Source organism: Pseudomonas putida (assembly GCF_002741075.1).
Taxonomy (GTDB): Bacteria; Pseudomonadota; Gammaproteobacteria; order Pseudomonadales; family Pseudomonadaceae; genus Aquipseudomonas; species Aquipseudomonas putida_T.
Window position 1 is genome coordinate 1510822 of sequence record NZ_CP016634.1, and the last position, 56906, is coordinate 1567727.

Below are 56906 nucleotides of genomic sequence, written 5' to 3' on the forward strand. Positions count from 1 at the left end.
CTCAAACGCAGTGGCTTCGATGCGCAGTGGTCCGGCTTCGAGGGGCTCGAGCACTACAGCGACTGGCAGTTCGTCGCCGAGCAGCCCTTCGCCGAGAGCACCGGCGGTGCCCGTAGCCACAGCGGCCCGGGAGATACGCCATGAAATCGCTTGCCGCGCTGTGCTGCCTGTACCTGCTGCTGGCCTTGCCTGGCGCCCCAGCCCGTGCCGACGCCGAAGACGAGATGAAGGGCTTCATCGTCGACAACACCATCTCGCACATCGGCCATGACTTCTACAACGACTTCACCGACCGCCTGCGCGCCACGAGCCGCCTGGATTTCAACCTGGTAGTGCGCGAACGCCCCGACGCCCGTTGGGGCAGCCTGGTGACGGTGGAATACGAACGCGAGGTGTTGTACCGGCGCTTCCTGCCGCCCAACACCACGCAACTCAAAGACGAGGCCGTCGCGGCGGCGGACCTGGTCAAGCAGCAGATCATCCAGCGCAAGCTGCAACGGCTGCTGCAGGACACCACTGATCTGGAGAGGGACGAGCTATGAGCAACCACATTTCCCGGTGCGTCGCCGTCTGCCTGCTGGCCGGCGCCTTCGCCGGTCACGCCCAGGCCACGGAGCTTGTGTACACCCCGGTCAACCCGGCGTTCGGCGGCAACCCGCTCAACGGCACCTGGCTTTTGAACAACGCCCAGGCGCAGAACGACCATGACGACCCAGACCTCAAGGACCGTGCCTCGGCCTTCGCCGGCACCTCGGCCCTGGAGCGCTTCAGCAACCAGCTCGAATCGCGGCTGTTGTCCCAGTTACTGGACAACATCAACGACGGCAAGACCGGCAGCCTTTCTACGGATTCGTTCCTGATCGATGTGATCGACGATTCCGGGGCCCTCAGCATCAAGGTCACCGACCGTGCGACAGGGGAAGTCTCGATCATCGAGGTCAGCGGCCTGAACCCCTGAGAGGGAAGGGTCAATAGGGGAGAACGACCATGAAACGCTTGCTGAGCACACTGCTGATCCTCACCACCTTGCAAGGCTGCGGCCTGCGCGAGCCGATGCCCGCCGAACAGGATACGGAGACCCCGACCCTGACCCCGCGTGCCTCGACCTACTACGACCTGATCAACATGCCACGGCCCAAGGGCAGGCTGATGGCGGTGGTGTATGGCTTCCGTGACCAGACCGGCCAGTACAAGCCGACCCCGGCAAGCTCCTTCTCCACCAGCGTCACCCAGGGCGCGGCGAGCATGTTGATGGACGCCTTGAGCGCCAGCGGCTGGTTCGTGGTCCTGGAGCGCGAAGGCCTGCAGAACCTGTTGACCGAGCGCAAGATCATCCGCGCTTCGCAAAAGAAACCCGACGCGCCCTTGAACATCCAGGGCGAGTTGCCACCCCTGCAGGCGGCCAACCTGATGCTCGAAGGTGGCATCATCGCCTACGACACCAACGTGCGCAGTGGTGGGGAGGGGGCTCGCTACCTGGGGATCGACCTGTCCCGCGAGTACCGGGTTGACCAGGTGACCGTGAACCTGCGGGCGGTGGATGTGCGCAGCGGCCAGGTGCTGGCCAACGTGATGACCAGCAAGACCATCTACTCGATCGGCCGTAGCGCCGGGGTGTTCAAGTTCATCGAGTTCAAGAAGCTGCTCGAAGCTGAGGTGGGCTACACCACCAACGAACCGGCCCAGCTGTGCGTGCTCTCGGCGATCGAGGCAGCGGTGGGGCACCTGTTGGCCCAGGGCATCGAGCGCCGGTTGTGGCAGGTGGCGGATGCAGGGGAGGGTAATGCGCAGGTGGACAAGTTCCTGAGCCAGAACCAGCAGCCGTGATGGCCTGTGCCGGCCTCTTCGCGGGTAAATCGGAGCGCCGAACCGCCGCTCCCACAGGGATCGCATCGCGCCTCAGGGCAGCGGTGTGCCTGTGGGAGTGGGAACAGCCCAGCCCTGTGTCTACCGTCAACGCGCCTTGCGCAACGTCAGGTTGATCCGCCGCTCCCCCATCCTTGGGTGTACACCCGGCTTGATCGGCATCACCCCGTGATAGCGCAGCCGATCCTCACCGCCCCACACCAACACGTCGCCGTGGCTCAAGGGTATCCGTTGAGTCCGGTCCGAACGTTGCAGCCCACCGAATAGAAACACCGCCGGCAGCCCCAGGGACAGCGATACGATCGGCTGGCCGAAATCGCGCTCGTCGCGGTCTTGGTGCAGGGTCAGGCGGGTGCCGGGTACGTAGTGGTTGATCAGGCAGGCATCGGGGACGAAGCCGTCGAAGCCGGCCGCGCAGGCGGCGCGATCGGCAAGTACGAGCAATGCCTGGGGCATCGCTGGCCAGGGCAGGCCGGACTTGGGATCGGTGGGGCTGTAGCGGTAGCCCTGCTCATCGCTGACCCAGCCCTGGGCGCCGCAGTTGGTCAGGGCCACGGCCATGTGCAGGCCACCGGGGGTGCGCATGTGCCGGAACGGCGCTGCGCGCAGCACCGGGCGCAGGGCATCGAGGATGGCCTCGACCTCAGCCAGGGCGAAGCCCGGCAGCAGCACGGTGTGGCTGGCCAGGCGTTGCGGCTGGGGGCCGAACAGGTCGAGGTCGGACTGGATCATGGGATGGCATCGGTTGGGTCTGCGCGCATTGTAATGCCGACGGCCTGTTCGCGGGCCAGTCGATGCGACGAACCGCCCGCCTGCGCGGTGTCAACGCTGACGCATTCGCGGGTAAACCCGCTCCCACAAGAATTGCGCAAGGTTTACCCGCGAAGGGGGCAGCGGCGACCTCAAGCCAAGCGCTGTGGCAGAAAAGAGGGGTTACCGCCAATGAAGGGGAATAAAAAGGAACCGCGGCGCCAGGGAGAGGGAACACCGCGGTCCAAGGGGGACCCGCTACTGCTGGGTGACGATGGCAGTGTTGGTGCTGCCGTATTGGGTGATGGCGGCGTTCTGGTTCATGTTGCTCTGGGTGACGGTGGCCAGGTTGCCGGTGCCGCCCTGGGTGACATAGGCGACGTTGGCGACATCGCTCTGGGTGATGTTGGCCGTGTTGCCACTGCCATACAGCTGGTAGGTGTAGCTCTGGTTGCCCTGGCCGGACTGGTCGAGGTTGATGACGTTGCCGCTGCCGGCGCTCAGGCCCTCGGCGTAGTTGCCGCCGTCACGTTGGGCGGCGATGAGCAGGTTGTCGCTGCCGTTCTGTTCGAAGTACAGCTCGTTGTTGCCATCGACCTGGTTGGTTTCCATGGTGTTTCGGTTGCCTTTTTGCTCCAGCTTGGCCAACTGGTTCATGCCTTCCTGGTTGAAGTTGACGCTGTTGCCGTTGCCGTTTTGCTTGATCTGGGCTTTCTGGTCGCTGCCGAACTGGCCACCGAACTTCTCGCCCTTCCAGTTGCTGGCCATGACCTTGTTGCCATTGCCGATGGTGTCGATGGTCAGGCTGTGGTTGTCACCGGTCTGGTAGGTGAAGTGCAGGTTGTCCTTGCCGTTCTGGGTGATGTCGACCACCGAGTTGTTGGTCTCGAACTGGTCCGACCAACTGGCGTTGCGCTGGCCGCTCTGGGACAGGTGGGCGGAGTTGGCCTCGCCGAAGCTCTGGTCGATGTAGCCTTCGTTGAGCTGACCTTGCTGATAGACACTGGCCTGGCTGGCGACCTGGGTGTCCTGCCACACCTCGACGGAGTGGCTGCTGCCGACCTGCTGGATGTCGAGGGTACCGCCCAGGCCGTTGCGCTGGTCGCCGTAGGCCCAGCTGGCCTGACCCTTCTGCTGGATACGGATGTCGCCGTTATCGTGGAGGATATGCTCGGAGGCGGCGGTGTTGCCGGTACCTTCCTGCATGATCTGGGCGCGGTTGTTGGTGCCGCCGATCAACTGCTCGACCACCGCATCGTTGGCACTGCCTTGCTGAAGCGTGGTCGCCTGGGCCCCGGTCTGGAACTCCTGGAACACCTTGGACATGTTGCCGGTGCCTTGCTGGACCTGCAGCACCTGGTTGTCCTGGCCCAGCGACTGGCTGGAGAAGTTGTCGTTGAGGGTGCCGCCGGAGCGCTGGATGGTCTTGCTGCCGTTCTCCATGATCTGGTCGGCGTAGCCGGCGTTGTAGGAGCCGGTGGCGCTCTGGCTGATGTCGCTGGTGCTGGAGTCCTGCACGGCGAGGTGGTTGTGGCCCTGGCCGGTCTGGTCCTGGGTGACCGAGGCGTAGGGGGCGACGGCCTGCAGGACTTCGGCGATGTTCGCCTTGCCCTGCTGGTTCTGAGTCGAGGTGCTGTCATCGGCCATGACCTGGCCGGCGATCGCCAGGACAACGGCGGCGCTTAAGGGAGCGAGCTTGAACATGGTGGTGCCTCCAGGTCTAACGGTATTGAGTGATCTGAACATGTTGGCCATTGCCAGCCTGGGTCACGGCGCTGGTCAGCCCCGTGCCGCTCTGCTGGATGCTGGCGGTGTTGTAGTTGCCGAACTGCTCGATCGACGCGCTGTTGTTGCTACCGCTCTGGCGGATGGCAGCGTTGTTGCCCTGGCCCTGTTGCACGATCGAGGCCATCAGGTCGCTGCCTTCCTGCAGGATGTACGCCTCCTGCGCCCCCCCGGCCTGGACGATCCGGCCCAGCAGGGCCTGACCGTTCTGGTCGAGGGCGGCGCGGTTGCCCGAACCTTGCTGCTCGATGACCGCCATCTGGCCGGCACCTGCCGGGATCAGACGCACGATCACCGGTTCTCCCAGGTCGTTGCCGAGCGCAAGGTCGGCGTTGTCCATCAGGTCGTCGGCCCAGCTGGGCTGGAGGGCCTGGCCCGCCAGGGCCAGGCAGAGCAGCAGTGGATTCAGGCGTTTCATGGCGGCCTCCCGGGCTTACTGCAGCCTGACCGGCACGGTGCGAACAGTGCCTTGGCTGGTACGGATGGTCGCTGACGGCGTGGCGGTCGGTACCAGGGTGGTGCTGTTGCTCACGATCACCCGCCAGCGTCCGGTCAGTGGTACTGCGGTGCTGCCCAGGGTCACCAGACCGTTACGGGTGGTCACCTGCACCGTGACGGTGTTGCCGGTGGTCACCGAGGACGTGCCGCTGATGTCCCAGTTGTAACGGTTGTTGGAACGTGCGGTGACGGTTGCCGCGGTGACCGTGAGGGTCTCGGTCGGCGGCTTGGGCGACACTTGCACGGTGACGGTGCCATTGCCGGATAGCGCGCCGATCGAGTCACGCGCCACGTAGGTGAACGTGGTGGTGAACGGCGCGGTGACCGTGGCCGGTGGCGTGTAGGTAACCGTGGTGCCGTTGTGGCTGACCGTGCCGCGACCGACCGGAGGCTGAGTGACACTGGCCACGGCCAGCGGCAGGTTGCCTTCAGGGTCAGTGTCGTTGGCCAGCACGTTGATGGTCAGCGGTACGCCCAGGGTCGCCACGCTGTCGGCGACAGCGGTCGGTGCACGGTTGGGCACGACGTTGACGGTCACCGTGGCCGGTTCGGACTTCAGCCCTTTGGCGTCCTGGGCGCGGTAGCTGAAGATCGCCGGGAAGGCCGTGGTGGCACCGACAGGCGGGGTATAGGTCACCGACGTGGTGCCATTGAGAGCCACCGTCCCCAGGCCTGTACCCGGTTGGGTGAGGTCGGTGATGGTCAGCGGCATGTCGCCATCGGGGTCGGTGTCGTTGGTCAGCAGGTTGAGGGTCAGCGGCACGCCGACACTGGTCCCGCCGACATCGGCCTGGGCCAGCGGCGGTTGGTTCTCGGCCGTGACCGGCGCATTACCGACCACCGTCACCGGCTCGACGTCACTGCCGCCACGGGCGGATTTGACCGTCACGGTGGCAGGGGGCTGGGTCAGATCGGTGACGGTCAGGGTCTGCAGCGTGCCGGACTTGGACAGGCGCCCATAGCCCTGGGCGACTAGGTCCGGTATCTGCACTTCATCACTGGAGCTGGCTTCGATCACCAGGCGTTTGCTGGCCCAGTCGAAGCGGGCGGTACTAACTTTCACCACGTCGCTGAGCTTGCTCGACAACGCCGTTGGCCGGGTACCGCCTGCGGTGCTGCTGGCGGTGACCACCACCACCGAAGGCGGTGCGGTCTGGTTCAACTGCTGGCTGAAGAACAGTCCGCTGTTGTCGGATAACAGGTTGAACTCGCAAGGCGAGGGTGGGCTGCCGACCAACGCCAGGCCATAGCGCATGCACAGGCTGGCATCGCTCGGTGCCTTGGCGAACACCTCGACGCGGGTACCGTTGCCGTTACGTTGATAGGTGGCACGCTCCAGGTTCACAGGTGTCTGCGCGCGTGGGTCGAGCACTTTGCCCGAGAGCGTGAACACGTTGGTCTGGATGTGTCCGGCCGGGCCGTCGATGGCCACGAAGTTGGTATTGAACGGGCTGCCGGTCACTGCCTCGGTGATATTGGGGTCGCCGATGAAGGTCTCGGTGGCGCCGGTGTCCGGGTTGAGCTCGGTATAGAAGCCCGTGGCGCTGCGCAGGAACGGCCCGATGTCGCCTTTGAGCGCGCCGCTGAAGTCACCCGGCGCGCCAATGCCGATGTCGCGGGTGATGTTGATCGCGCGCCGGCCGGGGGTGTTGACGACCACGGTTTCGACGCCGTAGGGGTGGGTGATGCGGTAGGTGCCGGCGGTCGGTACCGAGGCGCGGATGCGGATCCGGGCGAAGCTTTGCTGGTCGCCATCGACCGGGTTCTCGGCGGCGAAGGCCGCTTCGATGCCCGCGACGTAGACTTCCAGTTCATAGCCGCTGTTGCCCACGGCAGGAATCGAGGTTTCGGCCAGGAACCAGAACATCTCCGGCGGCCAGTTGTCCGGGAACACCAGCGGCAGCGTGTCGTCATACACGCCCGGCTCCGGCAGCAAGGTGCACATGTAGGCAGGTGCTCCGGGTGCGCCAGGTGCCCGTGAGCTAGTAGCACGCGACTGGCACAGCTCCAGCGACAGTTCGCTGGCGTCCTTGTACCACATCGGATAACCGCCGGTGGCCAGGGTGTAGGGGCCTGGATCGACCTCGGTGAGCGCAGCCGATACCGCGCCGCTGAGAGAGAGGGAAAGCCCGGCGGCGTAAAGTGCCCGGCGTGGCCAAGTGTTCATGCTGCCTCCTTGAAGGCGGAGCCTTTGTCTGTTCATGGCACCAGCACCACGTCTTCGCTGTCGCTACCGCCGTTGTCGCTGGTGACTTGCACCTTCGCGGGCGGAATCGGCGAGAGCCCTGTGCTCAATGTCTTCACCGCGCCGTTGCCGGAGAGGCTGCCGATCAGCGTGCCGTTGCCGGTGCGGGCGACCATGGCGGGCGGCGAGGTCTCGTCGCTGCTGCTGGCGACCAGGGTCAGCTGGCCGCTGGCCAAGCTGTATTCGGCACGGGTTATCGTCACCAGGTCGGTCAGCGGCAGGTTCGCGCTGGTGGCGGTGCTGGTGGGGATGGCCACGCTGTTGTCCGCGGTGACGGTCATGGTGGTTGGCAGCGTCGGGTCGAGCGTCGACTGGGCGTACCAGGTGCCGGTCTTGTTGGCCTCGGTCAGCGGCAGGTTGGGCGACTGGCTGGTGAGGTTCACGGCGGCCGGAGGTGGGGGCGCCAGGACGAAGACATCTTGCTGGGCGCGCAGGTCGCCGTTTTCGGTGTGCTTGGAATAGGTGCTGCGCTGGGGCAGCAACGGGGTCGGTAGATTGACCGTGGAGAGTTTGCCGGACACCGCGAACAGTTCGGTGCGCAGGTCGATGCCATTGGGGCCTTCGATCCGCACGAAGTTGGTGTTGAACGGGCTGCCGGTCACGGCTTCGTTGAGGTTCGGGTCGCCGATGAACCGCTCGCTCGCCCCGGTGCTGGGGTTGGTTTCGGTGTACGGCCCATTGACGCTGCGCAGGAACGGCCCGATGTCACCCTTGAGCGCCCCGGTGAAATTGCCGGGCGAGCCGATGCCGATGTCGCGGGTCATGTTGATCGCCCGCCGGCCCGGGGTGGCCACGTCGAACACCTCGACGCCGTAGGGGTGGGTGATGATGTAGGTGCCAGCGGTGGGCACATCGACGCGGATGCGCACGCGGGCGAAGCTGATTTGGTCGCCTTCGAGAGGGTCGCCACCGCCGAACGCGGCTTCGATCGCCGAGACGTACCCCAGGTTGACCCCGCGGGCGGCGTCATTGATTGCGGCATCGGCGGTGAACCAGAACGCCTCGTCAGGGAAGTTGCTGGGGAAGACGATTGGCTGGGTGTCGTCGAACACGCCCGGGGTCGGCAGCAGGGTGCACATGTACGACGGCGCACCAGGCGCCCCGGCCACCCGCGAGCTCACCGCCTTGGTCAGGCACAGGTCCAGTACCCGGCCATGGGTGTCCTGGTACCACGCGGCGAAGCCGCCGTTTTCCGGTGTGTAGGTGCCCTGGTCGACCGCATTGAGGGCGGCCTGGGCGGGAAGCTGGAGCATGCTGGCGAAGATCGCCACTGCCAGCGGGTGGGGTATCGGTCGGTGCATGAGTCAAACCCTCCTGCAAACGAGCCCATCGGGTGGGGCGTCTGCACAGGGATCGGCAACAGCCGTGCCACTTTTCTGATATTGCGCTGCAGGCCTTGTGGGACGTGGCTTTGGTGGATCCTCCAGAGCACTTCTGGGCCAAGCGGTGGTGGGCTGAGTCCCCCAGCATTGGGGAATTGGGGCGCGTGGTGTGGGGCGTTCTGTGCGTGGGTGAACCCGCTTCTCGACTGGCGTGATCGTGGTGGACGCGGGTTCATTCGTGAAAAGGCGTGCGCACAGATCGCCAGTGCCTTTACGTAAACGTAAGCTTTGTGCCAACCTGCCTCCCAACCGGATGACGGCCCGGGGATTCTGACGCACACTGCAACAAGTCCCGGAGCCCTTCCCCCGTGGGGGCACAGCTGGAGTAAACGATGGCGCGACAATTCCCAATAACAAACGCCTCCGACCCTTTGCAGGAATCCCGCCAGGCCCGGCTCAAGCTGGCCAACGAGGGCGAACTGCCCTCCGGGATGCTGCGCGAGGAGATCGATGCCTCCTGGCGTCGTAGCCTTGGCCATGGCCTGGACTGCCTGCAGGACGAACAAGTGGGCTTGGGCACCCGGCCGGGGCATGACCTGCGCTCGCTGCTCGAGCACAACCGCTTGCTGATCGACGCGGTGGCCCCGGAGCTCGATTACCTGGTCAAGCGCCAGGGCAAGAGCGGCATCGTCATCCTCGGTGACGCCCAGGCCAACGTTCTGGCCATCGAGGGCCAGACCCACGTACTCGGCCGCGAGGGCCTGCGTGACCTGCACCCTGGCAGTTGCTGGAGCGAGGCGCTACGCGGCACCAATGCCATCGGCACGGCGGTGGTCGAAGGCCGCCCGACGCTGATCAACTGTGGCGAACACTACCTGGACCGGCTGAGCCCGTTCTCGTGCACCTCGGTCCCCCTGCGTGACCCGCGCGGGGAAGTGATCGGCGTGCTGGACATCACCCGCGAAGGGGTGATGACCCAACCCCAGGACAACCTCTCCACCCTGATGCTCGCTGCCGGCAACATCGAAAGCCGGCTGTTCGGCCTGTGTCACCCCGAGCACCTGGTGCTGGCTTTCCACAGTCGCCCGCAATACCTCACCAGTGCCTGGCAGGGGCTGTTGGCCCTGAGCCTGGATGGCGAAGTGCTGGCGGCCAACGACAACGCCTGCCAGTTGTTGCAGGTCTCGCGCCAGGCGTTGATCGGCCGGCGCAGCAGCGATTTGCTCGGCGAACGCTCACCGGCCTTCATCGCCCGCCTGTGGCAGGGTGGGGTCAGCAGTGTGCAGACCGCCAAGGGCGAGTTTTTCTTCCGCGCCCTGCAACTGCCTCGTCACGGCAACCTCGGCGTCAGCGTGGCGCCTGGCAAACCCCTCAATTCGAACAAGTCCCCGGCCCTGGAAGCCCTGGCCGGCGGCGATGCGCGCCTGGCCCGAAGCCTGCGCATGGCGCGTCAGGGCCTGGTCAGTGGCCTGCCGGTGTTGCTGCTGGGCGAGACCGGCACCGGCAAGGAAGTGGCTGCCCGCGCCTTGCACCAGGCCAGCCCGCGCGCCGACAAACCCTTCGTTGCCGTCAACTGTGCGGCGATCCCCGAGGGGCTGATCGAGTCCGAACTGTTCGGCTACCGCGAGGGCGCCTTTACCGGCTCGCGCCGCGGCGGCATGGTCGGGCGCCTGATGCAGGCCCACGGCGGCACGTTGTTCCTCGACGAGATCGGCGACATGCCCCTGGCCCTGCAGGCACGACTGCTGCGGGTGCTGCAGGAGCGCCGAGTGGCCCCGTTGGGCGCCGGTGAGGAGCAGGACATCGACGTGGCGTTGATCTGCGCCACCCACCGTGACCTCAAGCGCCTGGTGGCCGAACAGCATTTTCGCGAGGACCTGTACTACCGGGTCAACGGCGTCTCCCTGCGCCTGCCGGCGCTGCGCGAGCGGGACGATCTGGCGAGCATCGTCGAGGGGCTGCTGGACAAGTTCGGCGCCAAGGGCGTGACCCTCGACCCGGCCTTGGCCGAGCTGCTCGAGGGCTTTGACTGGCCGGGCAACATCCGCCAGCTGGAAATGGTGCTGCGCACCGCCCTGGCCATGCGCGAGGAGGGTGAGCAGGTGCTGAGCCTGGAGCACCTGACCGACTGCCTGCTGGACGAGCTTGCCAGCGGCGCGGTGCCCTCCGGCAGCCTGCGTGAAAACGAGCTGGAACTGATCCGTGGGGCGTTGACCCGGCACCAAGGCAATGTTTCTGCCGCTGCCGAAGCCTTGGGCATCAGCCGGGCCACGCTGTACCGCAAGCTCAAGCACCTGCGCAGCTGACATGGGCGGCCTGTTCGCACGGCTGGTGGAAACCAGCGATCCGCTGCTGATGCGCCAGGCCCTGGCCTGGTTGTATGGTTTCGTGCGCCCGCACCGGCGGGCCATCGCCCTGCTGCTGGGGCTGTCGTTGTGCGCCTCGCTGCTGGCCCTGGCCCAGCCCTGGCTGGTCAAGACGCTGATCGACGAAGGCTTGCTGGCGCGCGATTACACGACTCTTTGGCACATGGCGGCGGTGATGATCTTGGCCGGCGTGCTCGGCACGCTGCTAGCAGGCATCAACCGCTACCTGCACACGCGCTTGTCGGGGCGCATTCTGTTTGCCCTGCGCGATGACCTCTATCGGCATCTGCAGCAGCTGTCGCCGACGTTCTACGGACGTCGGCGCACCGGCGACATCCTCTCCCGGCTCGACGGCGATGTCGCCGAGATCCAGCGTTTTGCCGTGGACTCGCTGTTTTCGGCGGTGTCCAGCGTGATCGGCCTGCTCGGTGCGCTGACCTTGATGCTGATGCTCTCCTGGCAGCTGTCGTTGTTGCTGGCGCTGTTGATTCCTGTCGAAGTGCTGTGGCTGCGCTGGATGCGGCGCAAGGTCGAGCGTGAGGTGCGCAGCCTGCGCGAGCGTTCGACGGACGTGTCGTCGTTTCTGGTCGAGACCCTGCCGGCCATGAAGTTCATCCAGGCAGCGGGCCAGCAAGGCCGCGAGGCCGGGCGCCTGGAGCAGCTCGGCCAAGGCTACATGGGCCAGTTGCTCAAGGTGCAGGTGACCGAGTTCTTCACCCAGGCGGTGCCCGGCACGCTTACCTCCTTGTGCCGCGCTTGTGCGTTTCTGGTCGGCGGCTGGTGGGTGATCCAGGGGACTTGGCAGTTGGGTGCGCTGATCGCCTTTTCCACCTACCTGGGGATGGCCGTGGGGCCGGTGCAGAGCCTGCTGGGTCTGTACGTGGCGGTGCAGCGCATGGCGGTGAGCCTGGGCCGGGTGATGGAGCTCAAGCAGGAGCCGGTGGCGGTGCATGAGGCCCCGTCGCCCAGGCCCATGCCGGACGGCCCGGGGGAGCTGCGTCTGGAGCGGTTGGCCTTTGCCCACGCCGGGCGCCAGGGCGCGGTGCTGCAGGAGGTGGACGTCTGCATCCCGGGCGGGCTGAAAGTCGCCATCAGCGGCGCCTCGGGTGTCGGCAAATCGACCCTGATCGACCTGCTGCAGCGCTTCTACGACCCCGATGCCGGGCGCATCCTGCTTGACGGCACGGACCTTCGCGAGCTGGACCTGCAGGCGTTGCGCCGGCGTATCGCGGTGGTCAGCCAGGACATCGTGCTGTTTCGCGGCACCCTGGCGCAGAACCTGGCCTACAGCACGCCCGAGGCCAGCCTGGCCGATCTGCAGCGGGTGGTGCGCCTGACCCAACTGGAGGGGTTGGTGCAAAGCCTACCGCTGGGCCTGGACGGGCTGTTGGGCGAGCGTGGCCAACAGCTGTCCGGCGGGCAGAAACAACGCATCGCCATTGCCCGCGCGCTGCTGCAGGATCCTGCGATCCTGGTGCTCGACGAGGCCACTTCGGCGGTGGACGAAGCCACCGAGCGTGAGGTCATCGCAGCTATCGACCAACTGTTCGCCGGTCGTACCCGCATCCTGATCAGCCATCGCGCCTCGACCCTCGCCGACGCCGACCTGCACCTGCAGTTGCACGACGGCCAGTTGCAGGTCAGGCCCCAGGAGGTTGCCGGCCATGGCCAGTGAACTGCGTATCGGCGTGATCGACAGCGGTTGCTCGCCGGAGCAGGCCCCAATGTTGGTCGCGTCACGGCGCTTTCGGCTCGAAGAGGGGGTGCTGTGCGAAGAGGCGCCGGTGCCGGACTATCTGGGCCATGGCAGTGCGGTGCTGGCCCGTCTGCAATCGGAAGCGGGGGCGCTGCCGATGCTGATGGCCCAGGTCTTCGAGCGGCAATGGAGCACCAGCGCCCTGCAGGTCGCCGCAGCATTGCTCTGGCTGGTGGAAGAGGGCGCGACTTTGGTCAACCTGAGCCTGGGCCTGCATCAGGACCGGCCCGTGCTGCGCCAGGCATGCGCCGAAGCACAGGCGGCCGGTGTGCTGCTGTGCGCCTCAAGCCCCGCCCGGGGTGGGCCGGTGTATCCGGCCAGTTACCCCGGCGTGCTGCGCATTACCGGTGATGCCCGTTGCGCACCGGGGCAGTGGTCCTGGCTGGGCAGTGGCCAGGCTGACATCGGCGGCTATGTCGGCGGGCAGGGCATGGCCGGGGCGAGCCTGGCCTGTGCCGCCCTGAGCGGGCGGATAGCCCGCCTGCTGGAGCAGCACCCCGAGATGGATCATCCCCAGCTGCTGGCGCACCTGCGCGAGGCGGCTGCCTTCACCGGCCCCGAGCGCAGAGGCGCCTACAATGGCTGACCCCCGCATCCTCGTACTGGGCGCAGGCCCAGCAGGCGCAGCCACGGCCCTGGGCCTGCGGCGCCTTGGCTACCCCGTCACGGTGGTCTCGGACTGGCGTCGTTTCGCCGCGGTCGAGGGCGTCTCCGAACGCGTGCTGGAGGGCCTGCGCCATGCCGGGCTGGGTAGGGCGCTGGGCGAGGCGGTGAGTCTGGCGAAGCGCCAGGTGCACTGGAATGGCGAGCACCTGCGGCTGAATCAGGAATATTTACTCGATCGCCCAGCGTTCGACCGTGCCTTGCGTGGCGATCTGCTGCGCGCAGGCGTGACGTTGATCGAAGGCCGGGTGCGCGACATTCGCCATGACGGTGGGCACCAGGTGCGACTGGACGATGGCCAGGTGCTGCGGGCAGATTTTCTGGTGGAAGCCCGTGGCCGCCAGGCACCGCTGGCGGCCGATCGGTCGCGCGGTCCGGAAACCGTCAGCCTGCTCAACCGTTGGCAGGGCGCGCCTGGGGAGCCTGCGTCGGCAGTGCAGAGCCTGGACGACGGCTGGGCCTGGATGGCGCGGCTGGCCGACGGCCAGTGCTACTGGCAGATCACGCTCGATGCCGATGCGGCGGGCCTGCCCGGCAAGGCTGTGCTACCGGCGTACTGCGCCGCACGGCGAGGGCAATCGACGCTGGTGGCGGAGCTATTCGATGAGCAGGCGCTGCAGCCTTGTGAGGTGCATGCCCGCAGCAGCACGGCGATCCTGGCGGGTGAGTGCGTGGGCAATGGCTGGATAAGGGTGGGGGATGCGGCGATGGCCGTGGACCCCTTGTCGGGCAATGGCATCTTCCAGTCGCTGTCGTCGGCGTTGCAGGCACCGGTGGTGATCAACACCTTGCTGCGCCGGCCCGAGCGCGCCGCCTTGGCGCGACAGTTTCACCAGGAGCGGATCGAGCAGTTGTTTCTGCGCTTTGCCCGCATCGGCCGGGACTTCTACGCCCAGGAGCTGGGCCGCGCCGAGCACCCGTTCTGGGCGCGGCGCCGGGTATGGCCGGACGCCCAGCCGATGCACGCGGCGGCGGATTGGCAGGCCGTGCAGGTGGCGCGCCGGCCCGTGCTGCGCGACAGCCTGGTGGAGGAGGCCGAGGTGGTCGTGACCCGGGACCAGCCGCTGGGGATCTGGCACTTGCAGGGGGTCGAACTGGCCCCGGTGGTGCGGGCGGTGAGGGCGGGCGCGTCGTTGCAGTCGGTACTGGGCGCGATGGCGGTGGAGCAGCAAGGGATGCTGCGGCGGTGGCTGGGCGAGCAGGGGTATCGGTGAGGTCGCTGGGGCTGCACAGCAGCCCCATACCCCTAGAAGAAGGTCCCGACCAGCAGTTGCAGGTAGGTCCCGGTATCCCGCCCACCCAATTGCACGCCGCCGTCACTGGCACTGCGCTCAGGGGTGTAGAACCCCACCAGTGGGCTGATCAGCAGGTGGTCATTGACCATCCACTCCACATACAGGTCCACTTCACGCCCGCCCAGATTGCCCGGGTCGGTGTCCAGGGTATCGAAGTCGAAATACAGCGCGCCCAGGGTCAGGTTGTCCCGTGGCTTGGCCTTTAGCCCGACGTGATGCACCTGGGTGTTGCTGTTGAACGGCCCGGCATAGTTGGCCGCAACCTCGCCCTGGAACCAGGTGCCATAGCCGCGGCTCGCGCCGTAGAACAGCGGGTCGAAGTCCTCGGAGAAGCGGCTGTAGCGGTAGGTGGCCGTCGGCGACCAGGGCACGTCGGAGAAGGTCCAGTTGCCCTCCAGGTACCAGGCGTTCTCGCGCCCGCCGGTGCGGTCCTGAGTGACGTATTCGGCGGCCAGCTCCAGGTCTTTCACACCCAGGTTGCCGCGCCCGCGCAGGCTGTAGGTGTCCATGCCGTCGCGGTGCTCCAGGCCCATGATCTGGGCATAGCGACGGTCTACGTCCAACCCGCGGATCCAGCTCACGCCCAGGGTGCCTGCGTCGGCGACATGCTCCAGGTTGGTCACGGCCAGGGATGTATCAGCCTGGTAGTGGTTGTCGGACTTGAGCCACATCAGGTCGCCTCGCCAGCCTTGGCTGCCGCCCAGGCGTACGACCGCCGTGCGGTCGAAGGCCTTTCGCGCGGCCAGGTAATAGGCGCCACCGCGGTTGAAGTTGGCGCCCAGATCGACCTTGCCGAGGTTGACCGGATCGCCCTGGATCAAGAACCCGTCGCCCAGCGTCACCACCTGGCGTCCACCAGAGACATCGATGCCATCTTCACCCAGCGCCGGGAACAGAGTGCCCGAACGCCAGCCCAGGTAGGCGTCTTCCACGGCGGTACGGCGTTCGTCGCCCAAGGTGAGCCCGGCCGCATCGCCATCGCCCCAGGTGGCGGAGCTGAGCAGGCTGAAGGCGCCATACAGCGAACCTGCCTCGGCCAGGGCCTGGCTCCCGCTGAGCCCATACTTGACGTAGCCCTCGCGCCAGGCGCTGCTGCCGGGCTGACGGTTGCCGGCCTGGTTGAAGCTTTCGTCACTGTGAAAAACGCCGAACAGCGCCTCGAGGTCGGCGTTCAGGACGGTGCCATCCTGGTTGTACAGCTCCTGGGCCTGGGTGAGGGGGGCGGCGGCCAGCAGGGCCAATGTGCAGGCGAGTGTGTGCCTCATGGTGTGCTCCATGTTTGTTTTTGTTTTGTGTTGTCTGTTCCGGCCTCTTCGTGGGTAAACCCCACAGGTACTACGCAGACCCTGTGGGAGTGGGTTTACCCGCGAATCGGGCGACGCGAGTTGAAGATCAGAGCTTGATCAGCACCGACTTGAGCTCGGTGTAGTGCTCGATGGCGTTGGCCCCCATCTCGCGACCGACGCCGGAGAGCTTGTAGCCACCGAAGGGCAGGGATGGGTCCAGGGCGCTGTGGCAGTTGACCCACACCGAGCCTGACTTGATACGCGGAATCATCCGGTGGACCGCGCCCAAGTCGTTGGACCAGATGCTCGCCCCCAGCCCATAGGGGTTGTCGTTGGCCAGGCGCACCACCTCATCGATGTCGTCGAAAGGCATGGCCACCAGTACCGGCCCGAAGATCTCCTCCTGGACCAGGCGATGACGCTGGTCGACGTCGACGATCACCGTCGGTTTGACGAAGTAGCCGGGCCCGAAACCTTCGCCCCCGCAGGCGATGGTGGCGCCCAGCTCACGGCCTAGGTTGATGTAGCCGGTGACTCGGTCTTGTTGCTTGGCCGAGATCAGCGGCCCCATCTGCACCGAGGGGTCCAGGCCATTGCCCAGCTTCATGCCATTGGCAATGCCCGCGATGTCGGCCACCACGCTGTCGAAGTGCTTGCGGTGTACATACAGCCGGGAGCCGGCGCAGCACACCTGTCCTTGGTTGAAGAAGATCGCCGTGGCAGCGCCTGCAGCGGCTTCCTGCAGGTTGGCGTCGGGCATGACGATGGTGGGCGACTTGCCGCCCAGCTCCAGGGTGACCCGGGTCATGTTGTCCATGGCCGCCTTGCCGATCTGCTTGCCGACCTCGGTGGAGCCGGTGAAGGTCAGTTTGTCCACGCCCGGGTGGCTGCTCAGGGCGGCACCGGCGTTGAGGCCGGTGCCGGTGACCACGTTGAAGACCCCGGCCGGGTAGCCAGCCTCGTCCACCAGTTCGGCCAGCTTAAGGGCGGTCAGCGGGGTTTCGTCGGCGGGCTTGAGCACCAGGGTGCAGCCGGTGGCCAGGGCCGGGCCGAGTTTCCAGCAGGCCAGCAGCAACGGGAAGTTCCAGGCCACGATCGCACCGACCACGCCCACTGCCTCGCGGCGGATGAAACCGTGGAACTGCTCGTTCGGCATCAAGGGCAGGGACGGCTCGACGGTGCTGCCTTCGATCTTGGTGGCCCAGCCGGCCATGTAGCGTAGAAAATCGATCGCAAGTTGGACGTCCATCACCTGGGCCACGGCAGCGCTCTTGCCGTTGTTCAGGCATTCGAGCTCGGCCAGCACCTGGGCGTCGCGCTCCATCAGGTCGGCCAGGCGCCACAGCAGGTTCTGCCGTTCGCGTGGGCGCAGGCGGCTCCAGGGCGAGTCGTCGAAGGCCTGGCGTGCGGCGCTCACTGCCCGGTCCACATCTTGCGGGTCGGCCGAAGGCACTTCGCCCAGAACCTCACCTGTGGCCGGGTTGCGAAAACTCATGGTCCGACCGCTGGCGGCGTCCTGCCAGTCAGCGCCGATGCGCATCTTCAGCTTGCGCTCGACAAATGCGCGGGTGGCAGGAAGGAGGGGCAGTTCGCAATGCATGGTTCGGTGCCTCTTGTCATTGGAGTGTGGAGGCACCTGCGCAATGGCCGTGCCAAGGCGCGACGGGTGCGTCAATGGCCTTGAGTGACAAGGGTTTCGCGCGGGGTCGAGGTCCAGCGCCAAGGGCTATGCTGTTGCACATTGAGACGGGGTGAGACGCTGTTGAAACAGTGGGACCGAGTTGGGCGCTTCGCGGGTGAACCCGCTTCCACAGGTACAGCGGTGACAGTGAGTGCACCGCAGAAGCAGTGGGGGTTGCTGCTCTCACAGGTTCACCCGCGAAGCGCCCGACGCCGAAGCCGTGTCTCACACTGAAACAGCCTGTCGCGAAATGGGACGTTCCGGCCCGCCAGTGGCTATATGAAATCCCCGGGGAAAAGCAATCAACATATTGAAAAAAAAGGTTTTTACGAAGGCTGGCACACTTTCTGTATCAGCCCCCAGCACATGCACCAGCGGTATCAGAGCGTGCGATAACGATAAGAACAACACCGTGGAGGTCTGACCTTGAAGACGACTCGACTCCGGCGGCATGCGGGCAAACTGGCGCTGGTCGCCGCCGCACTGCTGAGCACCCAGGCCATGGCGGCCGAGCAGGGCCCGAGCCTGTTGCAATCGAAGTGCATGGGGTGCCATATCCCCGAAGGCAACGACAGTTACAGCCGCATCAGCCATCAGCGCAAGACGCCAGAAGGCTGGCTGATGAGCATCGCGCGCATGCAGGTGATGCACGGCCTGCAGATCAGCGACGATGACCGTCGCACCTTGGTCAAGTACCTGGCGGACAAGCAGGGCCTGGCGCCCAGCGAGACCGAAGGCGTGCGTTACGCCATGGAGCGCCGGCTGAACACCGTCGAGCACTTCGACGACCAGACCAGCCAGATGTGCGGCCGCTGTCACTCCGGCGCCCGCGTCGCCCTGCAGCGCCGCCCGGCCCAGGAATGGGAACACCTGGTCAATTTCCACCTCGGCCAATGGCCGTCCCTCGAATACCAGGCCCAGGCCCGCGACCGCGACTGGCTGGACATCGCCTTGAAGCAGATGGTCCCGGACCTGGCCAAGCGCTACCCCCTCGACAACCCCGCCTGGGCCCAATGGCTCAAGACCCGGCCCAAGGCCGATGCCTTGCCGGGCCAGTGGGCCTTCAGTGGGCACATGCTGGCCAAGGGCGATGTACGTGGCGTGATGAGCGTGACCGCCGACAAAGACGACACCTTCAAGGTCGAGGTCAAGGGCACCTATGCCGATGGCACGCCGTTCAACGGCAGCGGCTCGGCGATTCTCTATAACGGCTATGAATGGCGCGGCAACGTGAAGGTCGGCGACAGCAACCTGCGCCAGGTGTTCGCCGCACTGGACGGTGAGATGAAGGGGCGCATGTTCGAGGCCGACCATGACGAGCGTGGCCTTGACTTCAGCGCAGTGAAAGAGGGCAAGGCACGCCTGCTGGCTGTGCAGCCGGCGTTCATCAAGGCTGGTAGCGAAAGCGAGATCACCTTGGTCGGCAGCGGCCTGTCCGGCAAGCCGGCGCTGGGCGCTGGGGTCGAGGTGGTCGAGGTGCTGGAGTCCACGCCGACGCAGGTCAGGGTCAAGGCTCGCGCCGCGGCCGATGCTGCGCCAGGTCAGCGCGAGGTGGCTGTAGGCGCGCTCAAGGGCGTGAGTCTGGCGGTGTACGACAAGGTCGAAGAGGTCAAGGTGGTACCTGCGTTCTCCATCGCCCGCATTGGTGAAAACGGCGGCTCCACACCCAAGGTCCAGGGCCGCTTCGAGGCCGAGGCCTGGGGCAAGGACGCCAACGGCCAGCCCCTGCGTATCGGCTACCTGCCGGCCAAATGGAAGGTCGAGCCGTTCAACGAGCGCGCCGTGGAAGACGAAGACGTGAAGTTCGCAGGCCAAATGCAGCCTGACGGCATCTTCATGCCGGCCGGTGCCGGCCCCAACCCCGAGCGCAAGATGATGACCAACAACGCCGGCAACCTGAAGGTCATCGCCGAACTCGAAGACGGCGGGCAGAAGGGCGAAGGCCACTTGATCGTCACCGTGCAGCGCTGGAACAACCCGCCGTTGCCATGACGGCCGGTTGTCGCACGTGCCACCGAAGAACGGGCTGAAGAATCATCGAGAGGTCGCCATGGGCGCACTATTGAACCTGGTCGAACGCAACCTGCACGAAGTGCAGGTGGATGCCGACCGCATGCTCTTTCATATCCCCAGCAGTTCGCTGTTCGCCGCCGATGCGGTGACCGGCGACATCATCGACACCCTGCGCCAGCAAGGCTGCTCCGCCGAAGAGCTGGTGCAGCGCCTGGGGCAACGCTTCACCGGGCAGGACATCGAAGACACCTTGCGTGAGCTGATCGCCCTTGAGCTGGTCAGCGACGGCTCGCCGCTGACGCCGGAGATCGCCCTGCGCAAGGTCGAGCGCACGGCGCTCAACACCGTGGTGCTCAACGTCAACACCGGCTGCAACCTCAGCTGCACCTACTGCTACAAGGAAGACCTGGACAAACCCTCGGCCGGCAAGAAGATGAGCGCCGCCACCGCCGAAGCCTCGGTGGAGATGCTGCTCAAGGAATCGCCTGACGAGCAACGCTACAGCGTGGTGTTCTTCGGCGGCGAGCCGTTGTCCAACCGGCCGCTGATCGAGCACATGGTCGCCTACTGCGAGCGTCGGTTCACCGAGGCGGGCAAGCAGGTCGAGTTCATCATGACCACCAATGCCACGCTGCTCACCGAAGAGATCGTCGATTGGCTCAACGCCCATCGCTTTGGCCTGTCGGTGAGCATCGACGGGCCAAAGACCGTGCACGATCGCAACCGCATCACGGTGGGCGGGCAGGGCACCTATGACGTGGTGCGGCGCAAGGTCGACATGCTGCTGTCGCGCTACCACAGCCGGCCCGTCGGGGCACGGGTCACCTTGACCCGTGGCATCACCGACGTGGAGACCATCTGGAACCACCTGTTCAACGAGCTCGGTTTCGCCGAAGTCGGTTTCGCCCCGGTCACCTCCGGCGACATGGCCAGTTTCAACCTGACCGGCGAAGAACTGGTGCAGGTCTTCGCCAACATGAAGGCCTTGGGCCGGCGCTACCTTGAGGCCGCGCTGGAGCACCGCAACATCGGTTTTTCCAACCTGCACCAGCTGATCACCGATATCCACGAGGGCCACAAGAAGGCACTGCCGTGCGGCGCCGGGCTGAAAATGCTGGCGGTGGACCACGAAGGCGAGCTGAACCTCTGCCATCGCTTCACCGGCTCCAGCCTGCCCACCTTCGGCAATGTGCACCAAGGCGTGAAACAGGCGCAGCTCAATGATTTTCTGTCCCAGCGTCTGGACCGCAGCGGCACCGGCTGCGACAGCTGCCGCATCCGCAACCTGTGTTCCGGCGGTTGCTACCACGAGAGCTATGCGCGCTATGGCGACCCCACCCACCCGACCTACCACTACTGCGAACTGATGCGTGACTGGGTGGACTTCGGCATCGAAGTCTACAGCCGCATCATGGCCGCCAACCCGGCCTTCATCGATCGCTACATCACTCCGCGGAAGGCGCACTGACATGAAGCACTTGAAGCCCCTGAACAACAAGGCCCGCATCCTTGAGCAGGCCGCCGCTGAAGACCGCGTGGAAGAAGTCGTGGCCATGAGTGCGGTAGCCGGTTGCACCGCCACCACCGACCCGGGCTGGGAAGTGGACGCCTTTGGTGGTGTCAGCTCCCTGTGCCAGCCGATGGAGGCCGACCTGTACGGCTGCTCCGACCCGTGCTGGTGGCCTGCCCAGGTGCCGGACATGATGAGCACCTACCAGGACTGGAACGCCCAGGCCACCAACTCGATGGAAGACTGGCGCAACCTGGGCACCGTGTTCCCGAAAGACAAGTGACCGGCCCGACAAGAACAACAAGGGGAAACCGCATGAAACCTGGATTCTGCGCACAGCTCGCGCTCACCGCCGCCATCTGTGCCGGCGCCTGGACGGCCCAGGCCGCTGACACCGGGCCCGCCCTCAAGGCCGGCCACGAGTACCTGATCGCCACCAACTACCCGAACAACCTGCACGTGGTGGATGTGGCCAGCGACACGCTCTACAAAACCTGCCGCATGCCGGACGCCTTCGGCCCCGGCACGGCGATGATGGCGCCGGACAAGCGCACCGCGTACGTGCTCAACAACCACTTCGGTGATATCTATGGCATCGACCTGGACACCTGCGGCACCACCTTCCACGCCAATCTTTCCAGCGTGCCGGGCGAGGTGGGACGTTCGATGTTCTCCTTCGCCATCAGCCCCGATGGCAAGGAAGTGTATGCAACGGTCAATCCGACCCAGCGCCTGAACGACCACTACGTGGTCAAGCCGCCGCGCCTGGAGGTGTTCCGCACCGCCGATGGGCTCGATGCCAAGCCGGTGCGCCACTTCCCCATGCCGCGCCAGGTCTACCTGATGCGCGCCGGTGATGACGGCAGCCTGTACGTGGCCGGGGCGGACATCTACAAGATGGACGTGAACACCGGCAAGTACGAGGTGGCGTTGCCCCTGCGCAACTGGAACCGCCCAGGCTACAGCGCGCCGGACGTGCTGTATTTCTGGCCGCACCAGACTGGCCGCCATGAGTTCTCGATGCTCTACACCGTGGCCAAGTTCAAGGACGCCAAGCAGGACCCGAACGAGGCCGCATTGCTGTATGGCTACCTGTCCGTGGACCTTAAGACCGGCAAGACCCACACCCAGGAGTTCGCCGACCTCACCGAGCTGTACTTCACCGGCCTGCGCTCGCCCAAGGACCCCAACCAGATGTACGGCGTGCTCAACCGTTTGGCCCGCTATGACATCAAGGAGCGCAAGCTGATCCAGGCCGCGAATCTGGACCACACTTACTACTGTGTGGCGTTCGATCGCTCCGGCAGCAAGCTTTACCTGGCCGGGACCTTCAACGACATCGCGGTGTTCGATCCGCAGACGATGAAGAAGGTGAAGAACATCAAGCTGCCCGGTGGTGACATGGCCATTACCACCACCCAGGTGTTCGTCCGCTAGTCGGTGGTGGCTGCTTCGTGGGCCTCTTCCACACGTGCGCCTCGCACGGCGTGTGGAAGTGGCTTCATCGAGGCGTCGAACTGCCGCGAAGCAGTCAACGCGATGGATGGCACGGGCTTCGCCCGTGTTCTCGGGTAAACCCGCTCCTACAGGGCGCGTTGGTGTGCAAATAGGTGCGCACAATGCAAAGCCTGTGGGCGCGGGGACAGTGGCTTGCTCCATAAACGCTAGAACAACAAGAGAGTGCCCATGCTTCAGCCAAGCTACTCCCAGGGCGACCCTGACAAGGCCTTGCTCACTCATTGCATCGGCGACGCCTTCGACGCCACCGTCGCGCGCTTTCCCGACCGCGACGCCTTGATCGTTCGCCACCAGGGCCTGCGCTACACCTGGCGTCAGTTGGCCGAGGTCGTCGACCGCCATGCCCGTGCCTTGATGGCCCTGGGTGTGCAGGCTGGCGATCGCCTGGGCATCTGGGCACCGAATTGCGCCGAATGGTGCATCACCCAGTTCGCCAGCGCCAAGGTCGGGGCCATTCTGGTCAACATCAACCCGGCCTATCGCAGCAGCGAACTGGACTACGCACTGGGACAGGCCGGTTGCCGCTGGGTGATCTGCGCGGGCGCCTTCAAGACCTCCGACTACCACGCCATGCTGCTGGGCCTGGTGCCGGGGCTGCATGGCAGCCGGCCTGGCGAGCTGCACTGCGAACGCTTGCCGGAGCTACGTGGGGTCATCAGCCTGGCCAAGGAGCCCCCGGCAGGCTTTCTTGCCTGGGATGATCTGCAGGCGCGCGCCGAGCAGGTAAGTGCCCAGGCACTGGCCGAGCGCCAGGGGCAATTGCAGCCAAGCGACCCGATCAACATCCAGTACACCTCCGGCACCACCGGTTTCCCCAAAGGGGCGACCTTGAGCCACCACAACATCCTCAACAACGGCTACATGGTCGGTGAAAGCCTGGGCCTGACCGAGCACGACCGCCTGGTGGTCCCGGTGCCGCTGTACCACTGTTTCGGCATGGTCATGGCCAACCTGGGCTGCCTGACCCACGGCAGCACCCTGATCTACCCCAACGACGCTTTCGACCCGCTGGCCACCCTGCGTGCGGTGGCCGAAGAACGTGCCACGGCGCTGTACGGCGTGCCGACGATGTTCATCGCTGAACTCGATCATCCTCAGCGCGGCGAATTCGACCTCTCCAGCCTGCGCACCGGCATCATGGCCGGCGCCACCTGCCCGATCGAGGTGATGCGCCGGGTGATCCACGAGATGCACATGACCCAGGTGCAGATCGCCTACGGCATGACCGAGACCAGCCCCGTGTCGCTGCAAACCGGCCCGGACGATGAGCTGGAGTTGCGTGTGACCACCGTGGGTCGCACCCAGCCACGGTTGGAGAGCAAGGTCATCGACGCCGAAGGCGCCATCGTGCCGCGAGGGGAGATCGGCGAGTTGTGCACCCGCGGCTACAGCGTGATGCTCGGCTACTGGAACAACCCCAAGGCCACCGCCGAGAGCATCGACGCCGAAGGCTGGATGCACACCGGGGACCTGGCGGTGATGGACGAGCAGGGGTATGTGCGCATCGTCGGGCGCAGCAAGGACATGATCATTCGCGGCGGCGAGAACATCTATCCACGGGAGCTGGAGGAGTTCTTCTTCACCCACCCGGCGGTGGCCGATGTGCAGGTGATCGGCATTCCGTGCAGCAAGTACGGCGAGGAGATCGTGGCCTGGATCCGCTTCCATCCTGGGCATGTCGCCAGCGAAGAGGAACTGCGCGAATGGGCCAAGGCACGGATCGCGCATTTCAAGGTGCCGCGCTACTTCCGTTTCGTGGACGAGTTCCCGATGACGGTGACGGGGAAGGTGCAGAAGTTTCGGATGCGCGAGATCAGTATCGAGGCGTTGAGAGGGTAGGTTTGGGTTTTTGGGTTTTTGGTCGTATCCATTTTTTTGGTGGTGACACCACTGGCGCTTTCCGCCTTTACGGCGGGTTACTTTGGTCTTGGCCAACGTAACCAAGGCCGTTGGCTCCCCCATACGGCCCCTGCGCTGCGCTCCGGGGTTGCCTGCGCTCCGGTGCCTTGCGGGGCTTCGCGGCCTCCGGCTTGCTGCGCAAGCCTCCATCTCGCGACTCCGGCTGCGCCGAAGGGCGCTGCGCGCCAACCCCTCCAGACACCTCCACTTGGCCTTCTGAGGTCGCGATTGGTGGTGTCTGGGCTGGCGTGTAGTAAGTATCCGTACGGTCGGGGATGGCGCCTGGGGGTACTGGCCACCGCGCAGCGGCCCTGGTCACTGTTCGAGCCACTGGGGGCTGTTGAAGTTGCTCAACCGCCCATCCGTCTCGGTACATTCCAGCCCTTGCACGGACTCGCGTAACAGCGCCTTCTGCAAGCTACGTTCGCCAGTGCTCCAGGCTTGCTCCAGCAGCGGCAACACCTTGCGCGGCAACACACTGAACATCGGCTGCCAGAACCCACCCTGGCGCACCATGGCGGGGCTATCGTGCTCGACCGCCAGGCGCAGCAGGTCGGTGACCAACGTTTGATCCAGGCGTGGCGCATCGCACGCCAGCACCACCACCCAATCATGCCGCGCAGCCGCGAGCCCGGCGAGCACTCCGGCCAGCGGGCCCGGGAAGTCTGCCTCGGCGTCGGACACCAACTGATCGGCATAGGCCCGGTACGCCTCGTGGTTGCGGTTGCAGGAGATCACCACATCGTCGCTCAGTGGCCGTACCACGCGTTGTACATGGGCCACCAGCGGTTCGCCGTGCCAGGGCACCAAGCCTTTGTCACGGCCGCCCATGCGCTGGCCGCGGCCACCGGCGAGAATGAGGATGGAGCAAGGGGGCAGGGGAGTGGACATGAAAAAGGGTTCCAGGCAGTCACTGCCGGGAACCCTCCCATGTCACGCAGGCGTTGTCCAGTCAGGCGTCGTGGGGCTGCGCCTGAGTGTCCGTGGCGGTCCGGCGACGCCCGGCCAGGCGCATCACCACCACGAAGAACACCGGCACGAACACCACCGCCAGGGTGGCGCTGAGCATGCCGCCGATCACGCCGGTGCCGATGGCCTGCTGGCTGGCCGAGCTTGCGCCGGTGGCGATGGCCAGGGGCACCACGCCGAGGATGAACGCCAGTGAGGTCATCACGATCGGCCGCAAGCGCAGGCGGGCGGCCTGCACGGCGGCGCTGACCGGGTCCTGGCCCTGGTCCACCAGGCTCTTGGCGAACTCGATGATCAGGATGGCGTTCTTTGCCGACAGGCCGATCAGGGTGATCAGCCCGACCTTGAAGAACACATCGTTGGGCATCCCGCGCAAGGTCACCGCCAGCACGGCGCCAAGCACGCCCAGCGGGACCACCAGCAGCACCGCGGTGGGAATCGACCAGCTCTCGTACAGCGCCGCCAGGCACAGGAACACCACCAGCAGCGACAGCGCCATCAGCAGCGGCGCCTGGCTGCCGGACAACCGCTCTTGCAGCGATAGCCCCGTCCACTCAAGGCCTGCGCCCGCCGGCAACTGGTCGACCAGGCGCTGGATCTCGGCCATGGCCTCGCCGGAGCTGTAGCCGGCGGCGGGCTCGCCGGAGATGGACACCGCCGGGTAGCCGTTGTAGCGGGTCAACTGCACCGGGCCGCTGACCCACTTGGCCTGCACGAACGCGCCCAGGGGCACCATCTTGCCGCTGTTGTTGCGTACATGGATCTTGAGCAGGTCTTCCACCTGGCTGCGTTGGTCGCCTTCGGCCTGCACCACCACCCGCTGCATGCGGCCTTGGTTGGGGAAGTCGTTGACGTAGTTCGAGCCTACGGCGGTGTCGAGCACTGCGCCGATGTCGGCGAACGACACGCCCAGGGCGTTGGCCTGGCGGCGGTCGATCTCCAATTGCACCTGCGGGCTCTCGGCCAGCGAGGCTTCGCGCACGTTGGCCAGCACCTTGCTCTTGCGCGCCTCGGCGAGCAACTGATCGCGGGCGGCCATCAACGCCTCGTGGCCCATGCCGCCGCGGTCCTGCAGGCGGAACTCGAAACCGGTGGATTCGCCCAAACCGTCGACGGGCGGTGGCAGCACGGAAAACGCCACTGCGTCCTTGAGCTGGCTGAAGGCTTCGGTCGCACGGTCGGCGATCGACTGGGCGCTGTCCTCGGCGCCGCGCTCGGACCAATCCTTGAGCGTAGTGAAGGCCAGCGCCGCGTTCTGCCCGCTGCCTGAGAAGCTGAAGCCCAGGATCAACGTGGTGTTGCCCACGCCAGGCTCTTCGGCGTTGTGCGCCTCGATCTGCGCGGCCACCTGTTCGGTGCGCATGCGGCTGGCACCGGGTGGCAACTGGATGTCGGTGATGGTGTAGCCCTGATCCTCGGTAGGCAGGAACGCGCTCGGCAGTTGGCTGAAGCCATAGCCGAGCACCGCCAGCAGCACGCCATACACCAGCAGGTAACGGCCGCTGCGCTTGAGGGCATGGACCACCCAGTGCTGATAGCCTTCGCTCATGCGTTCGAAGCGGCGGTTGAACCAGCCAAAGAACCCTTTGCGCTCATGGTGCTCGCCTTTGGTCAAGGGCTTGAGCAGGGTCGCGCACAGGGCCGGGGTCAGGCTCAGGGCCAGGAACGCCGAGAACAGGATCGACACCGCCATCGACACCGAGAACTGTTGGTAGATCACCCCCACCGAGCCTTTCATGAACGCCATCGGCAGGAACACTGCCACCAGCACCAGGGTGATGCCGACGATGGCGCCGCTGATCTGGCCCATGGCCTTGCGCGTCGCCTGCTTGGGCGATAGGCCTTCCTCGGCCATGATCCGCTCGACGTTCTCCACCACCACGATGGCATCGTCCACCAGGATGCCGATGGCCAGGACCATGCCGAACAGCGTCAGCACGTTCACCGAGAAGCCCAGCGCCAGCATCGTGGCGAAGGTCCCCATCAGCGCCACGGGCACCACCAGGGTCGGGATCAGGGTGTAGCGGATGTTCTGCAGGAACAGGAACATCACCAGGAACACCAGCAGCATGGCCTCGAACAGGGTGCTGATCACCTGCTGGATCGACACCTTGACGAAGGGCGAGGTGTCGTAGGGGATGTCATAGCGCACGCCCTCGGGGAAGTAACGCGCCAGCTCTTCCATCTTCGCCCGTACCAGGGTCGCGGTCTCCATGGCGTTGGCGCCGGGCGAGAGCTGCACGCTGAAGGCGGTGGACGGTTTGCCATTGAGGCGGGTGCCGTACTGGTATTCCTGGGCGCCGATCTCCACCCGGGCGACATCGCCGATGGTCACCGTGGAGCCGTCGGGGTTGGCGCGCAGGACGATGGCGGCGAACTCCTCGGGGGTGCTCAGCTGGCCTTTGACCACCACGTTAGCGGTGATCTCCTGGGTGCTGCGCCCAGGCAGGTCGCCAATGCTGCCGGGGGCGACCTGGGCGTTCTGCGCGGCGATGGCCTCGGCTACGTCATTGGGCGTGAGGTTGAAGCCGATCAGCTTCTGCGGGTCGATCCAGATCCGCATGGCCCGCTCGGAGCCATACAGCTGGGCCTTACCCACGCCCTTGAGGCGGCGGATCTCGTTCATCACGTTGCGCGCGAGGATGTCGGAGAGGGCGGTCTCATCGAGGCTGCCGTCCTCGGAGGTGAGGGTGGCCAGCAGCAGAAAGCCCGTAGACACCTTCTCCACTTGCAGGCCCTGCTGGGTCACCGGGCGCGGCAGGCGCGACTCGACCACCTTCAGACGGTTCTGCACGTCCACCTGGGCCAGGTCCGGGTGGGTACCCGGCTCGAAGGTGGCGGTAATGGTTGCACTGCCCAGGCTGCTCTGGGACTCGAAGTACAGCAGGTTGTCGGCGCCGTTGAGCTCTTGCTCGATCAGGCTGACCACGCTTTCGTCCATGGTCGCCGCTGAGGCGCCGGGGTAGACCGCGTAGATTTCGACCTGTGGCGGCGCCACGTTAGGGTACTGGGCCACCGGCAACTGGGGGAGGGCCAGGGCGCCGGCAAGCAGGATGAACAGCGCGACCACCCAGGCGAACACCGGGCGGTCGATGAAGAACTGCGGCATGAATCAGGCCCTCACTGGCCGGTGTGCTGGACGATGGGCAAGGTGTCCTGGGCCGGATCGACCTGGACCTGGTCGCCTGCCTTGACGTGTTGCAGGCCCTCGATCACCACACGCTCGCCGGCGGCCAGCCCCTGGGTGACGATCCAGCGATCGCCCTGGGCGTTGCCCAGTACCACCTGGCGTTCGCTGATGCGCGCCTGTGCGTCGACCACCAGCACCTTGGGCATACCGGCACTGTCGCGCAGGATCGCACGCTGCGGCACGCTGATGCCCTTCGGTTGCACGGCCTGGTCCAGGCGCACGCGGACATAGCTGCCTGGCAGCAGGTCGAGGTCCGGGTTGGGGAACTCGCTGCGCAGGGTGATCTGGTTGGTGCTCGGGTCGACGCTTATGTCGGAGAACAGCAGCTTGCCCGGCAGCGGATAGGCCGTGCCGTCGTCTTGTATCAAGGTCGCCCTGGCCTGGCCTTCGCCGACCTGCTGCAACTCGCCGGCGCGCATGGCCCGGCGCAAGGTGTTGAGTTCGCGGGTCGACTGGGTGACGTCGGCATGGATCGGGTCCAACTGCTGGATGGTCGCCAGCGGCGTGGTTTCGTTCTGGCCCACCAGCGCGCCCTCGGTGACCAGGGCTCGGCCAATTCGCCCGGAGATCGGGGCGGTGACCGTGGCATAGCCCAGGTTCAGGCGCGCCCGCTCCAACGCTGCCTTGGCTTCGGCCACGATAGCGCTGGCTTGAAGGAAGGCGGCGCGGGCATTGTCGTACTCCTGGCGGCTGACGGCCTTGTCGTCCACCAGCTCGCGGTAGCGCTGCTCTTGCAGGCGCGCCTGGTACAGGTTGGCCTCGGCCTTGGCCAAGGTGGCGCGGGCGGCATCATGGTCGGCCTTGAACGGTGCAGGGTCGATCAGGAACAGGACATCGCCCTGTTTGACGTCGCTGCCTTCACGGTACACGCGTTTGAGCACCACGCCGCTCACCCGTGCGCGGACCTCGGCGGTACGCGGCGCGAGGATGCGGCCGCTGAGCTCGGTGCTGATGGCCAGGGGCTGGGCCTGCACGGTCTCGACCCGCACCTGCGGCGGGGGTGTCTGCTCGTCCTGCTCGGCGGCGTCGTTGCAACCGGCCAGGGACAAGTTCAACAGCGCCAGAAGCGCCAACGGGCGCAGGCGATAAGGGAAAGAAATTGACATGCGGATCTTCCGAGAATGACCGAGCCTATGCTAAGGCAGCCGCTCCTGCCATGGCTGTGAAGCTATGTAGGACGAATGTGAAAAAGTGTAAGAATTCTCATTGACCGGCATGGGATTCTATATCCTGCAGCGCGTCAACCCTCTCTACTTACCCGTTCTTCTCACCGCCTATGCCGAATATTCTCCTGGTCGAAGACGACAGTGCTTTGTCCGAACTGATCGCCAGCTACCTGCAACGCAACGACTTTCACGTCCGGGTGATTGCCCGTGGCGATCATGTGCTGGAAGAGTTCCGCCGGCAAAAGCCAGACCTTGTGGTGCTCGACCTGATGTTGCCGGGCCTGGACGGCCTGCAGGTGTGCCGCCTGTTGCGCCAGGAGTCGCAATCCCTGCCGATCCTCATGCTGACCGCCCGCGACGATAGCCATGACCAGGTGCTTGGCCTGGAGATGGGGGCCGACGATTACGTCACCAAGCCGTGCGAGCCCCGCGTGTTGCTGGCGCGGGTGCGCACCTTGCTGCGCCGCAGTACGGTCAACGAACCTCGCCTGGACAGCGACCTGATCCAGGTGGGGGGCTTGCGCATCGACCTGGCGGAGCGCGTCGTCACCTGGCGCGGCGACGAAGTGGAGCTTTCAAGCAGCGAGTACAACCTGTTGGTGGTGATGGCGCGCAATGCCGGCGAGGTGCTCAGCCGCGACCGCATTCTCCAACAACTGCGCGGCATCGAGTTCAACGGCACCGACCGCTCGGTGGACGTGGCCATCTCCAAGCTGCGGCGCAAGTTCGATGACCATGCCGGCGAGGCGCGCAAGATCAAGACTGTGTGGGGCAAGGGGTATCTGTTCAGCCGGGTCGAGTGGGAGTACTGACGCGCCATGCTGAAGATTCTGGTGCGCCTGTACCTGGTCATCATCGCCGCCTATGCCGGTGCGCTGCTGTTCATCCCCGACACCATCGTCGGCCTGTTCCATGACCGCTTCATGGCCTACAACCTGGAGCAGGCCAAGGGGGTGCAGTCGCTGCTGGTGCGCCAGTTCCAGCAAACGCCACGCGAGCAATGGCCAGAGGTGGAGCGGCAATTGGCGCAGAGCTTCGCGCCACTGCAGATCAAGCTGCTGCGCATGGACCAGGCCGAGCTGACGGCGCCGGAGCGGGCGCGCCTGGCGCAGGGCCAGAACGTGGTGCGCATCGCCGACTGGGGCTACTACGACACCGCCCTGGCACCACTCGACCAAGACTGGCTGGTGCGCCTTTACACCCCGCCGGACCCGCTGGACATCAACGTGCTGTCCTGGGGCGTCACAGTGCTCATCGGCGCAGCCATGCTCGGCTGCCTGCTGCTGTGGGTGTGGCCGCACTGGCGCGACCTGGAACGTCTGAAGGAAACCGCCCGGCGCCTGGGTCAGGGGCAGATGGCCGAGCGGACCCATATTTCGCCGCGTTCGAACATCGGCGAGCTGGCGGGGGTGTTCGACACCATGGCCAGTGACCTGGAGCGGCACGTCAACCAGCAGCGCGAACTGCTCAATGCGGTGTCCCACGAGCTGCGCACACCGCTGACCCGGCTGGATTTCGGCTTGGTGCTGTTGTTCGACGAGGTGCCGCCACCGTGCCGCAAGCGCCTGCTGGAACTGGTCGGACACGTGCGTGAGCTCGATGAACTGGTGCTGGAGTTGCTGTCCTACAGTCGCCTGCAGAATGCCGACCAGGCCCGCGAGCGGGTCGAGGTGTCGCTGCTGGAGCTGGTCGACAGCGTGCTCGGCGGGTTTGCCGAAGAGCTCGACGGGCGAGGCATTCAGTGGGAGGTGCGGGCTGAGACCCGGCTGCCGCGCTTTGTGCTCGACCCACGCCTGACCGCGCGTGCCGTGCAAAACCTCGTGCGCAATGCCATGCGCTATTGCGACGAAAGTCTGCTGCTGCGCCTGCGCCTGGAGGAAGATGGCGCGTGTCTGGTGACCGTGGAGGATGATGGCATCGGCATCCCGCCCGAGGAGCGCGAGCGGATCTTCCAGCCGTTCTACCGGCTGGACCGTAGTCGCGATCGCAGCACCGGCGGTTTCGGGTTGGGGCTTGCCATCAGCCGGCGGGCCATCGAGGGGCAGGGCGGGACGCTGACCGTGGCCCAGTCAGCCCTTGGCGGGGCACAGTTCAGGATTCGCCTGCCGGCAGGTTAGCGAACAGCCCAGACGGTATCTGGATACCGAGGTGCTTTCTTCGCGGGTAAACCCACAAGGATTGCGGTGGATCCAGATCTGCGGGAAACCGGCTTCCTCAAGGATTGCGGGTTTACCCGCGAAGGGGCCAGGGCAGGCCACTCAGACATTAGGCTCCTCTGGCCAATTGTGTCGACCAGGAGACGACTCGGTCCTTGCCACTGTGCTTGGCTTCGTAAAGCGCCTGGTCCGCCCGCACCAAGGCCATGCTCAGGGTGTCACCGTGGTCGACCCGGGTCAGGCCGATGCTGATGGTCACCGGGTGCGGGCTCAGGTCTTCGCGCACCCGCTGGCACAGGGCCCCCACTTGCCGCTCGGCGCCTAGCTGGTCCAGCCCCTCGAAGTAGATGGCGAACTCTTCGCCGCCGAGGCGGGCAAAGGCGTAGCCGCTCATGCTCGCCTTGATGTGCGCGGCCACGCGCTTGAGGACTTCGTCACCGATGTCATGGCCGAAGCGGTCATTGACCCGCTTGAAATTGTCGATGTCGATCATCGCCAGGTACTGCCCGGATGCGGCCACCTGCAACTGCTGTTCGGCCTTGAGCATGAACGAGCGGCGGTTGGGAATCTCGGTGAGCGCATCGATGTAGGCCTGGTCCAGCAGGACCTTGGACAGGTAGAAGTTGTGCAGCTTGGCCTGGCGCATCCGTAGATACGCATAGATCACCAGCCCGCAGAGAAACACCGCATAGCTCAGCAGCATCGCGCCCTCGAGTTCCAGCAGTTCGATACGGGTGTGGTGGAAAGGATTGAGCACCAGCCAGGTGATGGCCATGGCGCAAAAGAAAGACCAGCGCCGCACCGGCAGCACCGAGACGCTGTAGAGCACCGTCGAGACTCCCAGCACCAGCCATACCGGGCGCAGCGCAATGGGGATGCCATCGATCACCAGGCGCATGGCCAGCGTGATGGTTGCGATGAACACCAGGTTGAGCACATCGAAGTGCTGGCTTTTGCGGGTGAAGCCGAGCACTACCGTGATGGCGCAGAGTGCGGTGAGAAACAGCATCGAAAGCCAGGTGAAGCCTTGATCGCCCAGGTAGCTGACGAGCAGGTCGAAGATCAGCCAAATGGCGATGCTGACGCAGAAGATCAGCAGGCAGAACCGGCGCATGGCCTCGAACTCGTGCTGGCGGAACTCGGCGCGCAGCGCGGCGGGGGCCACCTGCTTGCGCAACTGGTCTTCGATGGTCTTGAACATGCTGGAAGGGAACTCCTCAAAGTTCTCTGCTGTTTTCTCGGTACGGTGCAGCAGCGGGGCTATCCACCACCAGACAGTCAAGCCCAGACTGCTCGACCGGTCCACTTTGGCAGCATCGACCAGGGTGTTGACTTCCTACAGGGCGGCGGGCTAATTTCCCACCCCATGAACCCATACCTGCAGCGTCACGCCATCAGCATTATTACCGCCATTATCGGATTGGCGGGCTAGCGCGTACGTGCACCGAACCCGCCCTGGAGGCGGGTTTTTTCTTTCCGACTCTTGGGCCCTTGAAAACACCAGGAGTCATCGATGACCAACCTCAGCGTCAGCCCTCGTACCCCCGTCTCGCCCGCGCAACTGCTCTCGGAGCAGGTGCGCCGCATTCTCAGCGCCCCGGTGTACGACCTGGCCATCGAAACACCTCTGCAACGGGCACCTGCGCTGTCTGCCACCCTGGGCAACCAGGTGCTGCTCAAGCGCGAAGACCTGCAGCCGACGTTCTCCTTCAAGATCCGCGGGGCCTATACCCGTTTATCGCGCCTGACCCCGGCCCAGCGCGAGCGTGGTGTGATCACCGCCTCGGCGGGCAACCATGCCCAAGGCGTGGCGCTGGCCGCCTCGCGCCTGGGCATGCAGGCCACCATCGTCATGCCCACCACCACCCCGGAACTCAAGGTCCAGGGTGTGCGCTCGCGGGGGGGCCACGTCGTGCTGCACGGCGAAAGTTTCCCTCATGCCCTGGCCCATGCCCTGCAACTGGCCGACAGTGACGGTGCGACCTTCGTGCCGCCATTCGACGACCCGGACGTGATCGCCGGCCAGGGCACCGTGGCCATGGAAATCCTGCGCCAGCAACCTGGTGCCCTGGATGCGATCTTCGTCCCCGTGGGCGGTGGTGGTCTGGTTGCGGGCATCGCGGCGTACGTCAAATACCTGCGTCCGCAGGTGAAGGTGATCGGGGTCGAGCCTGAGGACTCCAATTGCCTGCAGGCCGCCCTGGCTGCGGGCGAGCGGGTAATCCTGCCGCAGGTAGGCACTTTCGCCGATGGCGTGGCGGTGGCGCAGGTCGGCGCCCATTGCTTCGAGCTGTGCCGCCATTTTGTCGACGAGGTGGTGACGGTCAGCAGCGACGAGCTGTGCGCGGCCATCAAGGACATCTACGACGATACCCGCTCGATCACCGAGCCGTCCGGTGCGCTGGCGGTGGCCGGGATCAAGAAATACGTGGCCCGCGAAGGCGTCCAGGGCCAGACCCTGGTGGCCATCGACTCCGGCGCCAATGTCAATTTCGACCGCCTGCGCCATGTGGCCGAGCGCGCCGAACTGGGTGAGCAGCGCGAGGCGATCATCGCCGTGACCATCCCCGAGCGCCCCGGCAGCTTCCGGGCCTTCTGCCAGGCGCTGGGCAAGCGCCAGATCACCGAGTTCAACTACCGCTACTTCCCGGGCAAGGAGGCGCGGCTGTTCGTGGGCGTACAGACCCACCCCCAGCACGACCCGCGCGAGCATTTGCTGGCCAGCCTGCGCGAGCAGGGCTACAACGTGCTGGACCTGACCGATAACGAACTGGCCAAGCTGCACGTGCGCCATACGGTGGGTGGCCATGCCGCGCCTGGGGCGGATGAGCGCGTGCTGCGGTTCGAGTTTCCTGAGCGGCCCGGGGCGTTGCTGGGCTTTCTCGAGCGGCTGGGCAAGCGCTGGAACATCAGCCTGTTCCATTACCGCAACCATGGTGCGGCCGAGGCGCGGGTGTTCGCCGCGCTCGAAGTGCCGGGCGATGAACTGCCGGGGTTGCCCCAAGCGTTGGATGACATGGGCTATCGCTACTGGGATGAAACCGAGAACCCGGCGTATCGGTTGTTCTTGGGGTAAGGCGCTCGCACGCTGTTCAACCAGGGGCCGTTGCGCGGCCCTTCGCAGGCTTCGCCAGCACCTACAGGTTCCCTGTTGCCCATGTAGGCGTGGCCTTGCGCTGGATCAACACCCCTGACCGCAATCAGGCGGATCCTCGAAGGCACACAGACTTTTCGCGAGGATTCGGCCATGAGCAGCACGTTCTTCATTCCTGCCGTCAACATCATGGGTATCGACTGCCTGGAGGAGGCGATGGCTGCCATTGCAGGCTTTGGCCTACGCAAGGCGCTGATCGTCACCGACCCGGGGCTGGTCAAGGCCGGGGTCGCCGAACGCATCGCGGGCATGTTGGCCATGCGCGACATCGACTCGGTGGTGTTCGACGGTGCCAAGCCCAACCCGAGCATCGCCAACGTCGAGGCGGGGCTGGCCATGCTGCGCCAGGCGCGGTGCGACTGCGTGGTTTCCCTGGGCGGCGGCTCGCCCCATGACTGCGCCAAGGGCATCGCCTTGTGCGCCACCAACGGCGGACACATCAGTGACTACGAAGGGGTCGACCGCTCCAGCAAGCCGCAATTGCCATTGATCGCGATCAACACCACTGCCGGTACGGCCAGCGAGATGACCCGGTTCTGCATCATCACCGACGAGACGCGCCACGTGAAAATGGCCATCGTCGACCGTAACGTAACGCCGATTTTGTCAGTTAACGACCCGGCATTGATGGTCGGCATGCCGCAAAGCCTCACCGCCGCCACGGGCATGGATGCCCTGACCCATGCCATCGAGGCCTATGTGTCCACGGCGGCCACGCCCATCACCGATGCCTGCGCGCTCAAGGCCATCACCCTGATCAGCGACAACCTGCGTCAGGCCGTGGCCGATGGCAGCGACCTCAAGGCGCGGGAGAACATGGCCTATGCCCAGTTCCTCGCCGGCATGGCCTTCAACAACGCTTCGCTGGGGTACGTGCACGCCATGGCGCACCAACTGGGCGGCTTCTACGACTTGCCTCATGGGGTGTGCAATGCGGTGTTGCTGCCCCATGTGCAGCGCTTCAATGCCAAGGTCAGCGCTGCACGGCTGCGCGATGTGGCCAAGGCCATGGGCGTGAAGGTGTGTGCGCTGGATGCCGAGCAGGGCGCGGGCGCGGCGATTTCGGCCATCGAGCACCTGGCTGCGGCGATCGGGATTCCGGCGGGGCTGGCAGAACTGGGGGCGAAGGTCGAGGATGTGCCGTTGCTGGCGGCCAATGCCTTGAAAGATGCCTGCGGGCTGACCAACCCGCGCCCGGCGAGCCAGGCGGAAATCGAGGCGATCTTCAAGGCGGCGTTCTAGGCCAAGTCTTGGGGCGTCTGTACTGACGTTTTCGCGGGTAAACCCGCTCCCACAGGAACCGCGCTGTGCTTCAGGGCAACGGTGAACCTCTCACAGGAGCCGCGCTGTGCTTCAGGGCAACGGTGAACCTGTGGGAGCGGGTTTACCCGCGAAGAGGGCGGCGCTGACTTCAGCGCTCACGCATGAAGAAGCCGGCGACGAACTTGCGGAAGGTCTCCAGGCTCTTGAAGTCGGCGTAGCGTTTGAAGTTCTCGGTGTCAGGTTCAGGTCCGATCGGTTGTTCGAGCAGCGATACCGACAGCACCCGGTCCTGATCCGAGGTCAGCACCAGTTCGTCCATCAGCTGGCCGCCAATCACCGGCCGGCGCATCAACACCTTGACACCCTTGCTCGCCATCCAGTCGATCAACGACACCAAGGCCTTGAGCGGCTCTCGCTCTTCATCGCGGTACACCGGGAACAGGTGCCCGCGTGACAGCACCGGGACGCTCGCCACGTGGATGAGTTCGTAGAAATGGCTGCCGGCGGTAGTCGGCGAATAGAGCATCAGGGCCAGCAATGGCCCGTGGGTCTTACCGCCGTCCCAGTACAGATGATGCCCCTGGAAGTCGAAGCCGTCTTCGGTACGGGCGCTGAAGACTTTACGCCCCTTGATCTGGTCGACGCAGTCGAGCAACAGCCCATGGCGGCGATGGTTGCCGAATGCCGTGGCTTCGCGCAGGCGGGACTTGAGCATCATCATGTGCTTCATGTCCAGGCGGGTTTCCAGGTAGTTGCTCGCCGGTACGCGCTCAACCAACGGGTAGCGGGCGGCCACGCCGCGCAGGTCGGCGAATTGGGCGGTAAGGTCTTTTTTCAGGTGCGTGGCATAGACGTTGAGCCCGCTGGCTTCCATCCAGGTCAGCAGTAAAGACAGCAAACGCTGCTGTTCGCGGCGCTCCGTGGATGCACCGGCGCCGGCTGGGCCACCTTCGCCAACCGTGTGGTAATCGCCCAGCAGGCGCAGCGGGGTATCGGGCGCGAGCCACGCAGCAGGTTGTGTGGCCTGCTCGGTGCGTTCGCCGGCTTCGCGCTCGACTTTGGTGAACGGGCAGCCCGGGGCATGCTCGGGGGTGTCCGGGTTGTTACGCAAAAACAGGGTGCCGGTGTTGCCGTTGAGGGTGACATTGAGCACTGGCAAGGCGTCCCGCCGGCAATCGCAGGCCAGCCACTGATTGGCGCTGCGCACCTTCATCAGCCATTGGTTGGCCTGCAGCAGACGGGGCCCGGCGAGGGTGCCGGCGGCAAAACCGACCAGCAGTTCCTCTTCGGCCGGGGTCAGGCTGCGCACAGGCGCGGCGCTTTTGTCGATGATTCGCATGAAGCAGCTCCAAGCTACGAGCCCCAAGCTTCAAGCAAAGTCGCGCCGCTTTCAACGTGTCGCTCAACTGCCGCCGAACATCTTGGCGGCGCGGTCGCGGATTTCTTCCGGGGTGAGGTCTTCCTTGTGGGTAGAGACGAACCACATGTTGCCGAACGGGTCTTTCAGCGTGCCGCTGCGGTCGCCATAGAACTGGTCCTTCACCTCGTATACCTGGGTAGCGCCGGCGGCAAGGGCCTGGGCGTAGACCTTGTCGCAGTCTTCCACATACAAATGCAGGCCCACAGCTGCACCGGCAAGCTTCTGGCTGGCGGTCAGGCCGCCTTCCATATCGCAGGGGTCGCCGAGCATCACGGAGGAATCGCCAATCTTCAGTTCGGCATGGCCGACGCGCCCACCCGGGGCGTCCAGGCGGAACATTTCGACAGCGCCAAAGGCCTTCTTGTAGAACTCGATGGCCTTGGCGGCATCGTTGATGGCCAGGTACGGGGTAATGCTGTGCTGGCCTTCGGGAATAGGTTTGACTGCCATGTTCGACTCTCCTATGCATGGGGGCGCCGGGTGGCGCCCTGTTGCTTAGAGTCGATTGCGCAGGTGGAAAATCGACAAGATCGTTAGATCGATTCTTTATAAGCGTGGTGCTTAGAAGATGTAATCGGTGGTCAGGAAGCTCGACTGACGGTTGCGGATGATCTCGCTGATCAGTTCCTTGTTGGCGTGCTGGAACTTGGTCGCCACCAAGGTACGAATGGAGAACACGCGCAGCGCATCGTGCACCGACAGCGTGCCCTCGGCGCTGTTCTTGCGGCCGTTGAACGGGTAGGTGTCAGGCCCGCGCTGGCACTGGGCGTTGAGGTTGATGCGCCCGACCTGGTTGGCGAAGGTGTCCACCAGCACGCCGATGGTCTGCGGGTCGTTGCCGAACAGGCTCAGCTGCTGGCCGTAGTCGGAGTCGAGCACGTAGTCGATCACCGTTTGCAGGTCGCGGTAGGGCACCACGGGCACCAAGGGGCCGAACTGTTCTTCGTGATAGACGCGCATGTCGGCGCTGACTGGGTAGAGCAGGGCGGGATAGAAGAACGAGCCGCGGCTGAGTCCGCCGCTTTCGTTGAGCACCTGCGCGCCCTTGTCGGTGGCGTCGGCTACCAGGGCGTCGAGGTAGTCGATCTTGCCGGGCTCCGGCAGCGGCGTCAGGGCCACCCCAGGCTCCCAGGGCATGCCGGGTTTGAGGGCGGCGAGCTTGCGCTGGAACTTGTCCAGGAACGGCTCGACCACATCCTCATGGACGAACAGGATCTTGAGTGCGGTGCAACGCTGGCCGTTGAACGACAGGGCGCCGGTCACGGCCTCTTCGACGGCGTTGTCCAGGTCCACCTGGGGCAGGACGATGCCGGGGTTCTTTGCGTCCAGGCCCAGGGCCGCGCGCAGCCGGTGTGGGCGCGGGTGCAGTTTCTTGAGGTCGCTGGCGGCCTTGTGGGTACCGATGAAGGCGAACACGTCGATCTTGCCGCTGGCCATCAAGGCGCTGACCGTCTCGCGACCACGGCCATAGATGACGTTGATCACCCCCGGTGGGAAGCTGTCGCGGAACGCCTCCAGAAGCGGGCGGATCAGCAGCACGCCGAACTTGGCAGGCTTGAACACCACGGTATTGCCCATGATCAACGCCGGGATCAGCGTGGTGAAGGTCTCGTTGAGTGGGTAGTTGTAGGGGCCCATGCACAGGGCCACGCCCAACGGCGCGCGACGGATCTGGCCGAGGGTGCCTTGCTCAAGCTCGAAGCGACTGGAGCGCCGGTCCAGGTCCTTGAGGGCGTTGACGGTGTCGACGATGTAGTCGCAGGTGCGGTCGAATTCCTTTTCCGAATCCTTGAGGTTCTTGCCGATTTCCCACATCAGCAGTTTGACCACCGCCGTGCGTTGCTCGCGCATGCGCGCCAGGAAGGTCTCGACATGCTGGATGCGCTCGGCCACGCGCATCGTCGGCCAGGTGCCACGCCCTTTGTCGTAGGCCTGTACCGCAGCGTCCAGGGCGGTGAGGGCGGTGTCGGCGTCGAGCAGGGGCGCACTGCCCAGGATCACCTGGCGCTCGCCATCGCCTTCCTTGAGCCAGACCGGGCTGCGCACGGTGGCCAACGGGCCGTCCCAGCGGCGCAGCTCGCCACCTACCAGATAGTCGCGCTGCTCCAGCGGAGCGCCCAGGCGCCAGGCTTCGGGAATGTCGTCGGCAGCAGGAAACAGCGAATCGAGCAAAGGATCCATCGGTACGGCACCTCACGTTGTTTTTGGCTTGGTGAAACGCTTCAGCTTGTGAGCATGCACCCTGTCGCAGAAAAACACCAGTGTGGCTCAAATTTGCTGCCGGCACGCCGATACAGGATCAATCGAATTCGATCGCTGCTCATGAAGACACTTCCCCTTCCCCTCGATGAACAGGCCTCGCCTGCCAATTGCGCACTGCGGCGCACCCTCCATCGCCTGTTACCGGTCGGTTTCGCCGTGGTCGGCATCGGCCTGTCGGTGGTGCTTGGGCATTTGGACAACCAGCGCAAGGAAAGCGAGCAGATCGCCAACATCTCGGCGCGTCTGTCCGGTGTGCGCGGTGCCCTGGAAGCCCAGTTGCGTACCGCCTTCGGCGAAGCCGAAGGCATTGCCCAGCTGATCGCCACCGATGGGCGGATCAGTCCTGAACATTTTCATGGCATGGCCCAGGACGCGCTCGAGTCGGTGCCCTACATGCATCACATTGCTCTGGCCCAGGACGATGTGATTGGTGATGTGTCCCCGCGGGAAGGCAACCTGGCGATCATTGGCCTGGACTATCGCCACTTGCCCGACCAGTATCCGATGCTGCAGTCGGCCCGCGAGCAAGGTCAGCCGGTGCTGGCTGGCCCTGTTCAGCTGTACCAGGGTGGACGGGCGCTGATCTATCGCCGACCGGTGTTCGTCAGTGGCAAGCGCGGTGTGAAGTTCTACTGGGGCAATGTGTCGATCGTCGCCGATATCGATCGCTTGTTGTGGGCAGCGGGTCTCAGGCCGGACATGGATTTCCAGATCGCGGTACGGGGCTCCGATGACAAGGGGGCCCAAGGCGCGATGATATGGGGCGATGCGCACCTGTTCGACAACCCGCTGCTCAGCCAGGCGGTGAACGTGCCAGGCGGTCACTGGCAATTGGTTGCCGCCCCTCGCGGCGGCTGGCCGCAGTTGGGCCTGTTCACGTCGCCCCTGTTCATGTTCGCGTTGGTCTGCACCGGGCTGTTCAGCCTGTTCGTCGCCCAGCTCGATGGCAACCAACGCCTGCTCAAGCAGCGCAACCGCGAGCTGCGCCAGTCTCAGGCGCAGCTCGAACGTCTGGCTCACTACGACACCATCACCGGCCTGCCCAACCGGGTGCTGTTCAGGCGTCAGTTGGCCGAAGCGATCGCACACGGCCACGGCCTGGCGGTGTTGATCCTGGACATCGATGGCTTCAAGCAGGTCAACGACAGCCTGGGCCACCCAATGGGCGATCTGCTGCTGCAGCAGGCGACGGCGCGTTTTCTGCAGGAGCTCCACAGCGCCGATCGGGTCTGTCGCCTGGGCGGTGATGAATTCGTGTTCATGCTTCAGGGCAGCCAGGGCCAGGTCAATCTCCAGGTACAGGCTTTGCTGCGGTGTCTGCAGCGGCCGTTCGATCTCAACGGCAATGCTGCGTTGGTCACCGGCAGCATCGGTGTGGCCCGATGCCCGCAGCATGGCGAGGATGCCGACAGCCTGCTGCGCCACGCCGACACGGCGATGTACGCTGCCAAGGAGGGTGGCCGTAACGGCTGGCGTCCGTACCATTCGGAGATGACCGAGCGCCTGCAACTGCGCCTGGAGCTGGAACGTAACCTGCGCCGGGCATTGGAATACGATGAGTTCGAGCTGTGGTACCAACCCAAGCTGGACCTGTTCAGCGGTCGCCTGGAAGGGGTCGAGGCGCTGGTGCGCTGGCGCGACCCCGACCATGGGCTGGTCTCCCCGGGCGAGTTCATCCCCTTGGCCGAGCGCACCGGGCTGATCATTCCCCTCGGCGAACGGGTGCTGGAGCTGGCCTGCGCTCAACTGGCGGCCTGGCGCGCGGCGGACTGTCTGCCTGGACCGCTGGCGATCAACGTGGCGGCGTTGCAGATCGAGCGCAGCGACTATGTCGCCAGCCTGGCCAGGGCCTTGGCCCGTTACGACCTGCCGGCAAGCTTGCTGGAGGTGGAGATCACCGAAAGCCTGCTGATGGAAAGCCAGCAACAGGCCTGCGCGGTGCTGGCTCAACTGCAGGCTATGGGGGTGGTCACGGCGGTGGATGACTTTGGCACGGGCTATTCGTCGCTGGCCTATCTGCGGGCACTGCCGATCGATCACCTGAAGATCGATCGTGCGTTCATCAAGGACCTGCCCGGCGATGACGACGCCGAAGCAGTGGCCCGGGGCATCATCGACCTGGGCCACGCCTTGGGCTTTCGGATCACCGCCGAGGGGATCGAGACCCAGGCGCAGTACGACTTCCTGCGCAACGTCGGTTGCGACCAGGGCCAGGGCTTTTTGCTCGGGCGACCGATGCCGGCGCCAGCGCTGGAGCGGTGGCTTACCGACCATCAAGCCAAGGGGCGTTCGCTGGGCCTCTGACCGGGGCCGGCGCCATCGTTTTTGAACTTTGCCGCGCTGGGCGATTCCACCGCATGCCGGGGTCGATTTTGTCCACCCGGTACTGTCAGAGGAGCGGCCCCATGAACACCGACACCGAGTTCGACGAACTGAACGAGCTTCCCCAGGCCCGCGAGCAGCCCGAGGATGACCCTGAGGTCATGCCCGACGACCCTGATTTGCAGGGCCTGCCCGGCGAGGACAAGCTGCCGGGCTGATGCCGGCAGCAGAGGAGGACCGCCGGCATGAAATTCGATCGATTCGCCCAATGGCTGGCCAAGTGGGCCGGCCGCCCGCTGACCTTTGGCATTGCGTTGTTGTTGATTCTGGCCTGGGCCGTGAGCGGGCCGCTGTTCGACTTCAACGACACCTGGCAACTGGTGATCAATACCTCGACCACCATCATCACCTTCCTCATGGTGTTCCTGATCCAGAACACCCAGAACCGCGACAACGATGTCTTGCACATAAAGATCGACGAACTGCTGCGTACCACGCACAAGGCACACAAGGCGCTGCTGGATCTGGAGCACATGGACCCGGTCCAGCTGCACGCCCTGCGCAAGCAGTACCAGCAGATAGGCGAGGGCTGCGACGACCTGCCACCGGCCGCCACCGACGAGTCCGACTGACCGTCTGCCCGCTTCACTGGACTGATTTCGCCAACTTTGGAGGCAAGCATGGCCAGACATATCATCCACTTCACAGGCCCCATCAATTCATCCACCTGCGGCAACCTGATCAGCACCTGCACCCGCGCCCTGCAACAGGGCGCCGAGATTCTGCAGATCAACATCGCGACCATGGGCGGGGAGTGCAGCTACGGTTTCACGCTGTACAACTTCCTGCGCTCGTTGCCGGTACCGGTGCATACCCACAACCTGGGCACGGTGGAGTCGATGGGCAATATCCTGTTCTTGGCCGGCGAGCGGCGTACCGCGTGCGTGTTGAGCAAGTTCCTGTTCCATCCATTTCACTGGACGTTGCACGGTTCGGTGGACCATTCACGCATGGCTGAATATGCCATGAGCCTGGATTACGACCTGCGCCTGTATGCCCAGATCGTGGCCGAACGGACCAAGGGCGCCAGTGAAGTGCTGGATGTGCCGCGTTACTTGATGGCCTATCCGCGCATCCTGAGCGCCAATGAGGCGCTGGCCTGCGGCATGATCGATGCCATCGACGAGATGCCGATCGAGGCCGATGTTAGCCAGCACAGTGTGCATGCCTGAGTCAGGCTGATGTGCCTTTTTCGCGGGTAAACCCCCACAGGATTCTCGGTGTTTTGGATATCACCGCGGTACCTGTGGGGGTTTACCCGCGAAAAGGGCACCGCCGAAAAACGGTCAAGCTTCAGCGCACGGAGTCGGCCACGCACTGGTCACAGGCAAGCAGCGACTGGATCAGCAGCCTGATGTCATCTTTGAGCTCGGACACCCGGTCCAGGTGCGCGAAGCAGCAGTCGGCGATTTCATGGCTGGCCTCGGGCCGGGGCGCGTCGGCGAACTCGGCTTCGAAGACGTAATGCACCCGCTCGGGCGACTCATAGCGCATCAGGAAGGTCAGCGCCCGCGCCTTGAGCCCGGTTTCCTCCAACAGCTCGCGCTCGGCAGCCTCGACGGGGGTCTCGCCTGGCTCGATCTTGCCACCGGGCAGTGTCCACGCGGCCTTGGGCTTTCTCACCCATAGCCATTTGCGGGTTTTCCTGCCATGGCGGCAGATCACGGTGGCGCGGTGCTTGACGGGCTTCATGCGGGCTCCAGGCAAAATCCAGTATTCCTACTGAATTGGGCCATTGGTGCCAGCTGGAAGTTGTCCCCGTCAGGATGAGCGGTCAGTAGGGTTGCGAGCCGCTCAGGGCTTCGATCGCCTCCACCAGCTCGTCATAGGCCACCGGTTTGTTCAGATGACGGTCGAACCCGGACTGGCGCGATTTGTACTGATCGGCGCTGGCACCGTAGCCGGTCAGGGCGATTGCGGGAATGTCCTTCAGATGCGCATGCTCGCGCAGTGCCTTGATCAGTGCATGGCCATCCATGACCGGCATGCCAATGTCCGAGAGAATGATGTCGTACTGCCCGTCAGCCGCGGCCTTCAGCGCGGTGCGTGGGTCATGGAAGGCGCTGACCTGCGCACCTTCCATCTCCAGCAACTGCTGCATGATTTCTAGCACATCTGCGGAATCGTCCACCAACAGCACACGGATATTGTCCAGGCGCGGTGCCCCCTGCTGTTCGCCCGCAGTGTGCGGCAGTTGGGGGTTGAAGTGGCACAGTGGCAGGCGGACAGTGAAGGTGCAGCCTTTGCCTAACCCTGGGGAGCTGGCATGCACGCCGCCGCCATGGGCCAGCACCAGCTGGCGTACCAGTGACAGGCCGATCCCCAGGCCTTCGCGGCTGTGGCTGGTGACTGGTGGGGCGGCCTGGGTGAACAGGTCGAAGATGTTCTCCAGGCTTTCCTCGCTCAAGCCCAAGCCCTGGTCGATCACCTGCAGCAGTGCCTGTTCGCCCTGACTGGTCAGCACCAGACGGATCTCGCTACCGGCCGGGCTGAACTTCAGGGCATTGTTGAGCAGGTTCCAGATGATCTGCTCGAGGCGGGTGATGTCCCCTTCGATGAACAGCGCCTTGTCGTTGGCCGGCAACTCCAGGACCACGTCGAGCGGGTGCTGCTCGCTACGCACCACGGCATGGATGTCACGCAGGATGGTGCACAGGTTCACAGGTTCGGTCTTGAGCTTGAGCTTGCCGGTGCGGATACGCGCCACATCGAGCAAGTCATCGATGATGCGCGCCTGGCTGGCGACCGCTTCGCAGATGGTGCCTACCGCCTTGCTGGCTGCGCTGATGGTCTTGACCGAAGGCAGGCGGCGCAGGATCTCGGCGTTGAGTTGGATCAGATTGAGCGGGTGCTTGAGCTCATGCGACATGATGGCGAAGAACTCGTCCTTCATGTGGCTGCTGCTCTGGGACTCGGCCAACTGCTTGCTCTGCTCTTCGTGCAGGCGCTTGTGCCCGGTCAGGTCACGGGCGATCTTGACGTAGCCGCGCAAACTGCTGCCTTTGAGCAGGGAGACCTCGCCACTGCAGAAGAAGCGGCTGCCATCCTTGCGCACGTGCCAGCGCTCGTCCTGGCCGCGACCGTTGAGGCGGGCGGCGCGCAGCTCTCGGCTGGGCACGCCGTTGGCGCGGTCTTGCTCGGTGAAGATCAGCTCGTAGTGGCGGCCGATCACTTCGTCCTTGGCGTGGCCGAAGATCAGCGTGGCGCCGGTGTTCCAGTCGGTGATCACCCCGTGTTCGTCGAGCAGGATGATGGCGAAGTCGTGGGTACTCTCGGCCACCAGGCGCATACGCTCTTCGCCCACTCGCAGACGTTCCTCGGCGGCGCGGCCCTTGCTGATGTCGATGAAGGTGAGCACCGTACCATCGATCTTCTGCTCGCTGGCGCGGTAGGGCAGCAGGCGGGCCAGGTACCAGTGCTGGTTCTCGCCGCACACCTCGCGCTCGATGGAGGGGGTGCCCTGGGCCACGGCACGGGCGTCGTCGGCCAGCTCCGGGTAGTCCAGCCGGTGGGTGATGTCGAGCAACGAGCGGCCGGTGTCCACGGGCAGGATGTTGAAGATATCGGCGGCGCGAGGGGTGAACCAGCGGATGCACAGGTTGCGATCGACGAACACCGTGGCGATGGCGGTCGAGGCAATCAGGTTGCTCAGGTAGTCGTTGACCTTGTCGGTTTCCTCGACCTTGTTCTTGAGCTCGTAGTTGACCGTCAGCAGCTCTTCATTGATCGACTGCAGTTCTTCCTTGCTGGTCTCAAGCTCCTCGCTGGCCGAACGCAGCTCTTCGTTGATCGCCTGCATTTCTTCGTTGGAGGCGGTCAGCTCTTCGCTGGAGATTTCCGATTGCTCGATGGTTTCCTGCAACTGCAGGCGGGTGCGCTGCAGTTCGCGCTCCAGGTTGTTCAGCACCATGCTGTCGGTCTGACGGATGCCACTGGTGGGCAACAGGGATGGGTCGGGCACGCGTTCCTCGAACACCACCAGCAGGCATTCGCTGCCGCTGGGTTCGTCCTTGTGCGGGTGCACCGCGATCTCAACCTGCATCTCGCCCAGCTCGACCGGGCGCGAGGTCACCGCCTGGGTGCCCTGGCGTGCTTGGAACAACGTACTGCGCAGAGCCAGGCGCAGCTGTGGCAGGACCAGGTTGATCAAGTTGCGGCTGGGCTCGCCGCCGACCAGGTGCAGGAAGCGGCCGACGCCATCGCTCATGTGCAGGATATTGCCGTCACCATCGACAATGAGGCTGGGCGGGGTCCGCGTGGCCAGGGCGCGATGGTGCACCTCGGCATAGGAAATCTTGCGACCGGGACGTAGCTTGATCTGGCTGTCCTGCAAGGTCGAGGACACTTCCGCGCCGGGCAGCAGGCGGCCGGAGGCGCGGATAGCAGGGCTGGCGGGGCTGGCGCGAAAGATACGGTTGCGCTTGTCCACCGGGATGAACAGCTCGCTGGCCACATCCACCGATTCGGAGGTGCCCAGGAACAGGTGCCCGCCCGGGCGCAGGGCGAAGTGGAACATCTGCAGGATGTCGCGTTGCACCTCGCGATCCAGGTAGATCAGCAGGTTGCGACAGACGATCAGGTCGATCTGCGAGAATGGCGGATCGGACAGCAGGTTGTGCCGGGCGAACAGCACCTTCTCGCGGATTTCCTTGCGCACCCGGTAGTGCTGGTCTTCCTTGATGAAGAACTGGCGCAGTCGGGCCGGCGGTACGTCGGTGACGATCGCCTCCGGGTAGAGGCCGGTACGGGCGGTACCGATGGCCCGTTCATCCAGGTCGGTGGCAAACACCTGGACCTTCGCCGCGCGCCGCTCCAGTGCCAGTTGCTCGCACACGAGCATGGCCAGGCTGTACGCCTCTTCGCCGGTCGAGCAACCGGCCGACCAGACGCGCACTTCGCTCGGCCCGTCGCCGCTTTCGCCATCACTGACCAGCTCAGGCAGTACATGACGCTCCAGTGCCTCGAAAGCTTCGCGGTCGCGGAAGAAATTGGTCACGCCGATCAGCATATCGGCCAGCAGCTCGGTGGATTCTGCCGGGTGCTGCTCCAGGTAACGTTGGTAGGCGCCCAGGTCGGGCTGCCCGGTGACGTGCAGGCGCCGCTCGATGCGCCGCAGCACGGTGGCGCGCTTGTAGTGCTGGAAGTCATGGCCGGTATTGGTGCGCAGCAGCAGAAGGATTTCATCGAGCAGTGGTTCGGCCTGGGCGGGGTCGCCGCTGCGGCTGCCCAGCGCCGGCGGTAGGGTGTCGTCCTCGATGGTCGGCAGCCTGACCTGGCGGGCGTTGTGCCACAGCTCCATGAGCTTTTGCGGCATCTCGGCCACCGGCAGCACGGCATCGACCATGCCGGTCGCCAGGGCCGCCCGCGGCATACTGTCATAGAGGGCGTCGTCGGGAGACTGGACCAAAGTCACGCCGCCTTGCTCCTTGATCCGCGACAGGCCCACCGCGCCGTCGGCGCCGGTCCCGGAGAGGACCACGCAGAACGCATGGTCCTTGTGCACATCGGCCAGGTCGCGGAAAAACAGGTCGATCGCCACATGGTCACCCCGGCGACGGTTGGCCGGGCTGACGCGCAGGTAGCCATCGTTGGTGGACAAGCGGTTGGCCGGGGAAATCACATAGACATGATTGCGCTCGATCGGCACCGGTTCGCTGACCTGCAGCACCGGCATGGCAGTGGTTTCCTGGATGATGCGGTCGGCGACGCTCTGGTGGTCCGCCGACAGGTGCAGCACCACCACGAAGGCCATGTCGCAATCGGCGGGCATTTGCTTGAAGAAGGTGCAGATCGCCTCGAGCCCGCCCGCCGAAGCGCCGATGCCGACCACCGGAAAGTCCAGGTGGCTCGGGCTCAACGCCGGATTCTGAGGCGAGGCGACGGCGGGCTTGGAGGTTGACTTCATGGGTGCAGCCTTCTGCAGACCTAACGATTCGGCCGATCGAAGCATCGCCGGGCGGTTGATGCGCGATTATAGGCCCGGTCTCAATGGCGCGGCGAGCGCTCGTGGGGGGCGCTGCCTGGCGCTTCGAACGTTCGCTCGATCAGCGCCAGGTGGTCCAGCGCCTCCTGATAACGTTCGGCGGCCTTTCGACGCAGTGCCTGGTAGCGGTCGAAGCGGCTGGCATCGAGCCCGGGGCGGTCGAGCAAGGCAAAGGCGTTGTGATCGAGTTGGTAGGCCTGCTGCAGTAGGCGGCGGTTCTGTTCCAGGGCGAGTTGGCGGCAGGCGTGGATGGGGTGGGCATCAATCATGGCGCGGTTCCTGGTCGAGGAATGATGGGCGTCTTTGTATGACCGCTGCCCAGGTGGCGAAGTGCAAAAAAAATCGAGCATGTAGAGACTGGCGTGCAAGTGTTTGGTCAGGGCGTTGTTTGGCGCCACTCGTCCGAGGCTGGGCAGACCGATTGAGCAGAGCCTGCTCCGGCCTGTTCGGAACTACTGCACGGTGCGATTCCGTGCGCAGCCAATCCACTAGTAAGGAGAAACGACATGGCTCGTGATCAAGAAAACAGCGGACAACGTGGCGGCACCAAAGAAACCAACCCAGGTAACTTCGCCAACGACCGCGAAAAAGCCTCCCGCGCCGGCCACAAGGGCGGCCAGAACTCCGGCGGCAACTTTGCCAATGACCGGGAGCGTGCCTCTGAGGCCGGCCGCAAAGGTGGCCAGCATAGCCATGGCGGTGGTCGCAACCAGTGACGCCCGCCTGCTTTAGCCCGGTGTAGCACTTGCCGGGCGCCGCCCCTGGGCGAGTGGCCACACCACCGGGCGGGATGCGATCCTCAACAACAAAAGCATCCCGCCGGGGGCGGCGAGGCCGACTAGGTAGACAGGTGATTCTGGTGCCTGGCGCGGCACCGAGCGCCGGGCAATGATTCAGGTATCAGCCCATTCATTCGAATTGTTCGACAATCTTTTGAATCTTCGCGCAAAACCTTGATCCATCAGGATGTCATCCATGGAGAAGAGGAGGGCCCCTACGATGCCAACCCCACAGCTGTACATCATTGACTACCGGCTGCATGGCCAGCCGCGCAGTTTCATTATCCGTCTGGAGCGCATGGACAATGCCGAGGCTTGGCATTGGGCCAGTTGTGATGCTGGGGTGGGGATCATTCCGAAGTTCGGGCGGGAGAAGATCCGCAAGGTCAGTCGGCCGATGGCCGAACGCTATGGCGTGAGTGAGGTGAGCTGGCGGCTGTCTGGCAGCGGACCGGCGTTCGTACCGGTCTCTGGTGAAGGCGCGGCGCCGACAACGGTTGCGCACGACCCTCCCGGGCACGACGCCGCGATGGCCTGAGGCAAGCAGCACGTGGGGCAAGCCGGTTGACGCGGGCTTGCCCCACGTTACGTTCAGGCGCCGGATTCCGGATCGCTGGCGGGCACACCGGGGCGGTTGCCGTCATCGTCTTCCAGGTTTGGGTCGGTGTCGGGGTCGTCGGCTTTGTCGTTGCGCTGGTCGGGGTCCAGTTCCGGCCAGTCGTCCTGGACGTTGCCGCCACCCATCTGCAGTGATCTGTGCATGGTGGCCTCCTCGGGTTCGAAAAAAGGGCCCGCCAACAACGCGGGCCGAACACAGGAGTGTAGGCGTAGCCGTTGCCGCGCCTCTCATGGATTCAGAGCCTGATGGCGCGGGTGTGATCGGTTTTTCGTGCAGGGCCCGCGACCAACGGTCTTGCCGGGGCTTTGAGTTGTGCTCTTCGCGGGTAAACCCGCACAGGTTCAGCGATGCCTTGCGGATCGACGCGGGCGCTGTGGGAGCGGGTTCACCCGCGAACACGGGCGAAGCCCGTGCCATTGATCGCGGCGTCTGTTTCGCGGGTGAACCCGCTCCCACGGGGATTGCGCACGTCTTGCCGCGAAAGGGTAGATGCGGCGCAGGTGCTCACCCATCGGACTGCTCTTCTGGCGGCACCTGGCCTTCCGGCCAATCGGGCGCTTTCTTTTCTGGGGGCGGTACAGGCTCTCCGGGGTTGTGAGGGATGTTGTCCACATAGGGATCGGGATCATTGGGCTGTTTGGGGTCTGCCATGGCTGGCCTCCGGGTGGGTTGGCTTGCCTGGTATTAGGGTCGTGGGCCGGTGGATGTGTTCATTCTGGCGGCATGAACGGCAGCTCACCCCGAAGGGTGATGGTCGCCTTGGCCCGTGCGTGAAACAATCCCAGCCAGCCACGGACACGCACAACCACCCTGGCGGGGATCTGAGACATGAGCAAAGACCAGCTGAAATCGCCCGACTGGTACGAGCAGATGGCCCGTGTCATCGAGGCCATCGGCACGCCAGGCTTCGTCGAGGCGCTGTTCGGTGCGCTCAATTGCCTGGCCCAGTGCCAGGCCATCACGGTGTTTCTCTACCCGCGCAAAGGCCTGCCTTCGGCATTGTTCGAAAAAGACGAAGAGGGCCCTTGGCTGCCTGAAGGCAACGTGCAGAAGTACCTCGAAGGTTATTACCTGCTGTGCCCGTTCTACCGCGCCTGCATGGAGGGCATTGCCCCAGGTTGCTATCGTTTGAGCGATGTGGCACCGGACCACTTCAAGCGCAGCGAGTACTACCTGTCGTTCTACCAGCACGCGCACCTTGAGGATGAACTCAACTACATCGTGCCGCTCGATGCGCAGCTCACCATCGCCGTGGCCCTGGGCAGCACCCGACGCCTGACGGCAGCGCAGGTTGCCGACCTCAAGCGCATCGCCCCCTGGGTGGTGGCGGTGGTGCGCCGGCACTGGGGGCAGCTGGATGCCGACACCCTGGGCGGACGCTTCGAAAGCGCCCTGGGTCGGCAGATCAACGCCGCCTTGAACAACTTCGGCTCTTCGCTCTTGACCGAGCGCGAGTGTCGGGTCGCCCAGTACCTGCTGCGTGGCCACTCGACCCGCTCCTTGTCCGAGCGCCTAGGCATCAGCGAAGACACGGTCAAGACCCATCGCAAGAACCTCTACACCAAGCTCGACATCGCCAAGCAGTCCGAGCTGTTCTCCTTGTTCATCGATTCGCTGGCCCAGGCCCAGGAAGGCTTGAGCAAGGACCCGCTGGAAAGCTACCTGCGAAGGCGCTGAACGGCCCACCGCGTCACCCACCTACAACCATAACCAGCGCCCGCCCAGGCGGTCGCAAGGGAGTCCTGCGTGCATACATTGAGCGATTGGCAGCAGCGCGCTGCACAACAAAGCTTCATCGATACCGCGTTGATCGAAGGCCGCCGCGTGGCTGCCTGCTCCGGCGAGACCTTCGACGCCATCAACCCGGCCAACAACCAGGTATTGGCCAAGGTTGCCGCTTGTGGCGAGCTCGAGGTCGACCAGGCGGTGCGTTCTGCCCGTCGCGCCTTCGAGCAAGGCCCCTGGGCACGCATGGCGCCCACCGCCCGCAAGCGCGTGCTGCTGCGCCTGGCCGAGCTGATGCTGGCCCACCGCGAGGAGCTGGCCCTGCTCGATTCGCTGAACATGGGCAAGCCGGTCATGGATGCCTACACCATCGATGTGCCGGGCGCGGCCCACGTCTTTGCCTGGTATGGCGAGGCCCTGGACAAACTCTACGACCAGGTGGCGCCGACCGCCGGTAACGCGTTGGCCACCGTCACCCGTGAAGCCCTCGGTGTGGTCGGGGCGGTGGTGCCGTGGAACTTCCCCCTGGACATGGCCGCCTGGAAAGTCGCGCCGGCCTTGGCGGCCGGCAACAGCGTGGTACTAAAGCCCGCCGAGCAGTCGCCGTTCTCTGCCTTGCGCCTGGCCGAGCTCGCCCTGGAGGCGGGGTTGCCGGAAGGGGTGCTCAACGTGGTCACAGGCCTTGGCGAACAGGCCGGGCGAGCCCTGGGCCTGCACCCGGACGTGGATTGCCTGGTATTCACCGGCTCCACCCAGGTAGGCAAGTACTTCATGCAGTACTCGGCGCAATCGAACCTCAAGCAGGTCTGGCTCGAATGCGGCGGCAAGAGCCCGAACCTGGTGTTCGACGACTGCTGCGACCTGGACCTGGCGGCGGAGAAGGCTGCCTTTGGCATTTTCTTCAACCAAGGTGAAGTCTGCTCGGCCAACTCGCGCCTCTATGTGCAGCGCTCGATCCATGACGAGTTCGTCGAACGCCTGCTCGCCAAGGCCCGTGACTGGATGCCGGGCGACCCGCTGAACCCGGCCAGCCGCGCCGGGGCCATCGTCGATGCCGCGCAGAGCGCGCGCATCAGCGCGGCCATCGACCAGGCCAAGGCCGACGGCGCACGCCTGCTGTGCGGTGGCCAGCGCCTGCGCTTCAATGGCTCGGACAACTTCATCGCACCGACGATATTCACCGGCGTGGGCGCCGACATGGCCCTGGCCCGCGAGGAGGTTTTCGGCCCGGTGCTGGCGGTCAGCACCTTCGAGGACGAGGAGCAGGCCCTGCGCCTGGCCAACGACAGCATCTATGGTCTGGCCGCCTCGGTGTGGAGCGATGACCTCAACCGCGCCCACCGCGTGGCCCGGCGTCTGAAGGCCGGCACTGTGTCGGTCAATACCGTCGATGCGCTGGATGTGGTGGTGCCCTTTGGCGGCGGTCGCCAATCCGGTTTCGGCCGCGACCTCTCGCTGCATTCGTTCGACAAGTACACCCAATTGAAAACCACCTGGTTCCAGCTGCGCTGATATTCCTACGGAGAACAACAATGAACGCACCTTTCCAGCCGCAACGCGAAACACGCGACTACCAGAGCGCCGATGCCGCCCACCACATCCATGCCTTCCTCGACCAGAAGGCGCTGAACGCCGAAGGCCCGCGGGTCATCGTGCGCGGTGAAGGCCTGCACCTGTGGGACAACGACGGCAAGCGCTACCTGGACGGCATGTCCGGCCTGTGGTGCACCCAGCTGGGCTATGGCCGCAAGGACCTGACCGCCGCCGCCGCCGCGCAGATGGACCAACTGCCTTACTACAACATGTTCTTCCACACCACCCACCCGGCGGTGATCGAGTTGTCCGAGCTGCTGTTCAGCTTGCTGCCTGGGCACTACAGCCATGCCATCTACACCAACTCCGGCTCCGAATCCAACGAAGTGCTGATCCGCACCGTGCGCCGCTACTGGCAGGTGATGGGCAAGCCAGGCAAGAAGATCATGATCGGCCGCTGGAACGGCTACCACGGCTCGACCCTGGCCGCCACGGCGCTGGGCGGCATGAAGTTCATGCACGAGATGGGCGGGCTGATTCCGGATGTCGCGCACATCGATGAGCCGTACTGGTACGCCGAAGGCGGCGCGCTGACCCCAGCCGAGTTCGGCCGTCGCTGCGCCTTGCAACTGGAGGAGAAAATCCTCGAACTGGGCGCCGAGAACGTCGCAGGCTTCATCGCCGAGCCGTTCCAGGGCGCTGGCGGCATGATCTTCCCGCCAGAGAGCTACTGGCCGGAAATCCAGCGCATCTGCCGTCAGTACGATGTGCTGCTGTGCGCCGACGAAGTGATCGGCGGCTTTGGCCGCACCGGCGAGTGGTTCGCCCACCAGCACTTCGGCTTCCAGCCGGACACCCTGTCCATCGCCAAGGGCCTGACCTCCGGCTACGTGCCCATGGGCGGCCTGGTACTGAGCAAGCGCATCGCCGAGGCGCTGGTGGAGCGCGGTGGGGTGTTCGCCCACGGCCTGACCTACTCCGGCCACCCAGTGGCGGCGGCCGTGGCCATCGCCAACCTCAAGGCCCTGCGCGACGAAGGTATCGTGCGCCAGGTCAAGGACGACACCGGCCCTTACCTGCAAAGCTGCTTGCGCGAGGTGTTCGGTGATCACCCGCTGATCGGCGAAATCCAGGGCGCAGGCCTGGTGGCGGCGCTGCAGTTCGCCGAGGACAAGGCCACCCGCAAGCGCTTCGCCAACGAGAACGACCTGGCCTGGCAGTGCCGGACCTATGGCTTCGAGGAAGGGGTGATCATCCGTTCGACCCTGGGCCGGATGATCATGGCGCCGGCACTGGTGGCCAGCCGTGGTGACATCGATGAGCTGGTGGCCAAGACCAAGGTCGCCGTGGACCGTACGGCGCGGGACCTGGGCTTGTTGTAAAGCCGATTTGGGGCCGCTTAGCGGCCCTTTCGCGATGCAAGGCCGCTCCTACGGGGTCCAGTGATCCTGTAGAGGCGGCCTTGCGTCTTGAAAAGGCTGCGTAGCAGCCCTGGATTCAGAAGGTGTAGCTCACGCCGGCCTGCACGGTGCGTGGCGCGCCGGGGTAGACGTAGCTGTTGAAGGCGCCTTCGTCGTATTCCTTGTTGAACAGGTTCTTCAGGTCCAGATTGAGCCGCACGTGCTCGTTGACCTGATAGAAGCTGAGTAGATCGACCACGGTGTACTGCTCCATGGTGTAGGTCTGCGTCGCGGTCTGGCCGGCGCGGTCGTCCACGTATTTCACGCCCATGCCCAGACCCAGCCCCTTGAGGCCTCCATCCTGAAACTCATAGGTATTGAGCAGGCTGAAGCTGTTGCGCGGAATGTTGGCCAGGCGCGTGCCGTTCTGCAGGCTGGTGTCCTTGGTCACCTCGGCATCGACATAAGCGTAGCCACCGATCACGCGCCATTCGGGGGTGAGGTTGCCGGCAACGTTGATGTCCAGGCCGCGACTGCGGACTTCGCCTGCGGCGATCTTGTAGGTTCCGGTGGGGTCCAGCGGGTCGTTGGCGAGGACGTTTTCCTTGACGATGTGGTAGATGGCCGCATCGACGCTCAACTGGCGATCCAGCGCCTCCCATTTCACGCCCAGTTCGTACGATTTGCCTTTTTCCGGATCGAAGCCCTGGCCTTGCCGGCTGGCGCCGCTGTTGGGCTTGAACGAACGGGCAGTGTTGGCGTAGATGGCAACGGTGTCGGTCAGGTCGTACATCAGGCCCAGACGAGGGGTGACGGCGTTGTCGGCGGCGGTCCAGTCGGTGCTGCCGGGCAGGTAGTTGTCGTATTGGTGCTCGAAACGCTCGAAGCGCAAGCCCGCCAGGGCTTTGAGACGGTCGGTCAAGGCCACCTGGTCTTGAACGAAGGCGGCCCAGGTCTTGAGGTTTTCCTTGTCGTCGGTGGTGGTGCGGGTCAGGGCAGGGCGTGGCTGGCCCAGGGCCGGGTCGAACAAGTCGATAGGGTAGGCGTCGGCACCGTTGGCCGAGCGCCGAATGAAGGATTGATAGTCGTAGTCTTCATACTCCACGCCGGTCAGCAAGGTGTGGGCAAAACCTGCGGTGTCGAAGTGGCCGGTGAGGTTGAGCTGGTAGTCGCGGTCGGACCATTCGAGCTTGCGGTAGTTGAAGTTGCGCCCGAGGGTGCGGCCGTCTGGTTGCAGGGCATTGGCTTCCACCGCGTTGCCCTGGAGCGTGCCGTCGAGCCACTGCATGCCACCGCCCAGGGTCCAGTCGTCATTGAGCTGATGCTCGAAGCGCAGCTGGGCCATGTTGTTGTCGTTGTGCAGCAGGTTGTCGGAGCCTTTTTCCCAGACGTTGGTATCGCGCGAAGCCCGGTCACGCTGATTGGCAAAGCGTGTCAGGCCGCGGTCCAGAGGGTGGTTGTTGCGCATGAAATCGCCTTCGAAGACGATGCGTGTGGTGTCGTTGACCTGCCAGCTGAGCACGGGGGCGACGTCGTAGCGCTCGGTCTGCACGTCGTCGCGGAAGGTCTCGCCGCCTTCGCCGAGTACGTTCAGGCGGTAGGCCAGGCGGCCTTGTTCATCGAGCGGACCGGTGGCATCGAGGGTGGCGCGGTGCATCCCTTGGTCATCGAACTGGCTGCCCAAGGTGACTTTGGGGTCGGCCAGCGGCTGCTTGCTGACCACGTTGAACGTGCCGCCGGGATCGCCACGCCCGTACAGGCTGGTAGCCGGGCCCCGCAGGACCTCCAGACGCTCGACGGTGTTGGCGTCCGGGGCGTTGGGGTAGCCACGGTTGATGGGAAAGCCGTTGCGGTAGAACTCGCCGGTGGTGAAGCCGCGCACCGTGAAGGTGGTCAGCCCCTGGCCGCCGAAGTTGTTGGCGCGGCCCACGCCACCGGCATAGTCCAGCCCGTCCTGCAGACGGGTGGCGGCGGTGTCCTGCAGGACATCCTTGGGCACCACGCTGATCGATTGGGGTGTTTCGTGCAGTGCGGTGTCCGTGCGCGTGGCACTGGCCGAACGCGTCGCCTTGTAGCCGATCACCGGGCCGTCGGCGCGCTCCAGGTCGCTGGCAGCGTCGATGTTGACCGCTTGCAGTTCAAGGGGAGCCGTGGCTTGGGATTCGGCCAGGGCGACGGGGCTAATAGCGGGAATCAGGCAGAGTGAAACGAACGCACGACGCATCGACAGCACGATCCTAGGGAGGGCGGGAGCCGCGGATCATAACTGATAGGCATTATCATTTACAGCGGTATTTGGTGTACCAGAGTGCCAACTTCGAGGCGCCGTGAACAGGCACAAAAAAGGGGGCTCATGGCCCCCTGTTCGGTCATCAGTGCGGCGCGCGCGGGATGGTCTTGAGCAGGTCTTCCGGGCTGATGTGCCCGACCACCTGGGCCACGGCGCTGCCTG

At 64.9% G+C, this 56906-nt stretch carries 46 protein-coding genes and 1 pseudogene (2 of these 47 only partly in view); 26 read left to right on the forward strand and 21 right to left on the reverse strand.

Annotation, left to right across the window (positions count from 1 at the left end; all coding sequences use genetic code 11):
• The 4 genes in view from IEC33019_RS07130 to IEC33019_RS07145 are tightly spaced (at most 29 nt apart) and all read left to right on the forward strand, a layout consistent with a single transcriptional unit that may run on beyond the window.
• Positions 1 to 144, forward strand: the 3' end of a protein-coding gene (locus IEC33019_RS07130) for a type II secretion system protein (RefSeq protein WP_070090951.1). It extends 384 nt beyond the left edge of the window; 144 of the gene's 528 nt are visible here — the last part of the coding sequence; its start codon lies beyond the left edge, outside the window; its stop codon occupies positions 142 to 144.
• Entirely contained in the window at positions 141 to 542 is a 402-nt protein-coding gene (csgE, locus tag IEC33019_RS07135) for a curli production assembly/transport protein CsgE (protein ID WP_070090950.1), read from the forward strand. Before IEC33019_RS07130 ends, csgE begins: the two co-directional genes overlap by 4 nt.
• Complete coding sequence (locus IEC33019_RS07140) at positions 539 to 958, forward strand: curli assembly protein CsgF (RefSeq protein WP_070090949.1); 420 nt, start codon at positions 539 to 541, stop codon at positions 956 to 958. The genes csgE and IEC33019_RS07140 overlap by 4 nt, the downstream gene beginning before the upstream one ends.
• 29 nt (positions 959 to 987) lie before the next feature.
• Entirely contained in the window at positions 988 to 1827 is an 840-nt protein-coding gene (locus IEC33019_RS07145) for a CsgG/HfaB family protein (protein WP_070090948.1), read from the forward strand.
• Between the two features lie 126 nt (positions 1828 to 1953).
• Here the strand turns inward: IEC33019_RS07145 and alkB are convergent, their stop codons facing one another.
• From alkB to IEC33019_RS07170, 5 genes are all read right to left on the reverse strand, one after another.
• Positions 1954 to 2598, reverse strand: coding sequence for a DNA oxidative demethylase AlkB (alkB, locus tag IEC33019_RS07150; protein WP_070090947.1), 645 nt, complete (start codon positions 2596 to 2598; stop codon positions 1954 to 1956).
• A gap of 276 nt (positions 2599 to 2874) precedes the next feature.
• Positions 2875 to 4320 carry a curlin gene (locus tag IEC33019_RS07155; protein WP_070090946.1) on the reverse strand — a complete coding sequence of 482 codons (1446 nt, stop codon included), beginning with the start codon at positions 4318 to 4320 and terminating at the stop codon, positions 2875 to 2877.
• A 16-nt stretch (positions 4321 to 4336) separates the two neighbouring features.
• Positions 4337 to 4819 carry a curlin gene (locus IEC33019_RS07160; RefSeq protein ID WP_070090945.1) on the reverse strand — a complete coding sequence of 161 codons (483 nt, stop codon included), beginning with the start codon at positions 4817 to 4819 and terminating at the stop codon, positions 4337 to 4339.
• A gap of 15 nt (positions 4820 to 4834) precedes the next feature.
• The gene (locus IEC33019_RS07165; protein WP_070090944.1) at positions 4835 to 7066 is read right to left on the reverse strand and encodes an Ig-like domain-containing protein; all 2232 of its coding nucleotides are present in this window, start codon (positions 7064 to 7066) and stop codon (positions 4835 to 4837) included.
• A gap of 32 nt (positions 7067 to 7098) precedes the next feature.
• A complete protein-coding gene (locus IEC33019_RS07170; protein WP_099593233.1) occupies positions 7099 to 8445 on the reverse strand; it encodes a hypothetical protein in 1347 nt (448 codons plus the stop codon).
• Positions 8446 to 8858: 413 nt separating this feature from the next.
• Here IEC33019_RS07170 and IEC33019_RS07175 point away from each other — a divergent pair, with 413 nt between their 5' ends.
• Genes IEC33019_RS07175 through qhpG form a run of 4 tightly spaced genes read left to right on the forward strand, consistent with a single transcriptional unit; the run spans position 8859 to position 14465 of the window.
• Positions 8859 to 10772, forward strand: coding sequence for a sigma-54-dependent Fis family transcriptional regulator (locus IEC33019_RS07175; RefSeq protein ID WP_070090942.1), 1914 nt, complete (start codon positions 8859 to 8861; stop codon positions 10770 to 10772).
• 1 nt (position 10773) lies between these two features.
• Complete coding sequence (locus IEC33019_RS07180) at positions 10774 to 12507, forward strand: ABC transporter ATP-binding protein (RefSeq protein ID WP_070090941.1); 1734 nt, start codon at positions 10774 to 10776, stop codon at positions 12505 to 12507.
• Positions 12497 to 13174, forward strand: coding sequence for a subtilisin-like serine protease QhpE (gene qhpE / locus IEC33019_RS07185; protein ID WP_070090940.1), 678 nt, complete (start codon positions 12497 to 12499; stop codon positions 13172 to 13174). Before IEC33019_RS07180 ends, qhpE begins: the two co-directional genes overlap by 11 nt.
• Positions 13167 to 14465, forward strand: a complete 1299-nt coding sequence (gene qhpG / locus IEC33019_RS07190) for a flavin-dependent monooxygenase QhpG (RefSeq protein ID WP_070090939.1) — start codon at positions 13167 to 13169, stop codon at positions 14463 to 14465. The genes qhpE and qhpG overlap by 8 nt, the downstream gene beginning before the upstream one ends.
• Positions 14466 to 14497: 32 nt before the next feature.
• Here qhpG and IEC33019_RS07195 read toward each other — a convergent pair whose 3' ends face one another.
• Both IEC33019_RS07195 and IEC33019_RS07200 read right to left on the reverse strand, forming a co-directional pair.
• Entirely contained in the window at positions 14498 to 15811 is a 1314-nt protein-coding gene (locus tag IEC33019_RS07195) for a hypothetical protein (protein WP_070090938.1), read from the reverse strand.
• A 127-nt stretch (positions 15812 to 15938) separates the two neighbouring features.
• Complete coding sequence (locus IEC33019_RS07200; RefSeq protein ID WP_070090937.1) at positions 15939 to 17432, reverse strand: aldehyde dehydrogenase family protein; 1494 nt, start codon at positions 17430 to 17432, stop codon at positions 15939 to 15941.
• A 507-nt stretch (positions 17433 to 17939) separates the two neighbouring features.
• Between IEC33019_RS07200 and peaA the strand changes: the two genes are divergently transcribed.
• The 5 genes from peaA to IEC33019_RS07225 all read left to right on the forward strand — a co-directional run bounded on the left by peaA (position 17940) and on the right by IEC33019_RS07225 (position 24393).
• Positions 17940 to 19505 (forward strand): quinohemoprotein amine dehydrogenase subunit alpha, encoded by a 1566-nt coding sequence (gene peaA / locus IEC33019_RS07205; protein ID WP_070090936.1) that lies wholly within the window; start codon positions 17940 to 17942, stop codon positions 19503 to 19505.
• Between the two features lie 58 nt (positions 19506 to 19563).
• The gene (gene peaB / locus IEC33019_RS07210) at positions 19564 to 20994 is read left to right on the forward strand and encodes a quinohemoprotein amine dehydrogenase maturation protein (protein WP_070090935.1); all 1431 of its coding nucleotides are present in this window, start codon (positions 19564 to 19566) and stop codon (positions 20992 to 20994) included.
• A 1-nt stretch (position 20995) separates the two neighbouring features.
• On the forward strand, positions 20996 to 21319 hold the full coding sequence (qhpC, locus tag IEC33019_RS07215; protein WP_043214471.1) for a quinohemoprotein amine dehydrogenase subunit gamma: 324 nt from the start codon (positions 20996 to 20998) through the stop codon (positions 21317 to 21319).
• A gap of 32 nt (positions 21320 to 21351) precedes the next feature.
• The gene (peaD, locus tag IEC33019_RS07220; protein ID WP_070090934.1) at positions 21352 to 22473 is read left to right on the forward strand and encodes a quinohemoprotein amine dehydrogenase subunit beta; all 1122 of its coding nucleotides are present in this window, start codon (positions 21352 to 21354) and stop codon (positions 22471 to 22473) included.
• A 249-nt stretch (positions 22474 to 22722) separates the two neighbouring features.
• Positions 22723 to 24393 carry a fatty acid CoA ligase family protein gene (locus IEC33019_RS07225; RefSeq protein WP_070090933.1) on the forward strand — a complete coding sequence of 557 codons (1671 nt, stop codon included), beginning with the start codon at positions 22723 to 22725 and terminating at the stop codon, positions 24391 to 24393.
• Positions 24394 to 24768: 375 nt separating this feature from the next.
• Here IEC33019_RS07225 and mobA read toward each other — a convergent pair whose 3' ends face one another.
• The 3 genes from mobA to IEC33019_RS07240 all read right to left on the reverse strand — a co-directional run bounded on the left by mobA (position 24769) and on the right by IEC33019_RS07240 (position 29718).
• Positions 24769 to 25344 (reverse strand): molybdenum cofactor guanylyltransferase MobA, encoded by a 576-nt coding sequence (mobA, locus tag IEC33019_RS07230; RefSeq protein ID WP_070090932.1) that lies wholly within the window; start codon positions 25342 to 25344, stop codon positions 24769 to 24771.
• Between the two features lie 61 nt (positions 25345 to 25405).
• Entirely contained in the window at positions 25406 to 28531 is a 3126-nt protein-coding gene (locus IEC33019_RS07235; protein ID WP_070090931.1) for an efflux RND transporter permease subunit, read from the reverse strand.
• A gap of 11 nt (positions 28532 to 28542) precedes the next feature.
• Positions 28543 to 29718, reverse strand: a complete 1176-nt coding sequence (locus IEC33019_RS07240; protein ID WP_070090930.1) for an efflux RND transporter periplasmic adaptor subunit — start codon at positions 29716 to 29718, stop codon at positions 28543 to 28545.
• Between the two features lie 170 nt (positions 29719 to 29888).
• On the opposite strand from IEC33019_RS07240, the gene IEC33019_RS07245 reads away from it, so the two are divergent.
• Positions 29889 to 30590, forward strand: coding sequence for a response regulator transcription factor (locus tag IEC33019_RS07245; RefSeq protein ID WP_070090929.1), 702 nt, complete (start codon positions 29889 to 29891; stop codon positions 30588 to 30590).
• A gap of 6 nt (positions 30591 to 30596) precedes the next feature.
• Positions 30597 to 31895 (forward strand): ATP-binding protein, encoded by a 1299-nt coding sequence (locus IEC33019_RS07250; protein WP_070090928.1) that lies wholly within the window; start codon positions 30597 to 30599, stop codon positions 31893 to 31895.
• Between the two features lie 148 nt (positions 31896 to 32043).
• On the opposite strand, the gene IEC33019_RS07255 is transcribed toward IEC33019_RS07250, so the two are convergent.
• Entirely contained in the window at positions 32044 to 33135 is a 1092-nt protein-coding gene (locus tag IEC33019_RS07255; protein ID WP_070090927.1) for a GGDEF domain-containing protein, read from the reverse strand.
• 312 nt (positions 33136 to 33447) lie between these two features.
• On the opposite strand from IEC33019_RS07255, the gene ilvA reads away from it, so the two are divergent.
• A complete protein-coding gene (ilvA, locus tag IEC33019_RS07260; RefSeq protein ID WP_070090926.1) occupies positions 33448 to 35010 on the forward strand; it encodes a threonine ammonia-lyase, biosynthetic in 1563 nt (520 codons plus the stop codon).
• 171 nt (positions 35011 to 35181) lie between these two features.
• A complete protein-coding gene (gene yiaY / locus IEC33019_RS07265; protein WP_070090925.1) occupies positions 35182 to 36330 on the forward strand; it encodes an L-threonine dehydrogenase in 1149 nt (382 codons plus the stop codon).
• A 169-nt stretch (positions 36331 to 36499) separates the two neighbouring features.
• Here yiaY and IEC33019_RS07270 read toward each other — a convergent pair whose 3' ends face one another.
• From IEC33019_RS07270 to IEC33019_RS07280, 3 genes are all read right to left on the reverse strand, one after another.
• Positions 36500 to 37690 (reverse strand): hypothetical protein, encoded by a 1191-nt coding sequence (locus IEC33019_RS07270; RefSeq protein WP_070090924.1) that lies wholly within the window; start codon positions 37688 to 37690, stop codon positions 36500 to 36502.
• Between the two features lie 63 nt (positions 37691 to 37753).
• On the reverse strand, positions 37754 to 38221 hold the full coding sequence (locus IEC33019_RS07275) for a VOC family protein (RefSeq protein ID WP_099593235.1): 468 nt from the start codon (positions 38219 to 38221) through the stop codon (positions 37754 to 37756).
• A gap of 111 nt (positions 38222 to 38332) precedes the next feature.
• Complete coding sequence (locus tag IEC33019_RS07280) at positions 38333 to 39952, reverse strand: NADP-dependent glyceraldehyde-3-phosphate dehydrogenase (RefSeq protein ID WP_070090922.1); 1620 nt, start codon at positions 39950 to 39952, stop codon at positions 38333 to 38335.
• A gap of 141 nt (positions 39953 to 40093) precedes the next feature.
• Between IEC33019_RS07280 and IEC33019_RS07285 the strand changes: the two genes are divergently transcribed.
• From IEC33019_RS07285 to IEC33019_RS07295, 4 genes are all read left to right on the forward strand, one after another.
• Positions 40094 to 42337 carry a putative bifunctional diguanylate cyclase/phosphodiesterase gene (locus IEC33019_RS07285; protein ID WP_070090921.1) on the forward strand — a complete coding sequence of 748 codons (2244 nt, stop codon included), beginning with the start codon at positions 40094 to 40096 and terminating at the stop codon, positions 42335 to 42337.
• A 101-nt stretch (positions 42338 to 42438) separates the two neighbouring features.
• Positions 42439 to 42573 carry a hypothetical protein gene (locus tag IEC33019_RS27970; protein WP_256814758.1) on the forward strand — a complete coding sequence of 45 codons (135 nt, stop codon included), beginning with the start codon at positions 42439 to 42441 and terminating at the stop codon, positions 42571 to 42573.
• Positions 42574 to 42600: 27 nt separating this feature from the next.
• The gene (locus tag IEC33019_RS07290; RefSeq protein ID WP_070090920.1) at positions 42601 to 42987 is read left to right on the forward strand and encodes a low affinity iron permease family protein; all 387 of its coding nucleotides are present in this window, start codon (positions 42601 to 42603) and stop codon (positions 42985 to 42987) included.
• Positions 42988 to 43035: 48 nt separating this feature from the next.
• Positions 43036 to 43587, forward strand: a complete 552-nt coding sequence (locus tag IEC33019_RS07295) for an ATP-dependent Clp protease proteolytic subunit (protein ID WP_070090919.1) — start codon at positions 43036 to 43038, stop codon at positions 43585 to 43587.
• A gap of 121 nt (positions 43588 to 43708) precedes the next feature.
• Here IEC33019_RS07295 and IEC33019_RS07300 read toward each other — a convergent pair whose 3' ends face one another.
• From IEC33019_RS07300 to IEC33019_RS07310, 3 genes are all read right to left on the reverse strand, one after another.
• Positions 43709 to 44107, reverse strand: coding sequence for an NUDIX domain-containing protein (locus IEC33019_RS07300; RefSeq protein ID WP_070090918.1), 399 nt, complete (start codon positions 44105 to 44107; stop codon positions 43709 to 43711).
• A gap of 82 nt (positions 44108 to 44189) precedes the next feature.
• A complete protein-coding gene (locus IEC33019_RS07305; protein WP_099593237.1) occupies positions 44190 to 48320 on the reverse strand; it encodes a CheR family methyltransferase in 4131 nt (1376 codons plus the stop codon).
• Between the two features lie 80 nt (positions 48321 to 48400).
• On the reverse strand, positions 48401 to 48667 hold the full coding sequence (locus tag IEC33019_RS07310) for a hypothetical protein (protein WP_070090916.1): 267 nt from the start codon (positions 48665 to 48667) through the stop codon (positions 48401 to 48403).
• A gap of 291 nt (positions 48668 to 48958) precedes the next feature.
• Between IEC33019_RS07310 and IEC33019_RS07315 the strand changes: the two are divergent.
• Both IEC33019_RS07315 and IEC33019_RS07320 read left to right on the forward strand, forming a co-directional pair.
• Positions 48959 to 49114 (forward strand): annotated as a pseudogene (locus IEC33019_RS07315) (general stress protein); the annotation flags it as partial.
• A 283-nt stretch (positions 49115 to 49397) separates the two neighbouring features.
• Positions 49398 to 49715, forward strand: a complete 318-nt coding sequence (locus IEC33019_RS07320) for a DUF6555 family protein (protein WP_070091020.1) — start codon at positions 49398 to 49400, stop codon at positions 49713 to 49715.
• A gap of 53 nt (positions 49716 to 49768) precedes the next feature.
• On the opposite strand, the gene IEC33019_RS27300 is transcribed toward IEC33019_RS07320, so the two are convergent.
• A complete protein-coding gene (locus tag IEC33019_RS27300) occupies positions 49769 to 49939 on the reverse strand; it encodes a hypothetical protein (protein ID WP_157765874.1) in 171 nt (56 codons plus the stop codon).
• A gap of 361 nt (positions 49940 to 50300) precedes the next feature.
• Positions 50301 to 50447, reverse strand: coding sequence for a hypothetical protein (locus IEC33019_RS27305; protein WP_157765875.1), 147 nt, complete (start codon positions 50445 to 50447; stop codon positions 50301 to 50303).
• Between the two features lie 177 nt (positions 50448 to 50624).
• On the opposite strand from IEC33019_RS27305, the gene IEC33019_RS07330 reads away from it, so the two are divergent.
• The 3 genes from IEC33019_RS07330 to IEC33019_RS07340 all read left to right on the forward strand — a co-directional run bounded on the left by IEC33019_RS07330 (position 50625) and on the right by IEC33019_RS07340 (position 54436).
• The gene (locus tag IEC33019_RS07330) at positions 50625 to 51473 is read left to right on the forward strand and encodes a helix-turn-helix transcriptional regulator (RefSeq protein WP_070090915.1); all 849 of its coding nucleotides are present in this window, start codon (positions 50625 to 50627) and stop codon (positions 51471 to 51473) included.
• Between the two features lie 69 nt (positions 51474 to 51542).
• Positions 51543 to 53033, forward strand: a complete 1491-nt coding sequence (locus IEC33019_RS07335) for an aldehyde dehydrogenase (RefSeq protein ID WP_070090914.1) — start codon at positions 51543 to 51545, stop codon at positions 53031 to 53033.
• A 20-nt stretch (positions 53034 to 53053) separates the two neighbouring features.
• Positions 53054 to 54436 (forward strand): aspartate aminotransferase family protein, encoded by a 1383-nt coding sequence (locus IEC33019_RS07340; protein WP_070090913.1) that lies wholly within the window; start codon positions 53054 to 53056, stop codon positions 54434 to 54436.
• Positions 54437 to 54551: 115 nt separating this feature from the next.
• Here the strand turns inward: IEC33019_RS07340 and IEC33019_RS07345 are convergent, their stop codons facing one another.
• Both IEC33019_RS07345 and IEC33019_RS07350 read right to left on the reverse strand, forming a co-directional pair.
• Positions 54552 to 56678: a TonB-dependent siderophore receptor gene (locus tag IEC33019_RS07345; RefSeq protein ID WP_070090912.1), complete on the reverse strand. Its 2127-nt coding sequence runs from the start codon at positions 56676 to 56678 to the stop codon at positions 54552 to 54554.
• Positions 56679 to 56826: 148 nt separating this feature from the next.
• Positions 56827 to 56906, reverse strand: the 3' portion of a protein-coding gene (locus IEC33019_RS07350; RefSeq protein ID WP_070090911.1) for a peptidase U32 family protein. Its footprint extends 1921 nt past the window's final position; the window shows 80 of its 2001 coding nt (coding positions 1922-2001); its start codon lies off the right edge, out of view; the stop codon is at positions 56827 to 56829.

Bases quoted from the DNA above. Each gene is read 5' to 3' on its own strand.
- IEC33019_RS07345 (WP_070090912.1), bottom strand. From the start codon at position 56,678: ATGCGTCGTGCGTTCGTTTCACTCTGCCTGATTCCCGCTATTAGCCCC.
- IEC33019_RS07285 (WP_070090921.1), top strand. From the start codon at position 40,094: ATGAAGACACTTCCCCTTCCCCTCGATGAACAGGCCTCGCCTGCCAAT.
- IEC33019_RS27300 (WP_157765874.1), bottom strand. From the start codon at position 49,939: ATGCACAGATCACTGCAGATGGGTGGCGGCAACGTCCAGGACGACTGG.
- mobA (WP_070090932.1), bottom strand. From the start codon at position 25,344: ATGTCCACTCCCCTGCCCCCTTGCTCCATCCTCATTCTCGCCGGTGGC.
- IEC33019_RS07240 (WP_070090930.1), bottom strand. From the start codon at position 29,718: ATGTCAATTTCTTTCCCTTATCGCCTGCGCCCGTTGGCGCTTCTGGCG.
- yiaY (WP_070090925.1), top strand. From the start codon at position 35,182: ATGAGCAGCACGTTCTTCATTCCTGCCGTCAACATCATGGGTATCGAC.
- IEC33019_RS07255 (WP_070090927.1), bottom strand. From the start codon at position 33,135: ATGTTCAAGACCATCGAAGACCAGTTGCGCAAGCAGGTGGCCCCCGCC.
- peaD (WP_070090934.1), top strand. From the start codon at position 21,352: ATGAAACCTGGATTCTGCGCACAGCTCGCGCTCACCGCCGCCATCTGT.
- IEC33019_RS07195 (WP_070090938.1), bottom strand. From the start codon at position 15,811: ATGAGGCACACACTCGCCTGCACATTGGCCCTGCTGGCCGCCGCCCCC.
- IEC33019_RS07320 (WP_070091020.1), top strand. From the start codon at position 49,398: ATGCCAACCCCACAGCTGTACATCATTGACTACCGGCTGCATGGCCAG.
- alkB (WP_070090947.1), bottom strand. From the start codon at position 2,598: ATGATCCAGTCCGACCTCGACCTGTTCGGCCCCCAGCCGCAACGCCTG.
- IEC33019_RS27305 (WP_157765875.1), bottom strand. From the start codon at position 50,447: ATGGCAGACCCCAAACAGCCCAATGATCCCGATCCCTATGTGGACAAC.
- IEC33019_RS07175 (WP_070090942.1), top strand. From the start codon at position 8,859: ATGGCGCGACAATTCCCAATAACAAACGCCTCCGACCCTTTGCAGGAA.
- ilvA (WP_070090926.1), top strand. From the start codon at position 33,448: ATGACCAACCTCAGCGTCAGCCCTCGTACCCCCGTCTCGCCCGCGCAA.
- IEC33019_RS07330 (WP_070090915.1), top strand. From the start codon at position 50,625: ATGAGCAAAGACCAGCTGAAATCGCCCGACTGGTACGAGCAGATGGCC.
- IEC33019_RS07280 (WP_070090922.1), bottom strand. From the start codon at position 39,952: ATGGATCCTTTGCTCGATTCGCTGTTTCCTGCTGCCGACGACATTCCC.
- csgE (WP_070090950.1), top strand. From the start codon at position 141: ATGAAATCGCTTGCCGCGCTGTGCTGCCTGTACCTGCTGCTGGCCTTG.
- IEC33019_RS07300 (WP_070090918.1), bottom strand. From the start codon at position 44,107: ATGAAGCCCGTCAAGCACCGCGCCACCGTGATCTGCCGCCATGGCAGG.
- IEC33019_RS07160 (WP_070090945.1), bottom strand. From the start codon at position 4,819: ATGAAACGCCTGAATCCACTGCTGCTCTGCCTGGCCCTGGCGGGCCAG.
- IEC33019_RS07340 (WP_070090913.1), top strand. From the start codon at position 53,054: ATGAACGCACCTTTCCAGCCGCAACGCGAAACACGCGACTACCAGAGC.
- IEC33019_RS07310 (WP_070090916.1), bottom strand. From the start codon at position 48,667: ATGATTGATGCCCACCCCATCCACGCCTGCCGCCAACTCGCCCTGGAA.
- IEC33019_RS07245 (WP_070090929.1), top strand. From the start codon at position 29,889: ATGCCGAATATTCTCCTGGTCGAAGACGACAGTGCTTTGTCCGAACTG.
- IEC33019_RS07225 (WP_070090933.1), top strand. From the start codon at position 22,723: ATGCTTCAGCCAAGCTACTCCCAGGGCGACCCTGACAAGGCCTTGCTC.
- IEC33019_RS07235 (WP_070090931.1), bottom strand. From the start codon at position 28,531: ATGCCGCAGTTCTTCATCGACCGCCCGGTGTTCGCCTGGGTGGTCGCG.
- IEC33019_RS07170 (WP_099593233.1), bottom strand. From the start codon at position 8,445: ATGCACCGACCGATACCCCACCCGCTGGCAGTGGCGATCTTCGCCAGC.
- IEC33019_RS07275 (WP_099593235.1), bottom strand. From the start codon at position 38,221: ATGGCAGTCAAACCTATTCCCGAAGGCCAGCACAGCATTACCCCGTAC.
- IEC33019_RS07140 (WP_070090949.1), top strand. From the start codon at position 539: ATGAGCAACCACATTTCCCGGTGCGTCGCCGTCTGCCTGCTGGCCGGC.
- qhpG (WP_070090939.1), top strand. From the start codon at position 13,167: ATGGCTGACCCCCGCATCCTCGTACTGGGCGCAGGCCCAGCAGGCGCA.
- IEC33019_RS07200 (WP_070090937.1), bottom strand. From the start codon at position 17,432: ATGCATTGCGAACTGCCCCTCCTTCCTGCCACCCGCGCATTTGTCGAG.
- IEC33019_RS07250 (WP_070090928.1), top strand. From the start codon at position 30,597: ATGCTGAAGATTCTGGTGCGCCTGTACCTGGTCATCATCGCCGCCTAT.
- IEC33019_RS07290 (WP_070090920.1), top strand. From the start codon at position 42,601: ATGAAATTCGATCGATTCGCCCAATGGCTGGCCAAGTGGGCCGGCCGC.
- qhpE (WP_070090940.1), top strand. From the start codon at position 12,497: ATGGCCAGTGAACTGCGTATCGGCGTGATCGACAGCGGTTGCTCGCCG.
- IEC33019_RS07165 (WP_070090944.1), bottom strand. From the start codon at position 7,066: ATGAACACTTGGCCACGCCGGGCACTTTACGCCGCCGGGCTTTCCCTC.
- IEC33019_RS07180 (WP_070090941.1), top strand. From the start codon at position 10,774: ATGGGCGGCCTGTTCGCACGGCTGGTGGAAACCAGCGATCCGCTGCTG.
- IEC33019_RS07145 (WP_070090948.1), top strand. From the start codon at position 988: ATGAAACGCTTGCTGAGCACACTGCTGATCCTCACCACCTTGCAAGGC.
- peaB (WP_070090935.1), top strand. From the start codon at position 19,564: ATGGGCGCACTATTGAACCTGGTCGAACGCAACCTGCACGAAGTGCAG.
- IEC33019_RS07305 (WP_099593237.1), bottom strand. From the start codon at position 48,320: ATGAAGTCAACCTCCAAGCCCGCCGTCGCCTCGCCTCAGAATCCGGCG.
- IEC33019_RS07155 (WP_070090946.1), bottom strand. From the start codon at position 4,320: ATGTTCAAGCTCGCTCCCTTAAGCGCCGCCGTTGTCCTGGCGATCGCC.
- IEC33019_RS27970 (WP_256814758.1), top strand. From the start codon at position 42,439: ATGAACACCGACACCGAGTTCGACGAACTGAACGAGCTTCCCCAGGCC.
- qhpC (WP_043214471.1), top strand. From the start codon at position 20,996: ATGAAGCACTTGAAGCCCCTGAACAACAAGGCCCGCATCCTTGAGCAG.
- IEC33019_RS07270 (WP_070090924.1), bottom strand. From the start codon at position 37,690: ATGCGAATCATCGACAAAAGCGCCGCGCCTGTGCGCAGCCTGACCCCG.
- IEC33019_RS07295 (WP_070090919.1), top strand. From the start codon at position 43,036: ATGGCCAGACATATCATCCACTTCACAGGCCCCATCAATTCATCCACC.